Source organism: Nitrosospira sp. TNL300, from assembly GCF_055385915.1.
In genome coordinates this window covers 2,991,477-3,047,530 of the sequence record NZ_AP041005.1, presented here as the reverse complement: position 1 = coordinate 3,047,530, position 56,054 = coordinate 2,991,477, and the positions used below count along the sequence as shown (strand labels likewise).

The 56,054-nt window shown below is 54.4% G+C and carries 56 protein-coding genes, 1 tRNA gene and 2 riboswitches (1 of these 59 only partly in view); of the genes, 29 read left to right on the top strand and 28 right to left on the bottom strand.

Going from position 1 to position 56,054, the window contains the following annotated elements:
* Positions 1-109: 109 nt before the first annotated feature.
* The gene (locus ACZ5BW_RS13990; RefSeq protein ID WP_464574174.1) at positions 110-1,051 is read right to left on the bottom strand and encodes a LysR family transcriptional regulator; all 942 of its coding nucleotides are present in this window, start codon (positions 1,049-1,051) and stop codon (positions 110-112) included.
* A 140-nt stretch (positions 1,052-1,191) separates the two neighbouring features.
* On the opposite strand from ACZ5BW_RS13990, the gene metE reads away from it, so the two are divergent.
* On the top strand, positions 1,192-3,624 hold the full coding sequence (gene metE, locus ACZ5BW_RS13985) for a 5-methyltetrahydropteroyltriglutamate--homocysteine S-methyltransferase (protein WP_464541003.1): 2,433 nt from the start codon (positions 1,192-1,194) through the stop codon (positions 3,622-3,624).
* Here the strand turns inward: metE and ACZ5BW_RS13980 are convergent.
* The 3 genes from ACZ5BW_RS13980 to ACZ5BW_RS13970 form a co-directional block, all read right to left on the bottom strand.
* Positions 3,611-6,274: a [protein-PII] uridylyltransferase gene (locus ACZ5BW_RS13980; protein ID WP_464541001.1), complete on the bottom strand. Its 2,664-nt coding sequence runs from the start codon at positions 6,272-6,274 to the stop codon at positions 3,611-3,613. The two genes, metE and ACZ5BW_RS13980, sit on opposite strands and share 14 nt — an antisense overlap.
* A gap of 5 nt (positions 6,275-6,279) precedes the next feature.
* Positions 6,280-7,125 (bottom strand): type I methionyl aminopeptidase, encoded by an 846-nt coding sequence (gene map, locus ACZ5BW_RS13975; RefSeq protein ID WP_464543721.1) that lies wholly within the window; start codon positions 7,123-7,125, stop codon positions 6,280-6,282.
* Positions 7,126-7,296: 171 nt separating this feature from the next.
* Positions 7,297-7,941 (bottom strand): SPOR domain-containing protein, encoded by a 645-nt coding sequence (locus tag ACZ5BW_RS13970; RefSeq protein WP_464540999.1) that lies wholly within the window; start codon positions 7,939-7,941, stop codon positions 7,297-7,299.
* A 104-nt stretch (positions 7,942-8,045) separates the two neighbouring features.
* On the opposite strand from ACZ5BW_RS13970, the gene ACZ5BW_RS13965 reads away from it, so the two are divergent.
* Entirely contained in the window at positions 8,046-8,705 is a 660-nt protein-coding gene (locus ACZ5BW_RS13965; protein WP_464540997.1) for a c-type cytochrome, read from the top strand.
* A gap of 267 nt (positions 8,706-8,972) precedes the next feature.
* Here the strand turns inward: ACZ5BW_RS13965 and hemL are convergent, their stop codons facing one another.
* Genes hemL through thiD form a run of 3 tightly spaced genes read right to left on the bottom strand, consistent with a single transcriptional unit; the run spans position 8,973 to position 11,756 of the window.
* Positions 8,973-10,253 (bottom strand): glutamate-1-semialdehyde 2,1-aminomutase, encoded by a 1,281-nt coding sequence (gene hemL / locus ACZ5BW_RS13960; protein WP_464543720.1) that lies wholly within the window; start codon positions 10,251-10,253, stop codon positions 8,973-8,975.
* Positions 10,250-10,954 carry a thiamine phosphate synthase gene (thiE, locus tag ACZ5BW_RS13955; protein ID WP_464540995.1) on the bottom strand — a complete coding sequence of 235 codons (705 nt, stop codon included), beginning with the start codon at positions 10,952-10,954 and terminating at the stop codon, positions 10,250-10,252. The genes hemL and thiE overlap by 4 nt, the downstream gene beginning before the upstream one ends.
* A complete protein-coding gene (gene thiD, locus ACZ5BW_RS13950) occupies positions 10,917-11,756 on the bottom strand; it encodes a bifunctional hydroxymethylpyrimidine kinase/phosphomethylpyrimidine kinase (protein WP_464540993.1) in 840 nt (279 codons plus the stop codon). The genes thiE and thiD overlap by 38 nt, the downstream gene beginning before the upstream one ends.
* 48 nt (positions 11,757-11,804) lie before the next feature.
* On the opposite strand from thiD, the gene ACZ5BW_RS13945 reads away from it, so the two are divergent.
* The 3 genes from ACZ5BW_RS13945 to ACZ5BW_RS13935 all read left to right on the top strand — a co-directional run bounded on the left by ACZ5BW_RS13945 (position 11,805) and on the right by ACZ5BW_RS13935 (position 12,987).
* Positions 11,805-12,002, top strand: a complete 198-nt coding sequence (locus ACZ5BW_RS13945; RefSeq protein WP_464540991.1) for a rubredoxin — start codon at positions 11,805-11,807, stop codon at positions 12,000-12,002.
* A complete protein-coding gene (gene gloA, locus ACZ5BW_RS13940) occupies positions 12,003-12,392 on the top strand; it encodes a lactoylglutathione lyase (protein WP_464540989.1) in 390 nt (129 codons plus the stop codon). It abuts the gene before it with no gap.
* Positions 12,393-12,591: 199 nt separating this feature from the next.
* Complete coding sequence (locus tag ACZ5BW_RS13935) at positions 12,592-12,987, top strand: hypothetical protein (RefSeq protein ID WP_464540987.1); 396 nt, start codon at positions 12,592-12,594, stop codon at positions 12,985-12,987.
* Between the two features lie 53 nt (positions 12,988-13,040).
* Here ACZ5BW_RS13935 and ACZ5BW_RS13930 read toward each other — a convergent pair whose 3' ends face one another.
* The 7 genes from ACZ5BW_RS13930 to purM all read right to left on the bottom strand — a co-directional run bounded on the left by ACZ5BW_RS13930 (position 13,041) and on the right by purM (position 19,390).
* On the bottom strand, positions 13,041-13,331 hold the full coding sequence (locus ACZ5BW_RS13930) for a hypothetical protein (RefSeq protein ID WP_464540985.1): 291 nt from the start codon (positions 13,329-13,331) through the stop codon (positions 13,041-13,043).
* 141 nt (positions 13,332-13,472) lie between these two features.
* On the bottom strand, positions 13,473-14,711 hold the full coding sequence (locus ACZ5BW_RS13925) for a mechanosensitive ion channel family protein (protein WP_464540983.1): 1,239 nt from the start codon (positions 14,709-14,711) through the stop codon (positions 13,473-13,475).
* Positions 14,712-14,857: 146 nt separating this feature from the next.
* Positions 14,858-15,451: a phospholipase D family nuclease gene (locus tag ACZ5BW_RS13920; protein ID WP_464540981.1), complete on the bottom strand. Its 594-nt coding sequence runs from the start codon at positions 15,449-15,451 to the stop codon at positions 14,858-14,860.
* Complete coding sequence (locus ACZ5BW_RS13915) at positions 15,448-16,713, bottom strand: RsmB/NOP family class I SAM-dependent RNA methyltransferase (RefSeq protein WP_464543719.1); 1,266 nt, start codon at positions 16,711-16,713, stop codon at positions 15,448-15,450. Before ACZ5BW_RS13915 ends, ACZ5BW_RS13920 begins: the two co-directional genes overlap by 4 nt.
* Positions 16,714-16,882: 169 nt before the next feature.
* Complete coding sequence (locus ACZ5BW_RS13910; protein ID WP_464540979.1) at positions 16,883-17,647, bottom strand: DUF3108 domain-containing protein; 765 nt, start codon at positions 17,645-17,647, stop codon at positions 16,883-16,885.
* Complete coding sequence (purN, locus tag ACZ5BW_RS13905) at positions 17,644-18,282, bottom strand: phosphoribosylglycinamide formyltransferase (protein ID WP_464540977.1); 639 nt, start codon at positions 18,280-18,282, stop codon at positions 17,644-17,646. The genes ACZ5BW_RS13910 and purN overlap by 4 nt, the downstream gene beginning before the upstream one ends.
* Positions 18,283-18,331: 49 nt before the next feature.
* Positions 18,332-19,390: a phosphoribosylformylglycinamidine cyclo-ligase gene (gene purM / locus ACZ5BW_RS13900; RefSeq protein WP_464540975.1), complete on the bottom strand. Its 1,059-nt coding sequence runs from the start codon at positions 19,388-19,390 to the stop codon at positions 18,332-18,334.
* Positions 19,391-19,603: 213 nt separating this feature from the next.
* Here purM and hda point away from each other — a divergent pair, with 213 nt between their 5' ends.
* The 12 genes from hda (at position 19,604) to ACZ5BW_RS13840 (ending at position 31,624) form a co-directional block, all read left to right on the top strand.
* On the top strand, positions 19,604-20,278 hold the full coding sequence (gene hda / locus ACZ5BW_RS13895) for a DnaA regulatory inactivator Hda (protein ID WP_464540973.1): 675 nt from the start codon (positions 19,604-19,606) through the stop codon (positions 20,276-20,278).
* Positions 20,275-20,937: a histidinol-phosphatase gene (locus tag ACZ5BW_RS13890; protein ID WP_464540971.1), complete on the top strand. Its 663-nt coding sequence runs from the start codon at positions 20,275-20,277 to the stop codon at positions 20,935-20,937. The genes hda and ACZ5BW_RS13890 overlap by 4 nt, the downstream gene beginning before the upstream one ends.
* Positions 20,938-20,988: 51 nt before the next feature.
* On the top strand, positions 20,989-22,086 hold the full coding sequence (locus tag ACZ5BW_RS13885) for a FecCD family ABC transporter permease (protein ID WP_464540969.1): 1,098 nt from the start codon (positions 20,989-20,991) through the stop codon (positions 22,084-22,086).
* Between the two features lie 29 nt (positions 22,087-22,115).
* Positions 22,116-23,219: a tellurite resistance/C4-dicarboxylate transporter family protein gene (locus tag ACZ5BW_RS13880; RefSeq protein ID WP_464540967.1), complete on the top strand. Its 1,104-nt coding sequence runs from the start codon at positions 22,116-22,118 to the stop codon at positions 23,217-23,219.
* Between the two features lie 140 nt (positions 23,220-23,359).
* Positions 23,360-23,902 (top strand): chorismate--pyruvate lyase family protein, encoded by a 543-nt coding sequence (locus tag ACZ5BW_RS13875; protein WP_464540965.1) that lies wholly within the window; start codon positions 23,360-23,362, stop codon positions 23,900-23,902.
* Positions 23,899-24,771 carry a 4-hydroxybenzoate octaprenyltransferase gene (gene ubiA, locus ACZ5BW_RS13870; protein WP_464540963.1) on the top strand — a complete coding sequence of 291 codons (873 nt, stop codon included), beginning with the start codon at positions 23,899-23,901 and terminating at the stop codon, positions 24,769-24,771. The genes ACZ5BW_RS13875 and ubiA overlap by 4 nt, the downstream gene beginning before the upstream one ends.
* Before the next feature lie 36 nt (positions 24,772-24,807).
* On the top strand, positions 24,808-26,271 hold the full coding sequence (gene ubiD, locus ACZ5BW_RS13865) for a 4-hydroxy-3-polyprenylbenzoate decarboxylase (RefSeq protein ID WP_464540961.1): 1,464 nt from the start codon (positions 24,808-24,810) through the stop codon (positions 26,269-26,271).
* A 30-nt stretch (positions 26,272-26,301) separates the two neighbouring features.
* Positions 26,302-27,105 (top strand): BglII/BstYI family type II restriction endonuclease, encoded by an 804-nt coding sequence (locus ACZ5BW_RS13860; protein ID WP_464540959.1) that lies wholly within the window; start codon positions 26,302-26,304, stop codon positions 27,103-27,105.
* Positions 27,086-27,766, top strand: coding sequence for an MT-A70 family methyltransferase (locus ACZ5BW_RS13855; RefSeq protein WP_464540957.1), 681 nt, complete (start codon positions 27,086-27,088; stop codon positions 27,764-27,766). The genes ACZ5BW_RS13860 and ACZ5BW_RS13855 overlap by 20 nt, the downstream gene beginning before the upstream one ends.
* A 212-nt stretch (positions 27,767-27,978) precedes the next feature.
* On the top strand, positions 27,979-28,617 hold the full coding sequence (locus tag ACZ5BW_RS13850; protein ID WP_464540955.1) for a hypothetical protein: 639 nt from the start codon (positions 27,979-27,981) through the stop codon (positions 28,615-28,617).
* Positions 28,618-28,998: 381 nt separating this feature from the next.
* Positions 28,999-30,083, top strand: a protein-coding gene (locus ACZ5BW_RS13845; RefSeq protein WP_464540953.1) for an IS3 family transposase whose coding sequence is annotated in 2 segments (ribosomal slippage) — positions 28,999-29,251 and positions 29,251-30,083 — 1,086 coding nt in all. Because the reading frame shifts where the segments join, the coding sequence is not laid out codon by codon here.
* A 404-nt stretch (positions 30,084-30,487) separates the two neighbouring features.
* Positions 30,488-31,624 (top strand): PEP-CTERM sorting domain-containing protein, encoded by a 1,137-nt coding sequence (locus tag ACZ5BW_RS13840; protein ID WP_464540951.1) that lies wholly within the window; start codon positions 30,488-30,490, stop codon positions 31,622-31,624.
* Positions 31,625-31,645: 21 nt separating this feature from the next.
* Here ACZ5BW_RS13840 and ACZ5BW_RS13835 read toward each other — a convergent pair whose 3' ends face one another.
* Positions 31,646-32,836 carry a transposase gene (locus ACZ5BW_RS13835; protein ID WP_464540949.1) on the bottom strand — a complete coding sequence of 397 codons (1,191 nt, stop codon included), beginning with the start codon at positions 32,834-32,836 and terminating at the stop codon, positions 31,646-31,648.
* 168 nt (positions 32,837-33,004) lie between these two features.
* Between ACZ5BW_RS13835 and ACZ5BW_RS13830 the strand changes: the two genes are divergently transcribed.
* Positions 33,005-33,262, top strand: a complete 258-nt coding sequence (locus ACZ5BW_RS13830; RefSeq protein WP_464540947.1) for a hypothetical protein — start codon at positions 33,005-33,007, stop codon at positions 33,260-33,262.
* Positions 33,263-33,616: 354 nt separating this feature from the next.
* Here the strand turns inward: ACZ5BW_RS13830 and ACZ5BW_RS13825 are convergent, their stop codons facing one another.
* Positions 33,617-34,108, bottom strand: coding sequence for a hypothetical protein (locus tag ACZ5BW_RS13825; protein ID WP_464540945.1), 492 nt, complete (start codon positions 34,106-34,108; stop codon positions 33,617-33,619).
* Between the two features lie 6 nt (positions 34,109-34,114).
* Entirely contained in the window at positions 34,115-34,372 is a 258-nt protein-coding gene (locus ACZ5BW_RS13820) for a type II toxin-antitoxin system Phd/YefM family antitoxin (protein ID WP_464540943.1), read from the bottom strand.
* A gap of 360 nt (positions 34,373-34,732) precedes the next feature.
* Between ACZ5BW_RS13820 and ACZ5BW_RS13815 the strand changes: the two genes are divergently transcribed.
* Together ACZ5BW_RS13815 and ACZ5BW_RS13810 are read left to right on the top strand one after the other, a co-directional pair.
* On the top strand, positions 34,733-35,620 hold the full coding sequence (locus ACZ5BW_RS13815) for an ATP-binding protein (RefSeq protein ID WP_464540941.1): 888 nt from the start codon (positions 34,733-34,735) through the stop codon (positions 35,618-35,620).
* Positions 35,565-36,503 (top strand): hypothetical protein, encoded by a 939-nt coding sequence (locus tag ACZ5BW_RS13810; RefSeq protein ID WP_464540939.1) that lies wholly within the window; start codon positions 35,565-35,567, stop codon positions 36,501-36,503. The genes ACZ5BW_RS13815 and ACZ5BW_RS13810 overlap by 56 nt, the downstream gene beginning before the upstream one ends.
* A gap of 60 nt (positions 36,504-36,563) precedes the next feature.
* Here the strand turns inward: ACZ5BW_RS13810 and ACZ5BW_RS13805 are convergent, their stop codons facing one another.
* Positions 36,564-36,683 carry a 3'-5' exonuclease gene (locus ACZ5BW_RS13805; protein ID WP_464540937.1) on the bottom strand — a complete coding sequence of 40 codons (120 nt, stop codon included), beginning with the start codon at positions 36,681-36,683 and terminating at the stop codon, positions 36,564-36,566.
* A 137-nt stretch (positions 36,684-36,820) separates the two neighbouring features.
* On the opposite strand from ACZ5BW_RS13805, the gene ACZ5BW_RS13800 reads away from it, so the two are divergent.
* Positions 36,821-37,213 (top strand): helix-turn-helix domain-containing protein, encoded by a 393-nt coding sequence (locus ACZ5BW_RS13800; protein WP_464540935.1) that lies wholly within the window; start codon positions 36,821-36,823, stop codon positions 37,211-37,213.
* 182 nt (positions 37,214-37,395) lie between these two features.
* On the opposite strand, the gene ACZ5BW_RS13795 is transcribed toward ACZ5BW_RS13800, so the two are convergent.
* Positions 37,396-37,472, bottom strand: a tRNA-Arg gene (locus ACZ5BW_RS13795).
* Between the two features lie 138 nt (positions 37,473-37,610).
* Here ACZ5BW_RS13795 and ACZ5BW_RS13790 point away from each other — a divergent pair.
* On the top strand, positions 37,611-38,168 hold the full coding sequence (locus tag ACZ5BW_RS13790) for a c-type cytochrome (protein ID WP_464540933.1): 558 nt from the start codon (positions 37,611-37,613) through the stop codon (positions 38,166-38,168).
* Positions 38,169-38,310: 142 nt separating this feature from the next.
* Positions 38,311-39,138, top strand: a complete 828-nt coding sequence (locus tag ACZ5BW_RS13785; protein ID WP_464540931.1) for a symmetrical bis(5'-nucleosyl)-tetraphosphatase — start codon at positions 38,311-38,313, stop codon at positions 39,136-39,138.
* Here ACZ5BW_RS13785 and ACZ5BW_RS13780 read toward each other — a convergent pair.
* From ACZ5BW_RS13780 to gcvT, 8 genes are all read right to left on the bottom strand, one after another.
* On the bottom strand, positions 39,059-39,874 hold the full coding sequence (locus tag ACZ5BW_RS13780; protein ID WP_464540929.1) for a lysophospholipid acyltransferase family protein: 816 nt from the start codon (positions 39,872-39,874) through the stop codon (positions 39,059-39,061). The genes ACZ5BW_RS13785 and ACZ5BW_RS13780 overlap by 80 nt on opposite strands.
* 113 nt (positions 39,875-39,987) lie before the next feature.
* The gene (locus ACZ5BW_RS13775) at positions 39,988-40,446 is read right to left on the bottom strand and encodes an outer membrane lipoprotein (RefSeq protein WP_464540927.1); all 459 of its coding nucleotides are present in this window, start codon (positions 40,444-40,446) and stop codon (positions 39,988-39,990) included.
* 14 nt (positions 40,447-40,460) lie between these two features.
* Positions 40,461-41,396 carry a carbohydrate kinase family protein gene (locus ACZ5BW_RS13770; RefSeq protein ID WP_464540925.1) on the bottom strand — a complete coding sequence of 312 codons (936 nt, stop codon included), beginning with the start codon at positions 41,394-41,396 and terminating at the stop codon, positions 40,461-40,463.
* 24 nt (positions 41,397-41,420) lie between these two features.
* Positions 41,421-42,929, bottom strand: coding sequence for an aminomethyl-transferring glycine dehydrogenase subunit GcvPB (gene gcvPB / locus ACZ5BW_RS13765; RefSeq protein ID WP_464540923.1), 1,509 nt, complete (start codon positions 42,927-42,929; stop codon positions 41,421-41,423).
* Positions 42,930-43,094: 165 nt separating this feature from the next.
* Positions 43,095-43,592: a thiol peroxidase gene (gene tpx, locus ACZ5BW_RS13760; RefSeq protein ID WP_464540921.1), complete on the bottom strand. Its 498-nt coding sequence runs from the start codon at positions 43,590-43,592 to the stop codon at positions 43,095-43,097.
* Between the two features lie 56 nt (positions 43,593-43,648).
* On the bottom strand, positions 43,649-45,007 hold the full coding sequence (gene gcvPA, locus ACZ5BW_RS13755; protein WP_464540919.1) for an aminomethyl-transferring glycine dehydrogenase subunit GcvPA: 1,359 nt from the start codon (positions 45,005-45,007) through the stop codon (positions 43,649-43,651).
* 92 nt (positions 45,008-45,099) lie between these two features.
* Positions 45,100-45,489: a glycine cleavage system protein GcvH gene (gene gcvH, locus ACZ5BW_RS13750; protein ID WP_464540916.1), complete on the bottom strand. Its 390-nt coding sequence runs from the start codon at positions 45,487-45,489 to the stop codon at positions 45,100-45,102.
* 41 nt (positions 45,490-45,530) lie between these two features.
* On the bottom strand, positions 45,531-46,577 hold the full coding sequence (gene gcvT, locus ACZ5BW_RS13745; protein ID WP_464540912.1) for a glycine cleavage system aminomethyltransferase GcvT: 1,047 nt from the start codon (positions 46,575-46,577) through the stop codon (positions 45,531-45,533).
* Positions 46,578-46,654: 77 nt separating this feature from the next.
* Positions 46,655-46,762, bottom strand: a riboswitch (glycine riboswitch).
* 21 nt (positions 46,763-46,783) lie between these two features.
* Positions 46,784-46,867, bottom strand: a riboswitch (glycine riboswitch).
* Positions 46,868-47,263: 396 nt separating this feature from the next.
* Between gcvT and ACZ5BW_RS13740 the strand changes: the two genes are divergently transcribed.
* The 3 genes from ACZ5BW_RS13740 to gshB all read left to right on the top strand — a co-directional run bounded on the left by ACZ5BW_RS13740 (position 47,264) and on the right by gshB (position 51,612).
* The gene (locus tag ACZ5BW_RS13740) at positions 47,264-48,976 is read left to right on the top strand and encodes an AAA family ATPase (protein WP_464540909.1); all 1,713 of its coding nucleotides are present in this window, start codon (positions 47,264-47,266) and stop codon (positions 48,974-48,976) included.
* A 114-nt stretch (positions 48,977-49,090) separates the two neighbouring features.
* Entirely contained in the window at positions 49,091-50,386 is a 1,296-nt protein-coding gene (gshA, locus tag ACZ5BW_RS13735) for a glutamate--cysteine ligase (RefSeq protein ID WP_464540907.1), read from the top strand.
* Between the two features lie 275 nt (positions 50,387-50,661).
* A complete protein-coding gene (gene gshB / locus ACZ5BW_RS13730) occupies positions 50,662-51,612 on the top strand; it encodes a glutathione synthase (protein ID WP_464540905.1) in 951 nt (316 codons plus the stop codon).
* 100 nt (positions 51,613-51,712) lie between these two features.
* Here gshB and ACZ5BW_RS13725 read toward each other — a convergent pair whose 3' ends face one another.
* Positions 51,713-53,755 (bottom strand): fused MFS/spermidine synthase, encoded by a 2,043-nt coding sequence (locus ACZ5BW_RS13725; protein ID WP_464540903.1) that lies wholly within the window; start codon positions 53,753-53,755, stop codon positions 51,713-51,715.
* A 208-nt stretch (positions 53,756-53,963) separates the two neighbouring features.
* Between ACZ5BW_RS13725 and ACZ5BW_RS13720 the strand changes: the two genes are divergently transcribed.
* The 3 genes in view from ACZ5BW_RS13720 to ptsP are tightly spaced (at most 3 nt apart) and all read left to right on the top strand, a layout consistent with a single transcriptional unit that may run on beyond the window.
* Complete coding sequence (locus tag ACZ5BW_RS13720; RefSeq protein WP_464540901.1) at positions 53,964-54,356, top strand: PTS sugar transporter subunit IIA; 393 nt, start codon at positions 53,964-53,966, stop codon at positions 54,354-54,356.
* Positions 54,357-54,359: 3 nt separating this feature from the next.
* The gene (locus ACZ5BW_RS13715; protein WP_464540899.1) at positions 54,360-54,629 is read left to right on the top strand and encodes an HPr family phosphocarrier protein; all 270 of its coding nucleotides are present in this window, start codon (positions 54,360-54,362) and stop codon (positions 54,627-54,629) included.
* Positions 54,626-56,054 carry the 5' portion of a phosphoenolpyruvate--protein phosphotransferase gene (gene ptsP, locus ACZ5BW_RS13710; RefSeq protein ID WP_464540896.1) on the top strand. It continues 299 nt past the right edge of the window, so 1,429 of the gene's 1,728 nt are visible here — the first part of the coding sequence; the start codon lies at positions 54,626-54,628; its stop codon lies off the right edge, out of view. Before ACZ5BW_RS13715 ends, ptsP begins: the two co-directional genes overlap by 4 nt.

Below are 56,054 nucleotides of genomic sequence, written 5' to 3'. Positions count from 1 at the left end.
AGCCCAAGCACTTGCTTATACCCGCCTGTCTATCCCCTTTATCTTCTTTATACTTCTTCTCTGCTTCTTCTCCACAACTGTTTCTCCCGACTTGGTTCCCATCTGTTACCTATTGCTCCGCCGGCTCCAGGGGAATGATTCCATCCAGCGTTGCAAAGCACGTATTCCTTGCAGTAACTAGAAAATCGCGCAGATAGGGCCGTGTGGCCGTTTCCGCCAGCGTTGACGCGTATAAGTCGCTCCACAGTCCCTGTGAACCGATCCGTCGCGCGGTCACATAATCATGCTCTACATAGTTTTTAAGGCCCCAACTGGGCAGCGCCGCAACACCCCGCCGACTGGCGACAAGTTGCAGGATTGCCACCGTAAGCTCGGCTGTGCGCCGCTCGGGTTGAACGTCTGCCGGTCTTAGCACGTTGCGGATAAGATCGATACGTTCTTCCGGCACGGGATAGGTAATCAGCGTTTCGCCGGCAAAGTCGCGTGCATGCAGGATTTTCTTCGCGCGTAGCGGGTGTTCCGGCGCCAGCACTGCAAGAATTTCGAAGCGAAAGAGCGAGTGGTGAACGATGCCGCGCCGCTCGACCTGCTCCGATCCGATCACCACATCCGCGCCGCCTTCTTCCAGAAGCTGGATGGGATCGCTGTGAAACCCCGAAACCAGATCGAGTTCGACCTCCGGCCAGTTCTGGCGGAAGGCGTCCATCAGTGGCATCAGCCAGTCGAAGCAGGTATGGCACTCCAGCACGATGCGTAAGCTACCCGAGGCATGCTCCGACATTTTGGCAAGATTTCGTTCGGTAGCCTGTATTTCCTCAAGTACCTTGCGCGCCAATGCGACCAGATGCTTTCCCGCTTCGGTGAGTTCGATGCTTTGCCCCTGGCGGCGCATTATCGGTAAGCCGTAATGGTTCTGCAACACTTTGATCTGGTGCGACAAGGCCGATTGGGTCAGATGCACGCGTTTTGCCGCACGTGAGACGCTGCCTGTTTCATCCAGGGCTGCGAGGGTGCGTAGGTGTCGGAGTTCGAGCAGAGAGAGGGAAGTCATCGTCACGTATAGGTTATGAATTATATTCATTGATATTTTATAATATTTCATTTGATTCATAACTAAGTCTGCCACAAAATTGTCAGTAACTCCACAGAACTCCAATTGAAGTGGGACCGAACGATCGAGGAGAATGACCAATGGCACTGACACATAACCTGGGGTTTCCGCGCATTGGCGCGCAACGGGAACTGAAACGCGCACTTGAAGCATACTGGCGCGGCGATATCGATGATGAGCAACTCAAAACCACGGCAGCGGAATTGCGGAAGCAGCACTGGCTTTTACAGCGGGAACAGGGTATTGACCTCATTCCCGCGGGCGATTTCGCCCTTTATGACCAGATGCTGAACATGACTGCACTGCTGGGTGCAATACCTGAACGCTTCGGAGCAGGGAAGGGTGAAACGGAGCTTGACTTGTACTTCGCCATGGCGCGCGGCACTGCCGATCAGCCTGCGATGGAGATGACCAAGTGGTTCGACACCAACTATCATTACATCGTCCCGGAATTCGATCCGCACACCTGCTTTCGTATAGGTTCCGAGCAACTCTTCAGGGAAGTTGCCGAAGCGCAGGCGCTCGGCATCAAGCCTAAGGCCGTGTTGATCGGGCCGTTGACCTACCTGTATCTTGGAAAAGAGGTTGCCCGGCAGGATGCACAGGAATTCAGCCGCCTGGATTTGTTACCACAACTGCTACCGGTATATCGCGATATTCTCGCCCGGCTTGCATCGCTTGGCGTGGAGTGGGTACAGCTCGACGAGCCGGTGCTGGCCCTCGGCCTGGATGAAGACTGGCTGCGGGGTCTGGATCACGCCTATGCTGAATTGCGCGAACAGACAAACTCCCACTCAAAGGGACAGGGGGGACATGGGCCAGAAATTGCGACGGAACCTGATGACCCGCAGGAAGTTGCCCGGCTTCCTAAAATTCTTTTAGCAACTTATTTCGATGGTGTGAGCAATCATGCAATGAGATTGAAGAGGCTGCCCGTGGAGGGCCTGCATATCGATTTGTGCCGGGCGCCTGGTCAACTCGGTGTTTTTCTGGAGGATTACCCAGCCGGAAAAGTGCTGTCCCTGGGCATTATCGATGGGCGTAACATCTGGCGGGCAGATCTCGCCCACGCCTTCTCCGTTTTGTCGCACGCCCAATCCCTCCTCGGGGAGAGGCTCTGGATTGCCCCCAGTTGCTCCCTTCTGCATTGTCCGGTGGATCTGGAACTGGAGAACAATCTAGAGGCTGAAATAAGAAACTGGCTGGCATTCTCGGTACAGAAATTAAAAGAAATCTCTATCCTGGGGCGAGGGCTGAATCAGGGTGAGCAGTCGATACGCCAGCAGCTGGATGCCTCCGCCGCGGCGAGACGGGCTCGGCGGGAGTCATCGCGCATTCACAATCCGGTGGTGCAGGACCGTTTGAATCGACTGACTGAACAGGATGGCCGGCGCAAGAGCCCGTTCAAGATCAGGCAGAAACTGCAACGGCAGCGGCTGCAACTTCCGCTTTTGCCTACTACAACCATTGGGTCATTTCCTCAGACAGCGGAGATACGCAAAGCGCGTGCGGCTTTCAGGAAAGGAGAACTCGGCAATTTGCAATATCTTGAAGCGATGCGCGACGAGATACGGCTGGCGATCAGAAAGCAGGAAGAAATCGGGCTCGATGTGCTGGTGCATGGCGAGGCCGAGCGCAACGATATGGTCGAGTATTTTGGCGAGCAGTTGTGGGGTTATGTCTTCACGGAGAATGGATGGGTGCAAAGCTACGGCTCGCGCTGCGTGAAACCGCCCATTCTATATGGAGATATTTACCGTCCCGAGCCCATGACGCTCGACTGGATTCGGTATGCGCAAAGCCAGACCGGAAAGCCGGTCAAGGGAATGCTGACCGGTCCCGTCACCATGCTGATGTGGTCGTTCGTGCGTGATGACCAGCCGCGCTCTGCCACCGCGCTGCAGCTCGCCTTTGCCATTCGGGACGAGGTTGTGGATCTGGAGAAGGCGGGAATTGCGATTATCCAGATCGACGAGCCCGCTTTTCGGGAAGGCCTGCCATTAAAAAAATGTGATTGGAACGCATACCTGGAATGGGCGGTGCATGCCTTCCGTGTCGCCAGCTCGGGTGTAAGGGATGATAGCCAGATACACACCCATATGTGCTACTCGGAATTCAATGATATCCTTCCCGCCATTGCCGATATGGATGCAGATGTAATCACGATTGAGACGTCGCGTTCACGCATGGAGCTGCTGGACGGGTTCGGCCTATTCAAATATCCCAACGAGATCGGGCCGGGCGTCTATGACATACACTCCCCACGGATTCCTCGCGCGCGGGAGATGCTGGAGTTGCTGGAGAAAGCCTGCCAGGTGATCGATCCCGACCAGCTATGGGTCAATCCCGATTGCGGGCTGAAGACGCGGGGATGGGGGGAAGTCATGACCGCCTTGAAGCAAATGGTGGAAGCCGCACACCTGTTACGGGCACGTCTCGGATATTCCGAAGCCGAGTTGCAACCTGAGACATCCGAATCCGATAAGGAACCGGCGCGGATCAGCGCGGGGTAATCCGGTTTTCGGCAGAAGGCTTTTCGGGCGCTTTTTCGGATCCCTCCGGTTGCGGTGACGTGTGCAGCACCTTTATCAGGTTTGCTTCGAGCTGGATCACCGACCTGGAGTCGCTCAAAATGCCTCCTGTAATCAGGAAGATATCTTCGGCACGCTCGCCCAATGTGTTTATCCTGGCGCTATGGACGTTCAATCCAAACTGCACGAGCACTTGCGCAATGCGCGAGAGCAACCCAGGCTGATCGCCCGCCGTGATGGACAGCACATAATAGGCGCCGCTGTCGTCTGGCTCGATGCTGACTTGCGGCGTGATCGGAAAATGCCTGAGGTGGCGGCTTAGGCGCCCTTTCACGGGGGTCGCCAGTAAAGCCTGCTGCTCCAATTGTTGTGTCAGCTCCTGCTCAATGAACTGAAACTCCCGCGGATCATGGTTTGCCACATTGAAGGGGTCCAGTACCAGAAAGCTGTCGAGCGCGTACCCCTCGCGGGTCGTGTGGATTTTTGCCTGGACGATATTGTAGTCGATACGGTCGAAAAAACCGCAGATGCGGGCAAACAGGTCCTTCTGGTCGGCCGTATAAACCAGTACCTCTACCCCTGCCCCGGTTTCAGCAGTGCGTGTTTTGACTATCGGTGTCGGGGACTTCATCCTCTGGCTCAGGTGCTGGGTGTGCCAGGCAATTTCCCGGGGATCGTGCATCATCAGATAGCTGGAATCGAGCCCCGACCAGAACCGCTCGTAGGCGCGCATCGCTCCATCATCTGGATGTAGCAGTTGCAGCACCTTGTTTTTCCGGTTTTCCAGCGAAATGTCGGTGGGCGCCGTTTCGCCGCAAAGATACTGCCGGGTGCGGTGAAACAGATCCTCCAGCAGCTTGCTTTTCCATGCGTTCCATACCTTGGGGCTGGTGCCCCGGATATCCGCAACCGTGAGCAGGTAAAGCGCGATGAGATGGCGTTCATCCCGCATACTTGTGGCGAAGTCCGCAATGACGTCCGTATCCGCTATGTCTTTTTTTTGTGCCGTGGCGGACATGCGTAAATGATTTTCCACCAGCCAGACGACCAGTTCGGTATCTTCCGCAGGTATTCGGTGCCGTTCACAGAAGCGCCTTGCATCGGCCATGCCGAGCAAGGAATGGTCCCCTTGCCGACCTTTAGCAATGTCGTGGAACAATCCGGCAAGATAGAGTAATTCAGGCTGCTCGAATTCATTGATGAGTCTGCTGCAGAGCGGATATTCATAGGCGAATTCGGGCGCTATGAAGCGGCGCAGATTTCGCACGACCATCAGGATGTGCTCATCCACTGTATATACGTGGAAGAGATCATGTTGCATCTGGCCGACAATTCGGCCAAAAGCAGGAATGTAGCGCCCCAGAATGCCGTAGCGGTTCATCAACCGGAGTTCGCGTGTCAGTCCGCGAGGTTGACGCAGTATTTCCATGAACATGGCGCAATGATGCGGGTCGCGGCGAAATGAAGCCGTAATGAGCGGTGCCGAACGCCACATTGCCCTCAACGTTGCGGCGCTTCTGCCTTTGAGGTCAGGATACTGTTGCAGTAGCAGAACACTTTCCAGGATCGCGCCGGGATTTCGCTCAAAAATATCCTCGTCGCGTATCTCCAGCAGGTCGCCGCGCTTCTGAAACCGCTCATTGATGATCGTCGTCACTGCCTCCTCGTCCGGAAAAATTTCCGCATGCAGGGTAAGCAGCAAAATGGTATTGACCTGTGTCACCGATCTCGCGGCGCGGTAGTACCGTTGCATCAGCATCTCTCCGGGGCGGCGCGGCGGCTTCCCAGCGATGCCAAGTTCTTCGGCCAGGGAATTCTGGTAATCGAATAACAGGCGGTCTTCGCGTCTGCCACCGAGGTAGTGCAACCGGATGCGGAGGTCTTGCAGCACAGCCTGCTGACGCTGGATGAGTCTGGCCTCGCGGCGGGTGATGAAGCCTTTTTTCGCCAGCTCCGACCAGGTCTTTCCGAATCCGGCGGCACGGCTGATCCACAGTACGTTTTGCAGATCGCGCAGTCCGCCTGGGCCCTCTTTTATGTTCGGCTCGAGCTTGTAGGGCGCGTCCTGGTATCGCTTATGACGCTGCTGCTGTTCGAACTGCTTGTCGACGAAGAATTTCCGGGGTGCGATCATGGCTTCCATCACCTGCAGGAACCGATCGAACAGATGGGGGTTGCCGACAAGAGGGCGGGCTTCAAGCAGGCTGGTTTGCACGGTAATGTCGTTGGCTGCCTCTTCGGCACATTCCGTGACAGTGCGCACGCTGTGGCCGATATCCAGGCCGACATCCCACAGCAATCCTACCCAGCGCTCCAGTCGCGTTTCGAGTTCACTGTCCATTGCCTCGCCAGCGCTCCCCTTGTCCGGAAGCAATACCACCAGATCGATATCGGAATAGGGAAAAAGCTGTCTTCGGCCGTACCCGCCCACGGCCAGCAGGGCGATAGAGCCGGGCATGTTCATTTCATGCCATACCTGGCGGAGAATGCCGTCTACCAGGCGACTGTGATCCCGCAGCAGGGCTGCGCCGTTTCTGTTCTCGTGGTAGCGGCGCTGCAACGACTCGCGGCCGCTCAGCAGCTTCTGCCTGACCGCTTCGTGGCTGAAAGGTTTTGCATTCAGCCCCTTCATTGTCCTCAGGAAGGAAGGACGGGCTTTAGCGGCGTGCCGCCCGACTGTGTCAACACTTCGTATCCTGTTTCCGTGACGAGCACAGTATGTTCCCATTGCGCCGACAGACTGTGATCCTTTGTGACAACGGTCCAGCCATCGGCCAATTGGCGAATCTGGGGCTTGCCGGCGTTGATCATCGGCTCGACGGTGAAGATCATTCCAGCTTTGAGTTCGAGCCCTGTGCCGGCGCGGCCGTAGTGAAGCACCTGTGGTTCTTCATGGAATTTTGCCCCGATTCCATGACCACAGAATTCCCTCACCACGCTGTATCCATGTTCTTCCGCATACTGCTGAATGGCGTGGCCGATATCCCCCAAACGTTTTCCGGGTTTGATGATTTCAATGCCCTGCCACATTGCTTCATAGGTTACCTTGCACAGGCGCTTCGCCTGAATGCCGGGTTCGCCGACGAGATACATCCGGCTGGTATCACCGTGATACCCGTTTTTGATGACGGTTACATCGATGTTGACGATATCCCCTGATTTGAGTCTCTTATGCCCCGGTACACCATGACAAACCTGATGGTTGACCGAGGTGCAGATGGATTTCGGGTAAGGCGAATAGCCGGGAGGGGCATAATTGAGAGGCGCAGGAATGGTATCCTGCACATTCACCATGTAATCGTGGCACAGCTTGTCAAGCTCATCGGTCGTCACTCCAGGCTTAACAAACGGCGTGATGTAATCCAGCACTTCCGATGCAAGTCTGCCCGCTACCCGCATTTTCTCTATTTCATCAGGGGATTTGAGATGCAGCGTCATACAGATTCCAAAGCCATGAGCCGATAAATGTGAATGAAAAGTTATATGATGAGGATAGGAATATCTTATTGCAAGACTTGCTGATCCGCAGCAAGGTCAGAAAAACTGCAGCGGAAGAATACTTCCCTGAAAATCACACATCCATGAGCATGACAGGAGGGAGAAGCAGGCGGAGCGGGAAAAGAGCATTCTGGTTCAGGAGTTTTTCCAAGCTCTTTATTGCGCCGTCGTGTTCGCCTTGCCCTGCGTTCCTGCACTTGGCTCGCAAGTGGTCCTGGTGATACGGCTATTCGGAAATTCCGCCTTTAACTTTTCCAGTTGCCCTTCCAGATCCGGCGAGGAGTTCTCCGCGACGAATTTGACCTGCTCGACATTCCTTGCCCCGATAATAGCGGATACGACCCGTTTATTCCTCAGGGCTGCCAGAAAAGCGCGGGCGTCTTCGATTTTTTCAAAAAATCCCAGCGAAATCGCATTATTCCACTTGCTGTCACCTTCCACGATCTGGTAGGTGGTAATATCGCGCCGCTTGAGCTCTCCTATCTTTTGCTCCGCATGTTTTTTATTTGTGAGCGGGGGAATGTGCACCCAATAGTAGGGCACCAGGCCCATGGTCCGGGATTTCAATTTGCCATCGAGATTATGCCGGGAAATGGCTGCTTCGACATGGACCACATCCGGTTTGGCAAAGGCTTCCCATTCCAGGCAAATAGATGGGGGTGGCGGGGCGGCCTCTGATGAAGGTCCGGTTTTCGCTTGAAGCTCTGCCGGGAGGGGAGTCCTGCTTTCGTCCGGTTCAAGCTGGATATATAACGCGAAAGCGAGATTGATAAACAACAATAGAAAAAATAATGCTCTCATTACGGATAATGTCATTGTTATTGTTATTGTTGTTGTTATACGGCCTTTGCCTTAAAATGGGTAGTCAAATCAAAATACCAATTACTTTCTTCGGAGTCCCAGGAATGCAAGGCATCAAGCTAATTTCGATGATTATCGCATCGGCTGCATTGGCCCTGTCTAGCCACGTTTTTGCGGAAGCGCCTCAGCCTGTCAAAACGGCAGGAGATGCGGCTAAAGGTCAGGAAATCGCCACCCAGGTTTGCATCGCCTGCCATGGCGCGAGTGGCACCAGTATGATTCCTGAAAATCCGAATCTCGCTGGACAGCATGCCGAGTATATCATCAAGCAGCTCAATAATTTCAAGTCGCAGGACGGCAAGCCGGCAGAGCGCGAAAGCGCGGTGATGTCAGCCATGGTTGCGCCGCTTTCCGACGAGGATGTAAGGAATCTCGCAGCTTATTACGCCAAGCAGAAACCCCAGGCCGGGGTGGCTAACAACAAGGAACTCGCCGAGGAAGGGGAAAAAATATACCGGGGCGGAAATCTTGAAACCGGTGTTCCCGCTTGCTCCAGTTGCCATTCCCCCAATGGCGCCGGCATTCCTCCTGTTTATCCCCGGCTCGCCGGCCAGCATGCACAGTATTCTCTTGCCCAATTGCGCGCCTTCCGGACAGAACAGCGGGCAAACGATGCGAACAAGGTTATGCACGTGATCGCAACGCGGATGAGCGAAAAAGAAATGCAGGCGGTGTCCGAGTTTATTTCGGGTCTGCGCAAGTAATAAAAGTCAGGGGATTCCGAAGTTATCGCGAAGTTATCACAGAGGCGATGTTGATAAAGTCGGGATGACTGGGATGACTATAAGGCGCAGGATGCCGTCAGCAGGAGGCAGTCCGTCCGCGTGATCGGAGTTCGGCAAGACCGCCGCGGAGAGGGAGCGGGGCAGAATGCGGTCCAACCCCAGCAGTCAAGCCTAAGCCTGTGTTCGCAGGGCAGTATCTTCAGAGGAAGATACTGCCTCGCTATCAGCGGCAACTGCCCGCTGTTTTTATTTCCGCGCGAAGATTTGTTCAGCAGTGGCTAGCGTCTTGCTGATTTCAGCATCACCGTGTGCCGCGGAAACAAATCCGGCTTCAAATGCTGACGGGGCGAAATAAATACCTTTCTCGAGCATGGCGTGGAAGAATCCATTGAAAGCATCGCGGTTGCAGCTCATCACTTCAGCGTAACTTTCCGGTAGCGTTTCCCGGAAATAAAGCCCGAACATGCCCCCTACCGCCTGTGCACAGAAAACCACGCCATGTTTCCTGGCGGCTGTGGCCAGCCCTTCGGTGAGTGCGCGGGTACGGGCGGTCAGTCTGTCGTAGAATCCCGGTGCCTGCACCAGCTTCAATGTAGCGAGGCCGGCAGCGACCGCGACCGGGTTTCCCGAAAGCGTACCCGCCTGGTAGACAGCCCCCACTGGCGCGAGGCATTGCATGATTTCTCGCCGGCCTCCAAATGCAGCCATTGGCATACCGCCGCCGATCACTTTGCCCAGCGTGGTGAGATCGGGTTTTATTCCGTAAAGCCCTTGGGCACACTCAAGTCCGACGCGAAAGCCTGTCATCACCTCATCGAAGATCAGCACGCTGCCGTGGCGCGTGCACAATTCGCGCAAACCCGGCAGAAAGCCGGGGCGAGGTGCGATAAGATTCATATTGCCCGCCACGGGCTCGACGATGACGGCCGCGATTTCGGCGCCGAACTGACCGAAAGCCTGTTCAACACCGGCGAGATCGTTGTAATCGAGCACAACCGTGCTGGAAGCCGTTTCAGCGGGAACACCCGCGGAACTTGGATGACCGAAAGTAAGGGCGCCGGAGCCAGCCTTCACCAGCAGGGCGTCGTCATGGCCGTGATAGCAGCCTTCAAACTTGATGATGCGATTCCGACCGGTATAACCCCGCGCAAGCCGGATGGCGCTCATGGTGGCTTCGGTCCCGGAGCTTACCAGCCTCACTTGCTCAATAGAGGGCACCAGTCGACACAGCAGTTCCGCTATCTCCAGTTCCGCCTCGGTGGGCGCCCCAAAAGTCAGACCGTTTTTTGCTGCCGCATAGACCGCATCAATCACTTCCGGATGGGCATGCCCCAGAATCAGAGGTCCCCAGGAGCCAACGTAATCTATGTAGGACTTGTCATCCGCATCCCATACATAGGCCCCCTCACCCTTTCTGAAAAAAACCGGCGTACCGCCCACCGATTTGAAGGCGCGAACCGGCGAGTTGACGCCACCGGGAATGAATTTTTGCGACTGCTCGAACAATTGCTGGTTACGTGACATTATTGGCTGGTCCTTGACAAGGAGGGATGAAACGGCTGACGCTTGAATAACCCGGAAAACTTGCCGGCCTCGGACCGGATATCTCGTGCCCCAAACAGAGCGTTGCTGACCGCTACAGCATCCGCACCGGCGTTGATCAACTCCAGGGCATTATCGCTATTGATGCCGCCTATAGCGACAATGGGAATCCTGATTTCAAGATTTCCCTGCTGTAGCAGGTCAATGGAAGCAGGCACGGTATCGAGCTTTGTGACGGAAGTAAAAAAAGCTCCGAAAGCAACGTAATCCGCTCCATTGCACTCGGCTTCGATGGCAGACTCGAGTTCGTTGTAGCAGGAAATCCCGATGATCTTTTCGTGGCCCAGCTTAAGCCGGGCTTGAGAAATGGGTGCATCTTCCCGTCCCAGATGCACGCCATCCGCCCCAACCTCGAGCGCAAGATCGACATGATCGTTGATGAGGAGGGGAACCTCATACTCGCGGCAGAGATGGGAGAGCGCGCGCGCCTGTTCCCGGCGCAGCTCCTCATTCATCGTTTTGCTGCGGTATTGAACCAGTCGCGTACCTCCGGCAAGCGCGTTCCGTGTCATCGCAACCAGACTCGCTGTATCTCCTGTATCTGGCGTGATCGCATATAGACCGGTTATTTCTCGCCGCGGGGCAGCGCTACATCGCCTGATTTCGATCCTCGACACTGTTCTCATCACGCGCCCAGAATAGCCTGTCTGGCAGATGTTGTCCCATTCCAGGCCTGAACCCGGCTTTCAGTGACTGCCAGGTGTATTCCTGCGCTTCATATATGCCCTCTGCAATAGGCAATCCATTGGCAAGCGTGGCGGCGATAGCAGAGGCGAGTGTGCAGCCTGATCCATGATAGGAGCCAGCCAGGCGATTCCACGCATCCGTGCGCACGATGCCGGTAGTTCCGTACAGGGTGTTCACCACCTGCGAAGTGTTTTCATGGGTTCCGGTAACGAATACATATTCACATCCCAGACGCAATAGTCGGGCTGCGCACTGGTGCAAATCCGGCATATCGGACTCATCCTCATAATCCTGCGCCAGCCGCCGCGCTTCGAGGCTGTTGGGCGTGATGATGGTTGCCTGCGGCAGCAGCAATTCCCGCAAGGCAGCGACCATTTCCTCATTGGCGAGTTCATCGCCACGGCCCGACGCAAGCACAGGGTCCAGCACGACCGGAATGTTGGGATAATCCGAAACCACTTCGGCAATCGCTGCAATAATTTCCACACTGCCCAGCAAACCCATTTTAAACACATGCACGGGCATGTCCTCAAGAACTGCGCGTGCCTGATCCGTCACCCATTCTGCGTCCAGCGCCATTACATCATCTACCCCGGCCGTATCCTGCACCGTCACGGCAGTGACGACCGAAAGGGGATGACATCCCATGCTGGCCAGAGTGAGAATATCAGCCTGAATACCGGCGCCCCCGGTAGAGTCGCTGGCAGCAAAAGAAAGTACGATGGGGGGTGGCTGAGACATGAACTAATACCGTAAAATGATATTTTAACCCAAATACCTTTACTCATCATGACTACCACCGAAACGACCGAAGCGCGTGTCTACCGTTGCTATATGTGCCTGATTTGCGGCTATGTATATGACGAGGCCGAAGGGTCTCCGCAGGAAGGTATTCCGCCCGGAACAAGGTGGGAGGATGTTCCGATGAACTGGACCTGTCCCGAATGTTCAGCGCGTAAGGAAGATTTTGAGATGGTGGAAATCTGAATGCGCATACTTCATACCATGCTGCGCGTGGGCGATCTGGAAAAGTCGATTGCCTTTTATACCGAAGTGCTGGGAATGAAAGTGCTGCGCCGGAAAGATTATCCCGAGGGCAGGTTTACCCTCGCATTTGTCGGTTATCAGGATGAGGCTGAGGGAACGGTATTGGAGCTCACCCACAACTGGGATACCAGCAAATATGATCTGGGCACCGGTTACGGGCATATTGCGATCGAAGTCGATAACGCCTACCAGGCGTGTGAGGAAGTGAAGAAACGGGGCGGCAAGGTTACACGCGAGGCAGGCCCGATGAAGCACGGCGTCACCGTGATCGCTTTCGTGGAAGATCCTGACGGCTACAAGATCGAGTTCATCCAGAAAAAAACCGCGTAAAGCCACGCTCCATATGGATGAGCCAGATAACTCTGCCACGGAAGCCGTTAAGTCAAATAATATTCCTGCTCGACTGCTGATTTCCGTTACGCGGCGTCTTTTCATCGCACTGGTTATTCTTTATGGCATCTCATTGACCGCTGCTGCCCTATTGAGGGAGTCCATCTATATAGTGCCGCTGCTCGTATTCGCCAGTGGCGTGATTGGCGGATTTGTCGGTCTGCAACGCCGCCTGAAAGATTTGACTTTGTTCGATCTGGAGTTAATAGCGGAATCCTGGGTTTACACCGCTCTTTCTCCCCTGGTTGGGGGTGTATTGGCTTTTTTGCTTTTTATACTTTTTCTTTCCGGTTTGCTGTCTGGCGATCTATTTCCCGTTTTTCTGCCTGACAGCAATTCATCCTCCGAAAGCTTCCTGTCGATTTTCGAGCAACATGGAGAAGGACACAAAGAATATGCAAAACTGATATTCTGGTCTTTTATCGCAGGCTTTTCCGAGCATTTTGTTACAGACGTGATCAGCAGGTTTGAAGGAGCAGCGGTGAAAAGCTTGCCTTTAGCGGGCCAAGAAGAGTCAAAGCGAATTCAACGCTAAGACACCCCTGTAGATCACATCGTCTGCCAGCATCGTCATATGCTCCAATAAAATCAGCGTTCGTTATCCTGACGATCCTGCCAGTTGAGATAGAGGACAGCTATCGTAATGATGGCCAGAGGCAGGAGTACGTACAGGCCGAGCGCAAAGCCTGCTCCGTCTCCATGATGAGGAGGCGGACTGCTGATGATCTTGTAGCCATGCGCTGTTCCAACCAGGAGAGCGAGAACCAGACCCGCCATGCGGCGGTTTGCGATCAGCCTCCGGCCCGACAGTTCGTTCAACATGTGGGCCGCGTAATAGCCAAGGAAATAGATAACGATATAAAAAACCAAGGCGCCCATAACAGTTCGGATATCACTGATTTTCTTCCGGACAATATTACCATCCGCGCCAGGAATCCGGATAATTCCCCAACTTGACGGCAGGGTGGAGGCAGAAGCTATAAACGGAATGCTGTGGCTGAAGTGGCTGAAAGCCTTCAGTTAACGCTTGATTCCGTTTTCTCCGAATGTCTGCCAGATATCGAGGTTGATGTCGGACCGCAGCGCGGGCAGATTCTTCTCCGCTTCTTCCACCCACGCGACGAGTTCCAGAACGATCCCGCCATCGACGAATTCCTTGAGATACACTGCGGGCGCAGGATCGGCCAATATCTGCTGGCGCCTCTTTGCCGCTTCCGACATGATCTTCATCGCGGCTTCGATCGGGCTGTCGTAGCTGACCCGCATCGGAAAGACAAGGCGCAATCGGCGATCGGAGTAGGGATGGTTGATGACAGCCGAAGTAATGAAAACATCATTGGGAATGAGGATATTGGTGCCTTCTTCGCTCTTGAGTACCACATACCGCGTGGTGAGCGAAGTCACCTCGCCTTTGCGGTTATCCACGGTGACTATATCGCCGAGATGGAGGGAGTGGTCCAGCAGGATGATAAACCCGCTGATGTAGTTGCTCGCGATTTTTTGCAGCCCCAGTCCGAGCCCGACGCCGAGTGCGCCCCCAAACACGGACAGAAACGTAATGTCCACGCCGATCATGGGCAGCGCAACCAACACGCCGATGACGATCAGAATGGTGCGGCTGATCTTCGACAGAATGACACGCTGGTTGATGTTCAGCGCTCTCGCCATCATGATGCGCGTTTCAACCGAACTGGCAAGCGATGCGGCCACGAGCATGCTGACGGTGAACGCAATGAAACCCTGCGCGATCAGCAATATCGAAATGCGCTGCTTGCCGACATGCAGTGAAATGTCATCGAGAAGGGCCAGAATTTCGGGTAAAAGCCCTGTGATATAAAGCGCGAATCCTATCCACACCGCCCAGCCGATGAATCGTTCCCACGGGCGCAGCCACTCCTGGCGGCGAAACACCTTGCGCAGCATGTAGACCGCAGCCCGGATCAGGACGAGCGCGAACAGAATCGGGATAATGATATTGAGCAGGTGCGCCGGATACCAATACTCCAGTGCCCACTTGCCGACGACAGTAAAGATCAGCGCAAAAGATGGAAACAGGAGCCGGCTCAGGCTGCGTGCGCTGATGGTTAACTTCCCGCCGGCGGTGACACGCGCCGGAGCGCGCCGCATGAACTGTCTTTGCAACAACCACGCTATTCCCATGCTTGCAGTCAGCACAGCAAGCTGCCACAGGACGGGGATTTGCTGCGCATGGACAAGCAGTTTGTTCAGCAGGCTCTGGAATTCAATGTCGAAGTGCATCCGTTGAAACAGGAAGATGGACGGTGCCGAAAATGGATGGGCAAATGGATGGGTGGGTGCCGGATTCTAGCACGCGTAGATTACTTTCCCCTCATGCTGTGTTTCGGTTCAGCGAAGCACATGTTCGCATGCCTGAACCACTTGAATCAGCGGTAAGGCCGCGCATGTTTGAAATGCTCCAGCCAGTTTTCCAGGTAAAGGTCCACCAGGGCGGAATTTCCGCGCATCACGAGCACGTTTTCCGCATTCTTGTGCTGCGCCGCATGGGTGAAATTGAAGCTGCCGGTAATCAGTGTAGCCTGCGCGCTGCCTGCATCGATCAGCATCACCTTGTTGTGAGCACTGCTATGATTCGAGTCCATGAATACCGGCACACCTTGTGACGCCATTCTTGCAATCAGACTGGTTGGAATTTTTTCGGTCTGCTCCCTGTCCGCAATGACTTTCACGTCCACTCCGCGATGCCTGGCTTCGATTAAAGCATCGGCGATTCTGCGATGGGTAAAACTGAAAGCCTGGACCAGAACCTGGGTACGGGCGCCATCGATGGCATCCGCAATCAGTTTCCCCGCATCCTGCCCCGGCGTGAAAGCAACCTGCACGGTACCGGAAGCGGACAGGACTGGGGGCGGCTTGCGATAGGAAGGCGGCTCAAACGCTGCGGCAGAGGTTGCCAGAAGTATGGCAAGGCAGCCGGCCAGATATTGCTTCATGGAGGAGCTACGGTCCGATGACATCATGTTTGAGCCTTTCCTGATTCCAGCGCGGCGGCAAAAAAACCATCTGTACCATGCAGCCTGGGCTGGAGTTGCATAAACACACCGGTGTCGAGCGGAATTTTTTGCTGGTGCAACAACTCGGCGCAATTCAGCAGGCTGAAGCGAGGGTTATTCGCAATAAAATTCTCGACGATTTCCCGGTTTTCTTCCGGTAAGAAACTGCAAGTGGCATAAACCAGTCTGCCACCCGGTTTAAGCAGGTTGCTGGCAGATGAGAGAATAGCGGCTTGCTTGCGCTTGAGTTCTTCCAGGCTTTGCGGCGACTGGCGCCATTTCAGATCCGGGTTTCGCCGCAGGGTTCCGAGCCCGCTGCAAGGCGCATCCACCAGCGCCCGATCAATTTTTCCCGCCAGCCGTTTCACCTTTATGTCGTTTTCATTCGCGATAAGCTGAGGGTGGAGGTTTGATAAGCCGGAGCGCTTGAGGCGGGGTTTGAGATTGTTCAGCCGCTTTTCCGAATTATCGAAAGCATAGATGCGCCCTTGCGAACACATCAGCGCACCCAGCATCAGCGACTTTCCTCCCGCTCCCGCACAGAAATCCACTACCATGTCCCGGCGTTTGGGCGCAAGCAGATAACCCAGCAACTGGCTGCTTTCATCCTGGACTTCGATCTTGCCGCTCATGAACACTTCATGCCGGTTGATCGCGGGCTTCCCGGTGAGGCGGATGCCGATCGGGGAGTAGGGCGTCGGCGCTCCTTCGATTCCATCTTTTCCCAACAGCTCGATGACTTCCTCGCGCGTCGCAAGCTGCGTATTGACACGCAGGTCGAGGGGCGCGGGTGCTTGCAGCGAGCGGCCCAGGTCAAGGATAGCGCCATCGTCCATGAATTCCCGCAGTTTTTCCAACAACCACTCCGGAAATTCGGCCTGGACGTCAAGTGGCTGCGATTCCAGCGGCACGGCTTTCATTTCCGCAAGCCGTTTTGCTTCTGTTTCACTCACCAGGGGCGCCAGCTCGCGCAAGTTCATTCCCGAGAATTTCGCCAGATAAGCCAGCAGGAGCGAGCGGGGTGTGGCAATTTCCACGACGCGTTCCAGAAAAAAACGGTGGCGCAGAATACCGAACACGGTTTCAGCGATGAACGCGCGATCGTTCACGCCAAGTTTCCGATTGTCCTGGAAAAAATGCCGCAGTAACGAATCGGCCGGATGTTGCAGTGGAAGCACGGCGCGCAGTGCAGCGGTTGCCATGTCGAGATGGGCAGGGGTAAGACGCATTGTCATCAATTATCGATACTGCTCGGGGGAAGCCCAAAGCGGGCACAAAGCGGGCATAAAGTAGCCCCAGGACAGGCAGGCACAAAAGAGGTATCTGGGCAGGTGGCACGCGCTGCCCGGCACAATCGCTTCAGCGTCCGGTGATTTTACAGGTTTGCCGCAGCTGGGCCTATTGCAGGCGGCCCTGCTTTATGCCGTTCATCGACTCTCCGTAGCTTATTTTTGTCACCATCTGATCCGTCACGATGCCGATTTTCTCGGTAGCCACGACGCGGACCGGCAGCATATGGTGATCGACGGCAAGCCAGATTTTTTTATCCCGATCCCCTTCTTTTTCCAGCTGCTTCGTTAGCACGATCGTTTCGAGCTTGCCCATTGGAGTATCGAGTGTTTCCTTGCTGACCGCATAGCAAACCGGCTCCAGGTGCTTTCCGTCGGTTTCATGCAGGTTTACCATTTTACCGGGGGCGGAAGTAAACATGAAACTGTAGAGCAGGCTCAGCTTGTCCTGGGCATCGGCAGGCAGCGCTTTTTGCTCTTCCCCGCGCTTATGCTGAAGGGTGATCAGTTTCTTGCCCCAGTCGAAAATTGCCACTTTGGGGACCTTGTTTCCGTGCTGATCCGAAAACCGCTCCGGCCGCAGCGTTCCCTGCGTCGTGATGATGCCTTCACTGTCACGCACCAGGCTGTCCGGTTGTGTCAGTGCCAACAGGCCTTTGGCCTTGCCCTCGCTGTACAGACTGTAGCGGCGCTCGCCGTTTTCCTGAGTGATTTTCAGCGTGTCATTCATGTCCGCTTCGAGGCTTCCGGATGTAACCGAATAACTGATATCGACCCGCGAGGGCACTTCTGTGTCGCAGGCATTGCAAGCGGAAAAAGCGGGAAAAGCAAAAAAAACTGCTCCCGACAACAGGGCTAGAAATAAAAATCTCATTTGGATAATCCCGGTGAATATAAAACAGAATCGTCGAAATTGGCATCGCTCACCTCAACACTGTTATCAGAGAGCTTCAGCCGGTCTTTCATGAACCAGCGCACGGCTTCAGGATAAATACGATGCTCCTGTTGCAGTACGCGCGCGGCCAGCGTTTCCTCGGTATCACTAGGTATAACCTGAACAGCCGCCTGTATAATGATCGGACCCCGATCCGTTTCGGCGGTGACAAAATGCACTGTGCATCCATGCACCTTCACACCCTCCTTCAACGCCTGCCTGTGAGGGTGCAGACCGGGAAAAGCGGGCAGCAGCGAGGGATGAATATTTATCAGCCTGCCCTCATAGCGGCTGACAAAACTATCCCCCAACAGGCGCATGAAGCCGGCCAGGGCGACGAGGTCCGGTGCGTAGGCATCGATGACCTCCGCAAGTTTCTGGTCGAACACCTCGCGACCTGCGTATGACCTTTGGTCCAGCACAATGGTTTCATAGCCGCGGCGGCGCGCGATATCGAGTCCTGGTGCCTCCGGCTTGTTGCTGATGACCGCGGCTATCCGGGCAGGGAGATTTGCTTCCATAAGAGCCTGCATATTGCTGCCGCGGCCGGAGATAAGGATTACAAGAGACTTCATGGATCAGCAGGGGGATTCGTTCCGTGTGTGCCTCAGTGCTTCACGCTGCTCACTCGATGATCGTCTGGGCTTCGTCCGCGCGCCTCCCGCGAATGGTGCCGATGCGCCACGCGATTTCCCCCGTTGATTGCAGCAACTGCATGGTGGCATCCGTATACTCCGGCGCCACGATGACGGCCATGCCAATGCCACAATTGAAAACGCGGTGCATTTCACTATCGGCCACATTGCCTTCCCGCTGCAGCCAGGCAAAAAGCGGAGGCATCTCCCAGGCTTCTTTCTTTAGTACTGCCGTAAGGCCTTCAGGCAGGATGCGCGGAATATTTTCCAGCAGACCACCGCCGGTGATATGCGCCATGCCTTTAACCGGTACATGCTTGATGAGTTCGAGCAGAGGCTTCACATAAATCCGGGTAGGCGCCATGATTACATCTATTAACGCCTTGCCATGAAAATCGGCGGACAAATCCGCATTATTTTTTTCGATGATCTTGCGGATCAGGGAATAGCCATTTGAATGGGCGCCGCTGGAAGCAAGCCCCAGCACTGCGTCGCCCGCCTCGATGGCTGTGCCCGTGATGATTCGATCCTTCTCGACTGCGCCGACAGCGAAACCTGCAAGATCATATTCACCTTCCGGATACATGCCCGGCATTTCAGCGGTTTCTCCGCCGATCAAGGCACATCCGGCCTGCTCGCACCCGGCGGCAATACCTTTCACTACCCGGGTGGCGGTATCCACGTCCAGTTTTCCACACGCAAAATAGTCCAGGAAAAACAGCGGTTCTGCTCCCTGCACCAGAATATCGTTCACGCTCATCGCAACCAGGTCGACGCCGACCGTGTCGTGTTTGCCAGATTCGAACGCAAGCTTCAGCTTGGTGCCTACCCCGTCCGTACCCGCTACCAGTACCGGGTGGTTAAATTTTCGGGAAATTTCGAAAAGCGCGCCAAAGCCGCCGATACCGGCCAGCACTTCAGGGCGCAGGGTGCGTTTTGCGTAGGGCTTGATGTTTTCCACCAGGCGTTCGCCCGCGTCGATATCGACACCGGCAGCGTGGTAAGAGAGCGGAGCGAGGTTTTCTTCGGGGGGCTTGGATGTGGTCAAGTTGAATTCTCGTCCTATTACAGATAGAGTGGCGTTTGAAGCCGCAATTTTACCGCAAATGGCGTCCAAGGAACCTAACACGGAGCCTCAACCCCGTTCCCCTGACCGTTCGAATTTGATAGCAGTTTTTCGGACGATACCGATACCCCGATCTGCGTCTGCGTCCGTATCGCCTGTTTCTTATCCTGATATCCAGTAACAGCTCCCTCGTTGATGAAGCAATTGCCGCTGGACATAATCCCTCCGCCACCAGCCTTGTCCAATTTCGTGCCGGGCCGCAATGCCGAGTTGTTGCAAACCCTGGATAACATTCTAATGGCGCGGGAGCACGAGCGTTTTGTTTATTTATGGGGTGGAACGGGTTGCGGAAAAAGTCATCTGCTGCAGGGTGTGGCCAGTGCGTGCAAGCGCAATGACATGAACACGCTTTATTTCGCGTGTGGCGAGAGAACGTCTTTTGCGAATGGCAGCGAGGCAGATTGCGTGATGGTGGACGACGTGGATCGCCTTGGCGCCGATGCCCAGATCGGACTGTTTCATCTCTATAATCGCATCCGTGATGAAGGGCAAGCGTTCCTGCTGGTAAGCGGTTCTGTTGCTCCCGGGCAGTTGAAGCTGCGCGAAGACCTGCTTACGCGCCTTGCATGGGGCCTGGTGTATGAGGTTCACGAACTGACTGATGAGGAAAAAATGGAAGCCATGAAAAACCACGCCAGCAGCCGCGGCCTTGCTTTGCCTCAGGAGGTATGTGACTACCTGCTGCGGCATGAGCGGCGCGATTTGACTTCCCTGATGGCGAAGCTTGACGAACTGGATAAATATTCACTGGCGAGTCACCGGAAAATAACTGTTCCGCTGGTACGCGAGCTATTGCAGCCGGCCTCATGAACCTCGCTCTGTTTGACCTCGATAATACCCTGCTCGCAGGCGATAGCGACTTCCAGTGGGGACAGCACCTGATCGAGCAGGGGGTGTTCGACCGCGAAGTCCATGAGGCCCGCAATATCGAATTCTACGAGCAGTACAAGGCCGGCACTCTGGATATCCAGGAGTTCCTTGATTTTCAGTTGAAGCCCCTGTCGCGTCATCTGCGCAGCCAGCTGGATGCTTGGCACAGGGATTTCATGGAAAAAAGAATTCTGCCCCTGATCACGCCGCAGGCGCGCAAGCTCGTCAATCGGCACATGCTTGGGGGCGATTTGTGCGTCATCATTACGGCAACCAACAGTTTCGTAACGGGGCCGATTGCAAGGGCGTTCGGCATAAACCATCTCATCGCTACCGAACCGGAGCAGAGGGATGGCGAATTCACGGGCAGGGTTTCCGGCCCGCCCTGTTTTCGGGAGGGCAAGATCGTACGCCTGGAAAGCTGGCTGGACCACCATAACCTGACCTGGTTATCTTTCCTGGAAAGCTGGTTTTACAGCGACTCGTTGAATGATCTGCCACTCCTTAAAAAAGTGACCCGCCCGGTGGCGGTTGATCCTGACGCAACACTCAGGGCACATGCGGAAAAAAACGGGTGGCCCATCATCAGCCTGCGATAGTAGTCAGAGGTGGGGGTATAGGGAGGGCGAGAGGGTGGCAAAGAGCAGCCCATGCTGCCCATACTGAAACGACCCGACGGAAACCAGGAATTGTTGCATTGTTCGCCCTCGCTTCATTCCGGCGGGGACATGTCTGCGCATCGAAATGACCTCAGCATGACCTCAGGGCCGACCTTCGCCAAATATTCCTACCCCCTGCTGCTGATTCTTTTCGGTCTGCTGGCTATGGGCAGCCTTTTCACCGGCTTGCTGTTCGGCAGCGTGCATATTCCGGTTTCAAGCGTCGTTCAGGCGCTGCTGTCTTCAACCGAAAGCATCTCCCATCAGATTATCTGGCAACTCCGCTTGCCACGGGTGCTGGCTGCATTTGCCTGCGGCGGTCTTCTGGCACTGGCGGGCGCGCTGTTGCAGGTTTTATTGCGCAATCCCCTCGCCGATCCGTATATCCTGGGGGTTTCCGGAGGTGCAGCCGTAGGTGCACTCCTTGCAATGCTCCTTGAGTGGGGAACTTTGCTGACGAATCTGACATCTCTGGCGGGAGCGTTGGCGGCCGTTGCCATTGTATTCGGCCTGAGTTTTCGCGCAGGCAACTGGAATCTTTACCGGCTGCTTCTGACCGGTGTAGTGTTGTCCGCTGGCTGCGGAGCGCTCACAACGCTGATTCTTACCCTTGCGCCGGCGAGCGATGTCAAGGGCATGCTGTTCTGGTTGATGGGCGATGTTTCGCGTGCCGAAGAACCGTTGCCTGCCTGGATAACTCTCATTTTCGTATCCGCCGTGAGCCTGCTTTTTTCCGGCAGCCTGAACGTTCTCACATTGGGTCAAATGAAGGCAAGAACTTTGGGCGTGGCTGTGCTACCGTTGCAAATAGGGATTTATTTTTGCGCCTCCCTTGCCACCGTTGCAGCACTGATGCTCGCGGGAGTCATCGGTTTCGTCGGCCTGATTGTGCCGCATGCCGTTCGCCTGCTGGGGGTCAGCAATTTTCGCTGGTTGCTGCCCCTGGCAGTATTATTGGGCGGGAGTTTTCTCACGCTGGCGGATACGCTGGCGCGCACGCTATGGGCGCCCCAACAGTTGCCCGTAGGCGTATTGACCGCTTTGCTGGGCGTACCACTATTATTGCTGCTGCTTTCAAGAAAACCTTGATCATTTCCGCCTCATGAACGGGCGCTATCATGAGCCGATACGGCGCTATCATCACTAACGGCGTAAAGAATTTTCATCCCGCCTACTTTGCCATGGTGATGGCGACCGGTATCGTATCGCTTGCCTTTGAAGCAATGGGTTTTTCCATCATAGCAAAAGCGCTTTTCGTACTGAATCTGGTTATCTATCTGGCCTTGTGCACCGTCCTCATCGCGCGGATGGCATTTTTCCTGCCGGATCTGAAGGCGGATTTCCTGACGCTGCGGCGTGCCTGGCTGTTTCTGACATTCGTGGTGGGAACCAATACAATTGGCATGCAACTGTTTGTCTTCGAGCATGCCACCGTGCTGGCAGCGTCGCTTTGGCTGATGGCGCTGATTGGCTGGTTCATGTGCATTTATTCTATTGTCCTCAATCTCGTCTCCGCGCGCTCGAAACCCATCCACGAAATCGTGAGCGGTGCGACGCTGCTGGTTGCAGTGGGCACGGCCTCGGTCGCCCTGCTTGCGACTCATCTGGTCGAGGCAATAGCAACACCGCCTGGTTATGTTTACTTTGCAGTGGGTGCGTTCTGGGCTCTCGGATTCATCCTGTACCTGGTGATCGTGTCGCTGGTAACCTATTGCCTGTTTTTCAGACGGTTCGAACTTGCCGACTGGGACGCTCCTTACTGGATCTGCATGGGTGCCGCCGCAATCATTACGTTGGCAGGCGCGAACTTTGTCACGCATTTGCCCCTCCTCCCCGCATGGAACGGTATACGGGAGTGTGGATTATGGATGACTCTGTTTGCATGGGTCGTCGGCACATTGTGGATTCCCTACCAGATAATCATGGATATTCGTAAATTCATCCGCGTCGGGATCGCCGACCCCGTACCACTGTGCGTTAAAGTTTTTCCCTGGTCCAGGCTGGCGTTGGGCCGGCAATATCAGGTTTATGATCCTCCGGCATGGAGCAGAGTCTTTCCGATGGGAATGTACACAGCTTGCACGCTTGCCCTGGCGAAAGCGGCAGGGGATGAATCCCTGGCGGTTATTTCGCATTATTGGGGTTGGTTCGCATTGCTGATATGGGCGCTGACATTGATAGGCACGCTACGTTCCCTTATTGGCGCATTCTCGCCCGAGTGAAAGCGGATTGCGGCCACCAAAGCTTGGTACGATCCAGTATTGTTCCAGGGGAAAGTTAAGAGACAAAGGAGGCAAAGGTGGGTGGGGATTCAGCCGGGCTGGATTATGCGGCATAATTCACCCTTTTCAGCTCTTCCGGAATGAATGCTGCCCCGCTATCGGACTGGCATCCTGCACTCTCTTCCATATCGCCCCGCGCCCGTAGCTGGTTGCAGAATCGCGGCTCGCTTACCCAGCTTATTCAGCGCCGCTGCTGTGGGGAATTCAGCGTCAAGCCCGTATTCCAGTCGTTGGCGACGGTCTGCGGCGATGAGCTGGCTGTGATGAATTTACGGCGGGATGAACTGGCCTTGGTGCGGGAGGTATATTTATATTGCGGCGAGACGCCAGTGGTATTTGCCCATTCCGTGGTGGCCAGGCAAGATTTGCGCGGCGCATGGCGCAGCCTGATCGGACTTGGCAACAAGTCGCTGGGGACAGTATTGTTTACCAACCCTATCGTCAAGCGCACACCGCTTCGCTTCAAGAAACTGACTGCGGCTCATCCGCTTTTCAGCCGCGCCTGCCGCAAGTTGCAGGTAAAGCCAGCAAGCCTGTGGGCGCGGCGCTCCCTGTTCACACTGCATGGGCAGTCCATATTGGTTACCGAAGTATTCCTTCCTTCCATCCTGGAACTCGCGTGACACTCACTCAACGTTTCGTGCATTACGAAAAGCTGATGCGGCTGGACAAGCCCATCGGCATTCTGCTGCTGTTGTGGCCCACATTGTGGGGCTTGTGGCTGGCCGCGGAAGGGGTGCCACGACTGGATATCCTGCTGATCTTCGTGCTGGGTACAGTGCTGATGCGTTCCGCCGGTTGCGTCGTCAACGACTATGCCGATCGCAATCTCGATGGGCATGTCGAGCGCACTCGGAACCGCCCGCTGGCTGTCGGAGCGGTCAGCACCAGGGAAGCACTGCTGCTGGCCGCGGGTTTGAGCCTCGTAGCGTTCCTGCTGATCCAGCCGCTGAACCGGCTTACCATCGAACTCTCGTTTGTCGCCCTCTTCCTTGCCGCGAGCTACCCCTTCACCAAGCGGTTTTTCGCCATGCCGCAGGCTTACCTCGGCATCGCCTTCAGCTTTGGCATCCCGATGGCATTTGCCGCCCAGACCGGGGAAGTGCCGTTCCTTGCCTGGTTCCTGATGGGAGCAAACCTCTTGTGGGTGATCGCCTACGATACCGAATACGCCATGGTGGACAAGCTCGACGATCTCAAGATCGGCATCAAGACTTCCGCCATCACGTTCGGACGTTTCGACGTCGCTGGTGTGATGTTGTGCCATGCAGTTTTCCTCGGGAGCATGGTTGCCATCGGCCTGATGCAGAATCTCGGCGTCATTTATTACACCGGCCTTGCGACAGCGCTAGGGCTGATCCTGTATCAATACAGCCTGATTCACGACCGCGATCGCGCGCGTTGCTTCAAGGCTTTTCTCCACAACAACTGGGTGGGCGCAACGATATTTGCCGGTATCGCACTGGATTACCTGGCAAGGATGGCTTATTGAAGCACCGGGCCAGGGCCGGGAATGGAAGGGATATAAATGAAGTACAAGGACCTGCGCGATTTTCTGGCGCAACTGGAAAAGCAGGGCGAACTGAAACGGGTAGCGGTCGAAGTCGATCCCCATCTGGAAATGACGGAAATTTGCGACCGCCTGCTGAAAGCGGAGGGCCCCGCCGTGCTGTTCGAAAAGCCCAGGGGGCATGCCATTCCTGTGCTGGGAAACCTGTTCGGCACGCCGAAGCGCGTCGCGATGGGCATGGGCCAGGATTCGGTCGAGGCGCTGCGCGAAGTGGGCAAGCTGCTCGCTTATCTGAAAGAACCCGACCCCCCCAAGGGCTTGAAAGACGCATGGGAGAAATTGCCCGTGCTGAAACAGGTGCTCAATATGGCGCCAAAGGAACTCTCAAAGGCACCCTGTCAGGAAATCGTCTGGGAAGGAAATGAGGTCGACCTCGCCAAACTGCCGATCCAGACCTGTTGGCCGGGCGATGCGGGCCCATTGATCACCTGGGGGCTGACCGTCACCAAGGGGCCGCATAAAACCCGGCAGAATCTCGGCATTTATCGCCAGCAGGTGATCGCCCCTAACAAAGTCATCATGCGCTGGCTCGCGCATCGCGGCGGCGCACTCGATTTCCGCGACTTCACTCTCGCCAATCCCGACCAGCCTTATCCCATTGCGGTGGCACTGGGGGCGGATCCGGCTACGATATTGGGAGCGGTGACGCCAGTGCCTGATACTTTAAGCGAATACCAGTTTGCCGGACTGCTGCGGGGCGCCAAAACGGAAATCGTCAAATGCCTGACGCACGATTTGCAGGTTCCCGCCAGTGCCGAAATCGTGCTGGAAGGATACATCCATTCAAATGAGACAGCGGTGGAAGGCCCCTTTGGCGACCACACCGGCTACTACAACGAGCAGGAAACCTTCCCCGTGTTTACTATCGAGCGCATCACCATGCGTCGCGATCCCATCTACCACTCCACCTACACCGGCAAACCGCCAGATGAGCCGGCCATACTTGGTGTGGCGCTCAATGAAGTATTCGTGCCCTTGCTCCAGAAGCAGTTCACCGAAATCGTCGATTTCTACCTGCCTCCAGAAGGCTGCTCCTACCGCATGGCCGTGGTAAGCATGAAGAAACAATACGCCGGCCACGCCAAGCGCGTCATGTTCGGCGTATGGAGCTTCCTGCGGCAATTCATGTACACCAAATTCATTATTGTCACAGATGATGACGTCAATATCCGTGACTGGAAGGAAGTCATCTGGGCCATCACCACGCGGGTTGACCCTGCAAGAGATACTTTGATTGTTGAAAACACGCCGATCGATTACCTCGACTTTGCCAGCCCGGTGTCTGGTTTGGGTGGGAAGATGGGCCTGGATGCTACGAATAAATGGCCGGGAGAAACCAGCCGGGAATGGGGCAAGCCGATCGTGATGGATGAGGGCGTGAAGGCAAGGGTGGATGAGATGTGGAAGGGTTTGGACTTGTGAAGCTCCCCTGCAAAGCAATAGCGCTTCCTTATGAGTGAGAATCCGATCGATGCTTTCATCCCCGAGGACATCCGGGATCTTTACGAAATTCATAACTACCGTAACGCGGCGCAGGTCTTAGCAACCGGTTGTCCCAACGAATTTCAGGAGATCATCGAGGGGTTACGCGCGTTTCGGCTGACGCTCGCGGACATCCGCAAACCAGGAGGCAATGAATCAGATATTCCAAAACGGATTTCTGGACTTCTGAGAGCAAGGGGCTGGATGGAAACACGGATCAAAGGAGACTTGCTGATTACTAAAGTATCAGGAACAATTGATAAAAAAGCGGACGACAAAGAACCAGAAGAAAGAGAAGAAAACGAGTCGGATACGCTCGAAAAGATTGAGGAACTCAAGAACAAGGGCCAGGTTGAGCGCATTGTCCGCGAAAATTTTCTTGACGGGCATAAGGTGGATTACGTTAAAAAGCGTGTCGCGTTTGATTTGGAGTGGAACAGCAAGGATCAGACCTTTGACCGGGATCTATACGCCTTCCGCGCCTTTCACGAATGCGACCTGATCGACGCCGCTATCCTCCTCACGAGAAGCGCTTCACTCAATGCCGTTTTCGAAAAGCTAGGCCCTGAGCTAAACAGCGATGGTACGCCCAAGACCAGCAAGAACGGAAAGCCGAAGCTTATTAAAACAAAATATGGAGCGAGCACAACTTGGATGGGCAAGCTGCTGTACCGCCTGAATGCTGGAAGACATGGAGGCTGTCCAGTATTGGCGCTAGGTATTACACCAAATCTCATTACGGATTGGGCAGAATATGAATCAAAAAACCCCTAACCCCGCTGCTGAGTTGCTTGAACACCTGGGTGACAAGCGTTTCAGAACAATCCTTGCTGATCCACCCTGGCAATTCCAGAACCGTACTGGAAAGATGGCACCGGAGCACAAACGGCTGAACCGCTACGGCACGATGGAACTTGATGAAATTCTGAGCCTGCCCATTCGCGTGCTCGCCGAAGACACGGCGCATCTCTATCTCTGGGTGCCAAATGCCTTGTTGCCAGAAGGGCTAAAGGTCATGGAAGCCTGGGGTTTCAAATACAAGAGCAATCTAGTCTGGCACAAGATCCGCAAGGATGGGGGACCAGACGGCCGCGGCGTCGGTTTCTACTTTCGCAATGTTACCGAACTCGTGCTATTCGGAGTGCGGGGTAAGAATGCTCGTACTTTGGCGCCCGGACGGCGCCAGGTTAATTTTCTGGCTACTCAAAAACGTGAGCATTCGCGTAAACCGGACGAGATGTATCAGATTATCGAGTCCTGTAGTCCTGGCCCTTACCTCGAATTATTCGCGCGTGGCACCCGGCCTAATTGGTTGGCGTGGGGTAACGAGGCGGACAACGCCTATTACCCAAAATGGCGAACATACGTGAACCATTCACAAGCCGAATTGATTTTCTTTGAGCAAGCCAGGCAGCGGTACTTAAACCGGAAATAACGTTCCGCTATTACCAGTAGATCAATCGAGTCTGGCCCTATCGATCTGCGCTATTTGATAATGAGCTCGATCTTGATGAGGGCTGTCTTCGACATTTTCAATATTATGGTAATGAAGCTGACTCATTTCGCTCATTCAAAGCCGGAGTTGCGTAAGCTACTGGGCACCAAAAAAAGCTGATTTTCCTAAACAAATCAATTACTGAGCTCGTAATGAAATTGTACCGAAAACAGCTTTTCTGTTTAGTAATAGCCTCCGCGCTATTCGGTCATTCAGCTTTCGCAAAAGAAACTTCATTTCGTCGGATTGATCTGGCTTATGGGATCTCGCTCGAAATCCCGTCTCACTGGACAACCTTTTCACAGGAAACTCGCAAAAATATTAGTACTGCGGGCGAAGCGATGACGAACAATGCCGGTATTGAAGGACCGAGCGGTCGAAAAGAGAACCTCCTTGCCGTGAACGCTGTGCCCAATCCCACCGGAGCAATGATCCGTGTAAGTGTTACCTCTCCGCCCGACTACACACAAGCTGATCTTGCAGCGGCAACGTTACGCGAACTCGAAGAGCTCCGTACTGAAATGAAAGACCTATTTGAGAAGCTTGAGGCATCTGGGGGCCCAAAGGTCATTGAAATGCAACCTGTTCGTATCGAGAGATTCAGCAATTATTATGGATTAGTTATGCCATACATTCGTGCGGGCATAGATGGACGTTCCACTTGGCAAGTGACGCAATACAAGATTCCCGTTTCCAACCGCCTTATTGAAATAACTCTCTCGCACAGACAGTCTGAAGCGGTTATGTGGCGGCCAATACTGGAACGAGTAAAACGTTCCGTACAATTCTAAGTAAAAATGGAAACCTATTTTCTCAGGAAATTTCAGAAAACAGATAGCGAGTAGCTGTGTATAGATGGCCGAGCCACTTTCCTAGCCAATGTCCACCTAACCATGCTGAAGAGTTAGTTGGAATTGTCTTTCGATTTATAAACAAAAGTTACATCACCCCTTGGGATTTTAAGTCGCGTTACGAACGAAACCCGGGAAGGGGTTCTATGGACGAGTGCAATGCTCGTGGCCTTTCCGTCCTGAGAACTTATGAGGATTGTCAAGCTATTCGGGCAGCTGTCCCAGCTTTTCGTAAGAAGCGACTTGTTGTAGGTGATATGGTAATCCCCCCGGAAAATAGCTGTGATCGGAAGTAGAATTTTCTACTGAAGGAGAGCAGCTATGAAGAAAGCGCGTTACACGGAAAGCCAGATATTCAAGATTCTTAAGGAAGCGGAAAGTGGAATTCCGGTACCCGAGTTGTGCCGCAAGCACGGGATGAGCGATGCCAGTTTTTATAAATGGCGCGCCAAATATGGCGGGATGGACTTATCGAACATGACCCGGTTGCGCGAGCTGGAAGAGGAGAACCGGCGGCTGAAAGCAATGTATGCTGAATCCAGGATGGATTGCGAAATCCTGCGTGAGGCGCTGGCAAAAAAGTGATGAGGCCATCTCTGCGCAAAGAGATGGCCGGGCAGGTGTTAAGGAAGGGGATTGCCATCAAGCGCACATGCTGGTTATTTTCGATCTCCGAGACCTGTTATCGCTATCGCGCCAAGCTCTCGGATGAGAATGGCAGGATTGCGGAGTGGTTGTTGCGCTTGGCCTATACGCATCGCACTTGGGGATTTGGGCTGTGTTTTCTCTGGTTGCGCAATGTCAAGGGGATGCCCTATAACCACAAACGGGTGTATCGCATCTATCGGCAATTGGAATTGAATTTGCGCATCAAGCCCAAGCGGAGGATGAAGCGAGACAAACCAGAAGCCTTGGCAGTGCCACAGCGGATCAATGAGGTTTGGTCGATGGATTTCATGCACGATGCCTTATCGGATGGTCGCAGCTTTCGCACCTTTAATGTGATCGATGACTTCAACCGCGAGGGGCTAGGCATCGAAGTGGATCTGTCGCTGCCTTCCGCGCGTATCATCCGGGCACTGGAACACATTATCGAATGGCGCGGAAAACCAAAAGCGCTTCGGCTGGATAACGGCCCCGAGCACATCAGTCACGAATTCCGCCAGTGGGCAGAAAGCCAGAGAATCGAGTTGCGGTTTATCCAGCCTGGCAAGCCTGCACAAAACGCCTATGTGGAACGGTTCAATCGCACAGTGCGGCACGAATGGCTGGACCAGACAATCTTCCAGTCAATAGCACATGCACAGCAAACCGCAACACAGTGGCTGTGGCGCTACAACGCTGAAAGACCCAATACCGCCATCGGCGGGGTAACACCTTATCAGAAGTTGGCAATGGTCGCCTGAACACTACTCCTGGGCACAGCTAAAAATGGGGGGAGTACCATCCAGGATTGTCTCGGCAGTCAGCATTTCTTCTTCTACGCTTCACAAGGCTTACTTCCAACCCGAGCCGCAAATAAGCAATTGAACTTCGTTTTTCGTAAAAAAAAGTGGAACGTATGTTTAAAGCGAGCAGACAGTTCCGCTGATCTGCTAAAAATAATATAGGTACCCGTTGTTCTTGATTTCACTTTGATGATCTCATAGCTTAACGTGTGGCGGAGTCGCGAGGAAACGGAAATGCGGTGGAAATGTACCGGGTAGTACGACGACGCGTTAAAGCCCTTCGCTATTCCTGAATGATACGCAGCCAGGCGAAGCGACGACGAGAAGGGAATGGGCGCAAATTAGGATAAGGAGATACTCCCATGGAACGTCAAACGATATTTAGTTGGAGGCATTATCTGTGGTTATTTGTTTTGACAGGTGGGGTCATGCTCGGGTGGAGTTATCCTATTGTGGCTCAAGCGGATGGGACGAGCATCGCAACAAATAACCAAAGCGAATGGCTGTCCACCAGCTCGGGATGGACTACAGACCGTCAAAACAAGGGTGTCAGAGTTCCTACTGGAGATTATGTTTTTCGTGACAAGCACTGGTTCGAACCGCCGGCAGCAGGAGAGCCTCAGCTTTACGATGTTTACAAGACATATAGGAAGCCGCCCGCAAATAGGTGGGATACAACATTTGGAACAGACGAGCGTACGACGGCCTTGCTCGTCAATGGAAGGGAAGCGACCTACGCTACAAGCAGGTGGTTTGTGAGGGACTATACGTCCGTTGCTCGGTTTGGTCCGCAAAACCCTGAGTATTATTCCCTATATCAGACAAAGTCCATTGCAAACGCCAGTTCCCAAACTGAGACGAATATCGCCGGCAGTAGAACTGACATCCGCGATCCGGTTACGATGGTTAACCCCGGAACGGGCAATTGGTCGATCAGAAACGATTTTGCGATGTTTGGCGATCTCACTGCTACGACCAATGAGAGTTATCTCCAGTACGATTTTGGCCTTTCGCTGACGCCAAACGGATCCCCTACCGATGTTCTGTCTATAAGGGTCGGTGCGAAAAGTGCTGAGATTACTGTGAACGATTCTTTCCTCAGCTCGTTCGGTGGTCACTTGGTATTTGCCGATGAAAATGGCGATATCGAGAGCCGGCTGAGCTTGCAGAGCAAACTCAACAGTTTCTATACAGCCGATGGGTGGCAACTCAATCCAAGTTCATTCGATATTAATACGTTCCTGCCAGATAACTCTACGCATGTTTCCGAGGTATTCGCTACGCAAATATTTCTACAGATTCCAGCGCAGTATTCGACTGCCACGGTGTATACCGATAGACTCGCTGTAGCACTTGCCCCCGTCCCAGAACCTTCCAATGCACTGTTAATGTTGGTAGGGCTTGGGTACCTGGCTTTCCTGAAAAGGTGTTCAAATCGGGTGACTCCTCGCTTCGTTCGAAAACCCAAAGCCTGCCTGATTTTCAGCTGTTTTGTATAGAACCAACTGAGATTTTTAGGGTTATAGACCAGTGCCCATCCGCGCCATGAGACGGTAGCGCGCCAAATCCTGGGTGGTGAAGCCGTCCCAGCCCCACTGATTCTTGAGTTCATCGAAGTTGTTCTCGGCGTCGGCCCGGTCACGATAGAGCTGTGCCAGCGTGAGGATCTCGTACTGCGTCGAGGTGACCAGGACGGCATACTCATAGCGTAGCGTCGGCACCTCGCCCACAATGAAGGCGAGTTCGCCCTGATCCTTATCCTTGCCAGTCATCAGCATCTCGCCCGTAAGCTTCCTGCGCAGCACCACCACGCGCCGCGCGCGATTCCAGCCTGCCAGCTTCAGAGTGTCCTCCAAACCTTCCCATCCTTGTCCCGCCCCCTCCCAGCTGTTGGAGCGGAAGAGCTTCCTGATAAGGCCCTTTACGTTCTTCGTCAGTCGCAGCTTGGTAAGGTAAGGCTGGCCGCGAGCTTCGGCTTCGCACAGAATCGACTCGCTGCCATAGGCCACATCACCACGCAGCAAGGCGGGGCGCTCCCCCTTCGGCAACGCATCCAGAAAGGCCCAGATCCCAGGCATGCTGTGCATGGGCGCCGTCTTGTTGCCCGCCATCACTTCCACCGCCAATGCCAGCCGCGTGTTTGCCATCAGCGCACTGTGATAACTGTGCGAAGGCCGTCCTGGTTTCTTCGGGTTGTAGCCCAGCAGCGCACCTTCCTGCTTGCCGTACAGGCACTTCACCGTCGTATCCAGATCAAGGATCCACGGCGTGGAGAGCAACGGCTGCGTCGTCTTCGCCAAGTGCCGGTCGAGCCAGGCAACACCCGAGGGCTCCTCAATCCGCCCCAGTGCGCGTCGCGCTGCATCCTCCGAAACCAGTTGCGCCACCCCCAGCAGCTCAGGGTGTATGCCGTCATTACGAATCGCCGTGATATGCGCGTAGCGGTGATGCCCCGCCAGGATCGACAGTAGAAAGGTCGCCAGTACCGCTCGCTTATCTGACGCATTGTTGCTCTGGTAGGCGAGCGGACAGTCTGCCACCCAGGCTTCGAACAACCCGCTCACCTTGAGAAACTCAATGAAGAACGGCAACTGCCCGAGCGGCGTCACGGCCGCAGCCGGATTCCACTCGACGTGGATGCGGCCACCAAAAGTGTCGAGCGCAATCGTCTCTCTCTGATGAGCCAATGCCTTGCGTTTCGCTTCACCCATACGGTGAGTCCCTCCGTGCCAGAAAATACCCCGTCAACCCGCACCCAGCAAAACTATAGCTTAACAGCACCACGGTTCAACTGCCGTTTATAGGATAACTGGTGGACGCTGTTCGTACGGCTGGCCCAGCCGCACAAGCACTTCGAAGCCATTTCCAGCCGACCGCTCTTGCTGCATGGGGTCGCCACGCAAACGCGGCACGCTGGACAGAGGCGCCTGACCATCACCAGCACTCATGCCAGGCAAGCGGTCGTGCAAGCCGTTCTGACAAGATTGGCAGACTTCCTGAGTTCACTGAAGGCCGCTGCGGAGCAGTTGACCGACGCCCAGCGGTTGCGCGAGATTCTTGCCCGCGCGTTTGCCAAATTCATGCTCGCAACCGCCGATCCGCTCGGCCTGTTGACCGTCCAATCGGACCGAATCTGAAAGCTCGACTGCTTTATTTAGGATCAACAGGCTTTCGGGGCACATGGGACCTGGACAGACATGGAGAAATCCGGCGGCAGAACGAATTCGAAACCCTGAAGGCCATGCAGCGCGACCGGGTAGAAAAGGACGCACTGATTTTTCGGCATCTGGAAGAAAGGCAGACTCTGCATCGGCAGCGGGCTCTGGCCAGACAGGACCATGCGAAACAGGTGGAAACTCTCACCAGGACATCGCCGCGTACATGAAGATAGCAGGAAAAGAGCTGCCGGACCTACGATCCCATTTCCAGACAACCCGTTTGGAGTGCAGCCGTCCGGCAGGAACACGCGAACGTAGTTTGGAGCACGAAATCTAACACTCCCGGTCTTTCTCTTTATCTGGCTTTCGCTGCTGGCGGCCTCTTTCGATCAACGCCGGATCATCACGTCCTGTAACAAGCAACAAGCGGTCACGGACATTATCTTTGATCTGCTGCACCAAGTCCCGCGTCACCGCGGCGGGCAGTAGTCCGTAAGCCGGACCACCACCCGGTACAGGACGGATGTCCGAGCCGGGCCAGATGAAGCGGTTGATTTCGGTTGTGATGATCCACGAGGGTTCGGCATCAAGGCCGAGACGCGCCTTGGTGGCGGCAGGAATCTGCATCGCACGTTCGGGATTCTTTGGGGGCGTATGAGTGATGGGAGAAATATAGACTTCCGTTTCTTTGTATTCGTTCTGCCGGGCATGAACGATCACGCAGGGACGATCCTTGAATCCGTCCTCACGGCCTGAGCGTGCCTCGTTCCACCATAAATAAGCGTGGCGGATAACCAGCCCGAGCTCGGGTTTGAGCACTGCCATGAGACGCTAGGGCTCATACTCGTGGTCGAACTCCGATGCAGCGGCAGGAAGAGGAACCGTACCGAACTCATCCACCACGTCCTGCGGGAGCTGCGAGACATGGAAGGGCTTCTGCTCGTAGCGGCGCAGGCGGGCATAGTCCTCCGCCGCGAGCAGCACCACGTCGTCGCGCCCATGATTTGTGATGATAACCGGCTCACGGTGGGCTATGGCGCGGTAACGCCCGAATTCCCGGGTAAACTCGCCTGAACTGACTTTAGTCATGGAATCCTCCTATAAACCCAAGATATTACATATTATACATTAAATACATGAATTAAAATTCGCCATGAATTTCAATAGGAAGCTCTTCCACTAGAGTATATTCGAGCTGTTTCAATGGTATAACTCGTGAGGTGGATTCAGTATGACAACTATGGAATGAAACTCGCCCGCTTTTTGAAGTGAATCCTGGAAGTTGATCACAGCCATAAAGGAAGTTTCTACGCATGATAATATTTTGTGACAGTCTGAGGATTCTGTTAATACGAAAGTAATAAGCAAATGAAAGAAGCTAAATAGTCTAGCTTACTGTTTCAACCAGATTATTATTGAAATAAGCGCTATTAACCGTACCCATAAACCATGCCTATGAACCACTCCGACCTCCGTTTTCAAGTAGACTCCCGCTTGGCTACGCTACTCAGTCAAGAGTATTCATCATCCGAAAGAGCTTTGAAAGAATTAGTCGATAACTCTTGGGATGCGGACGCAGAGCAAATTTCGGTAATATTACCGAAGCCATTGAGCAATGCCCCCATAATCATCTCTGACGATGGCTGTGGCATGACAGAAGAAGAATTGCGTCGCCACTACCTCTTCATTGCAACGGACCGTCGTGCACGTAATGGCGACCGCACTACTGGCAAGAACCATTTAATTAAGGGGCGCAAGGGTATCGGAAAGTTCGCAGGTTTAATGGCGGCATCGGTGATGATGCTGGAAACACGAGCACGAGGTCGGCTTTGTGGATTTACTTTACGCCTAGAGGACCTCGCCAAGGTCGATGCCATCGAACATTTGAACATCGCCTTTCACAGCGAACCATGTAATGCCCAATTACATGGCACCACCATCACGCTGACCCATCTGCATCAGGGAATGGCATTTCCCGATGCTAATAAACTGCGACAGGTATTACTCCAGGACTACGGCCGCCAAGACGACTTTCGCATCGTAGTAGATGGCAAGCGCCTCGATGTGGACGACGTATCGGGCAGCTTCTCGGAGGTCGAGCAGGAGCTACCCAAGGTAGGAAAAGTTAAGTTGCGATTTGCTATCAGTGACGGGAAGCTAGCTTGCGGCAGCCAGGAATCACCCTACGAGTGGATGGCAAGTCTGTTGGAAAGCCTAGCTTCTTTGGTCTTGATAAGCGAGATGACTTCCCGGCAAGCTGCTGCGCAAACTCTACGGGGAAGTGAATGCCGACGGCCTGCGCGACCATATTACGGCAGGATGGGATGCGCCCGTTGAGAACAGCGAACTTTTGAAGGAAGTAGAGGCATACGTACAACCTCTTCTTAAGCGAGCTTTCGAACAACAGTACCAGCGGGAGATGCAGCTGGCTCAGGCAAGATTAAAAAAGGCGATTCAGAATCGATTGGCTGAGTTGCCGGAACACAAAAGACAATTTGCCGACCACGCGATCAAAAAGGTGCTTGACAAATATTACGGAGAGCCAGATAGCAAGGTTGAGCCTATCGTCTTTGTATTGCTGGAAGCATTGGAGCGTTCCGACTACCGCCTATTGCTGGAGCACATTGCTGATTCGAGGCGACGTGATATCGCAGCGATCGCGGAAGGACTGAATGATTTTGGTCTCGCCGAAATGGCATATATAGTTGAACAAGCTAATGCGCGCTCGACATTTTTGGATCAGCTTGAGCGCCTAGCTTTGAATGCCAGTACTTCCGAAGCAAATATGCATAAATCATTGGAACTCAACTTATGGGTATTCGGTCCGGAATTTTCGCTTTTTAGCACCAATACAACCTTGAAGCGACAAATAGAGGAATACCTTAAAAAGAGATATGTGGGGAAAAAAGCCGATCAGCGACCAGATTTGCTACTTAATCAAAACCTAAATGGCGAATATTTACTGATCGAGTTCAAACGACCAAGCCATTCATTGGATCACGATGATTATACCCAAGCCATTGAATATAGGCATGAGCTTGGAAAACATATCAACTCAACGATCCGAGTACTCTTGATTGGGGGACGACGTTCGCCAGATTTCCCCCAAGATAACCGCGAGCCTGAAGTCAATGCTGTGGTGTTTGACCAGTTAATTGCAACTGCCCGTAAGCAGTTGCAATGGTTACTGCGTGACAAGGCGGGATTTGGCCCTACATAATGCTGAGCCCTTTCCATCCCAAAAATGGACTCGGCGAGTTGTTCCAGTTGTCTTTCTCCGCTACATGAGAAAACGGCGAGCTCTTGTTACTCCGACATAGAAGAGCCGCTTCTCAGCTTCAATATCAACGGCTCTAAAGTGTGGGAATAATCCTTTGCGCAAACCAATTAGGGCAACCACGTCGTATTCACGTCCCTTTACGGTCCCTTTACGAAGTGAATGGTTGATAGGCGTAATGCTTTTATTGGATTAAGCATTTTTGATTTAAGTAGTTACATGTATTAAACTCTCTCAGGTCAATCATGAGAGAGGTGGGTATGCGTGCGTATTCGCAGGATTTGAGGGATCGGGTGCTGCGCGCCCTGGAGCGAGCAGAGCGTCCGAGCGATATCTCCCGGCGTTTCGAAGTGAGTCGGATGTGGGTGTATGAGGTGCGACGGCGATGGGAAGAGCAGGGCTGTCGAAGCAGCCTGCCGATGGGTGGTCACCGCCGGTCGCGCATCGCCCATCTGGAAGGCACGATCCGTGGCTGGATCGAGAATGAGCCGGATTTGACGCTGGCCGAACTGTGTGAACGCCTGCAAGGCGAAGGGATCATGATCAAGTCGCCGGCGCTGTGGCACCAGTTGGACAAGTGGGGACTGAGCTTTAAAAAAAACTCTGCACGCCAGCGAGCAGCATCGCGAGGACGTGCAGCAGGCACGCCGTGACTGGCAGAACCAGCAGCCAAAGTGGGATATGGGAAGGCTGGTGTTTCTGGATGAGACGTGGATCACGACCAGTATGACCCGGTTGTGGGTCGTGCTGCAGCCGAACATTGGTATTTCTCTGCTCATCTGCTTGGCGGCCCTTCAAGGTCCTAACGGATTTTTCTATGGGTGAAACAGGAGAATGGCGCGCCCAACACGATTCGAACGTGTGACCCCCGCCTTCGGAGGGCGGTACTCTATCCAGCTGAGCTATGGGCGCGGATGGAAGGCATTTTTGAATTGGGCGCATAGGATAACGCTTTTTAACTCCTCCGTCCAACCTGAATAAAACCGCTTTTGCTTGAATACATGAACCTATACAATAAACGTTTTTAACGTTTATTACTGGGGAGTTATTGTGAGCGACGTTGAAGACGAAGGACATTCCACGCCTATCCAGACACCAGGCCAGTTGATTGTTGTCGTTCTGGCCGCTTTCATAGTTCCGGTCGTTGTTTTGTCACTGATCGGGCGGTTTGCTATCGGAGAAAGCTCCGTGGATCCAAACAGTCCTGCTTTTTCGGAAGAAGCCGTAGCGAAGCGTCTTCATCCGGTGGGCAAGCTGGTGATTGCAGGCGATTCCACCCAGCCCGAGGCGCAAACAGGGGAAGGCGCAGTCGTGGCCGCGGCCGCTCCGGCAACCGCCAGCGCCGCTCCTGTGGCGGAAGACCCGGCGGAAAAAGCCAAGAGAATTTACACCGCCAGTTGCGCTGCCTGTCACGCCACCGGCGCCGCCGGGGCTCCCAAGCTGGGAGACAACGCAGCATGGGCGCCCCGCATCAAGACAGGCACGGAGGCGCTTTATACCAGCGCATTGAAAGGCAAGAATGCCATGCCGCCCAAAGGCGGAAACGCAGGGTTGCCTGATGACGACGTCAAAGCCGTTGTTGATTATATGGTCAGCCAGTCCAAATGACCTGCTGAGAAGTTGAAGGCGGAGCAGAGTGCGGCGGGCGATAGGGAGAAGGGGGAATTCCATATCGCCCTTGTTTTTTCTTCAAGGATAACTCAGCTTCTCTCCCTACTCTTAAGCCTGTTGGCAATCGTCTTTCCATCCCATGGCCATTTACGCAGTCGGTGACTTGCAAGGTTGCTATCGCGAATTCCGGGAGCTCCTCGACCTGGTCCGTTTCGACGAGACGAAAGACAAGTTGTGGCTGGTGGGAGACCTGGTCAACCGGGGGCCAGACTCGCTCTCGGTATTGCGCTTCGTAAGAGAGTTGAACGACTCCGCAGTAATGGTGCTGGGCAATCATGATCTGCATCTGCTCATGGTTGCGGAAGGGTGCGCGGGGCTAAACCGAAGCGATACCTTGCAAGGCATCCTCGATGCGCCCGATCGGGATGAGTTGCTTGATTGGCTGCGGCAACAGAAGCTGTTGCATGTGGACGGAAACTGCGTCATGGTGCACGCTGGCCTGTTGCCCTCTTGGAGTGTCGAACAGGCGCAAGCGCTTGCTACGCTGGTAGAGAGCGCCTTACGGGGAAGCGAATTCCATGAATTTTGCCGTCAGATGTACGGGAATCAGCCGGATCATTGGAGTGAAGCCCTCAACGGATATGAACGGCTGCGTGTAATAGTCAATGCCATGACACGCATGCGGGTCTGTACTCCTCATGGAAGAATGGATTTTTCCCACAAAGGTTCGGTCAAGGACATTCCGTCCGGCTATTTGCCTTGGTTCGATGCGCCGGAGCGAGCCAGCCGGAAGGCAACCGTCATCTGTGGTCACTGGTCAGCATTGGGTCTTGAGATCAGGAGCAATCTGATGACGCTCGATACCGGGTGCTTATGGGGGGGCAGCCTTACGGCTGTTCGTCTGGAGGATCGGAAGGTTTTCCAGATGGCTTGTGGGGCAGGGGGAGCGACAAGGCGTTGGCAATAGCGTGCTCCGCGCTCCGCGCAAGTTCCCGCCGGTTTTTTCCGTGACTATCGATCGCCTCTGTAAAGATGAGTTCGGCATCGATACGTGGCTGCCTCAATATTTGCTGCACTGACTCAAGCAAGGAAATACGAAAGTATGTCGCAGCCTTGCTGATGTTGCCCGCCGTGTCGGTATAGCGGATTGCCACCGGATGCAGCATGGCTGAGACGCTCACCGCAGGTTGCAGCAACGAGGCATGGAAATGGTGGAGTATGGTGCCATCGCTGGTGCCGCCCTCAGGAAATACCGCTACCCGATCGCCGTTGTTGAGTGCCTCTGCAATGTGGTCGTTTATTCTGGCTGTGTCACTGCGCTTCGCGCGCTCGATGAACAAGGTGCCCACATTATTGCTCAGCAAACCAAACAGGGGCCAGCCGCGGATTTCAGATTTTGCGACAAACCGGGCCGGGCACACGCTCATAATCGAATACACGTCCAGCCAGGATACATGATTGGCCGCCAGCATTACACGCTGTGTTCCGGCGGCAGGCAATATTCCTTGATAGCACAACCTGACTCCCAGAAGTGAGAGAAGCCGAGCTGACCACTTTTGCGCCATGCGTCTCTGGGTCCTTTGATTGACATGCGGATAGATCACGGATTGAATCAATCCGGAAGCGATGTGAAGCAGCAGGCGAACAGAACGGATAGCTCGCGTCAGACGACTGGTTGTGGCACTGTTTGTAACGTTGGACATCCCATAATATTAGCGCATTCCGGATGCGGCAATCCAAGCAACCGGAAGCTGGGGTTCACATCTTACCTGGTGCCCGAGGTCATCTAATGGGGCGTTTAATAGTAACGGGGTGTCTAATGGGTAACGCGGGAGGCTCCGCCACCCGATAAAATCCTTACCCGTTCGCCGGGCCTGAATTCCTCGTCAGCCGCCTGCGTGATGGCAACAAGGGAACCGTTGTCGAGCCTCACTGTAATCTCAAGTCCCTTCCGGCCGGTTACACCTTCCTCCGCCGCCTGCCCAAGCAGACCTCCGCCTACTGCTCCGGCAAGAGCTCCCAAGGCGCCGAGCCAACCATGTGCAATCTGAGCACCACCGATTCCGCCGGCGACACCCCCTGCTACTGTCCCGATACCGCTGCGCGTGCCTTCCAGTCTTACTTCACGCACGCTTTCGACCACACCCGTTCGCACGCTCTGCTCCTGCCGCGCCTCGCCGCGAGCATAGTCGCCTCCCCCCTGTCCTGCAACGCAGCCGTTCAAAAGCACAGCACCTGAGCAGAGGAAGGTTATGGCTAAAATATGCTGTTTCATTGCGCCCTCTCATTCTATAGAATGCGGCTTCCGAAAACCTCAAAGTAGCGCTGGTCGATCTCACCTCGGGTGAAGCGGTGGTTCTGTCCACCACGCTGGCCAATTTTCAGTGCCCCTATGAGCGAACCGAGGCGTCCAGCGCTTTGCCAATCCATTCCCTTGGCGATTCCATACAGCAAGCCTGCCCGATATGCGTCGCCACAACCGGTGGGATCGACCACTTTATCCGGCTTAACGCACGGAATCTCGATCTGTTGACCATCCGCATAAATCGTCGATCCTTGTGCGCCCTTTGTAACAATCAATCCCTTTACAAGTTTCGCCAGCGCCTCCAGCGTGAGACCGGTTCGTTCCTGCAGCAACTGCCCCTCATAATCGTTGGCGGCGACATAGTCCGCCTTGTGGATGAAATCGACCAACTCCTCGCCATTGAACATGGGTAGTCCCTGGCCCGGGTCGAACATGAAGGGAATACCTGCTTCATGAAACTCCCGCGCATGCTGCAACATGCCGTCACGCCCGTCAGGCGCCACAATGCCGAGGCTTACGTTTTCCGCAGCAGCGATGTGATTTTCATGCGAACTGTTCATTGCTCCCGGATGAAAAGCGGTTATCTGGTTGTCGGCCAGATCCGTGGTGATGAATGCCTGGGCAGTGAAGGAGCCTTGTATGTGCCGTATATGTGTTTGTGCCAGATTCAGGCTTGAAAGGCGTTTCGCATAAGGCTGATAGTCATCCCCCACCGTTGCCATAATGAGGGGAGAACCTCCCATCATCTGTAAATTGTAGGCGATATTGCCGGCGCAGCCGCCAAATTCCCTGCGCATATCCGGCACCAGGAAAGCAACGTTCAATATATGAATTTTCTCCGGCAGGATATGGTTCCTGAAATGATCGCCGAACACCATAATGGTGTCATAGGCGATGGAGCCGCAAATGAGTGTATGCATGGGGGGCCTGAGAAGCCTGAGCCGTTAAGCTACGCTTACGCTTGGGATCGCGGTGAGGGTTTCAGTCCTGGTTACGCTTATGTTGCGCGTGGGTGCTTTCCAGGCCAGATCCGGCTCGCGCGCGGCCTTGACGTCATCCAGTCGGCGGACGGGCGTGGCATGAGGCGCGCTCTTCACCAGGTCTGGCTGCGTATGGGCTTCCTCCAGGATTTCCTTCATTGCTGTTACGAAGGCGTCCAGCGTCTCCTTCGATTCGGTTTCAGCCGGTTCAATCAGCAGGCATTCCGGCACGAGGAGCGGAAAGTAGGTCGTCGGCGCATGGTAACCCTTATCCAGCAGACGCTTGGCGAGGTTCATCGCGGTGACGCCGGTTTTTTCCTTCAGGTCTTTCAGGGTAACGATAAATTCATGGCTGGCCCTGCGGCTGGGATAGGCGATCTCGAAACCCGCTTTTCGCAGTTCGGCCATCAGGTAGTTGGCGTTAAGAGCTGCAAACTCCGCCACCCGGTGCATGCCTTCCGCCCCAAGCAGACGTACGTACACGTAGGCGCGCAACAGAACGCCTGCGTTCCCCATGTGCGCCGAAAGTCTTCCGATCGATTGCGGTATATCCTTCTCCGTTTGCCAGCGATAGGTCCCGTTTTCAAATGCCACGATAGGCACAGGCATAAACGGCAGCAGCCGCGGTGCGACACCCACCGGGGCCGAGCCCGGGCCTCCGCCACCGTGCGGGGTGGAAAACGTCTTGTGAAGATTGATGTGAATGACGTCAAAGCCCATGTCGCCTGGCTTGACCTTGCCAAGTATCGCGTTCAGGTTTGCGCCATCGTAATAGAGCAATCCACCTGCCTGATGGACAATCCTGCTCATCTCGGCGACATTCTCTTCAAATACACCGAGCGTGGAAGGATTGGTCAGCATCAGTCCAGCCGTCTTCGGGCCGACCGCTGCTTTCAGGGCAGCCATGTCCACATTGCCTTCCTTGTCGGTGGCGATCTCAACGACCTTGTAGCCGCACATGACCGCTGTGGCAGGATTAGTACCATGAGCCGCGTCCGGAACGATGATTTCGGTTCGGGTAGTGTCTCCCCGCGATTCATGATAAGCGCGTATCATCGCGATCCCGATCAGCTCGCCCTGTGCGCCCGCCATGGGTGTAAGGCTTACCCCGGCCATGCCGGTTACATCTTTCAGGATTTCCTGCAGCTCGTACATGCACGCAAGAAATCCCTGGCCGGTGCTTTCCGGCGATCTGGGATGGCGGGCCAGAAACTGGGGCAGCATCGCAAGTGAATTGCACGCCCTCGGGTTGTACTTCATCGTGCAGGAACCCAACGGATAAAAATGCGTGTCTATCGAAAAATTCTTTTGCGACAGCCGTGTGTAGTGGCGCACCGCATCCATCTCGGACACTTCCGGCAGCAGCGGCAGGGTCTTGCGCAACAGCTTCTCCGGAATATCCGTTGCTTCCGCAGCTTTCGGAGATTGGGAATAATTGCGCCGACCAGGGCGGGAATGTTCAAATATCAGCATGGGTTCAATCCGGTGTTTGCTAAGTGAATGTGTTGAAAGATATTGACAGGCAGGCATCGCCTGCCTGTACCTCAGAGCCTCGGAGAAGGAAGGCGCCGCGCATTCCGCAGGCGTCGGATACCGATGTCATCGACTGTCGCGACGCATTCCATGTGCCTGTCCTGCTCAGGATTCCAGTGCCTTCAGCGCCGCGTCATAATCCGGCTCGTCCTTGATTTCCGGCACGAGCTGCGCATGGATGACCTTGTCGTTTTCATCCAGGACCACGACAGCCCGGGCCGTGATACCCGCAAGAGGACTGTCCGTAATCGCCACCCCGTAGTTTTCCATGAATTCCGAGCCGCGCATCGTGGAAAGCGGTACCACCTTGTCGAGTCCTTCCATGTCGCAGAAGCGGCTCATCGCGAAGGGCAGATCGGCAGCAATGATCAACACCACCGTGTTTTCCATGTTGCTGGCCTGCTCGTTGAACTTGCGCGTGGACATGGCGCAGACCGGGGTATCAAGGCTGGGAACAATGTTGAGCACTTTTTTCTTGCCCGCAAAATCGGCCAGGGTGACATCTTTCAAATCCCTGTTTACCAGAGAAAAATCGGGTGCCTTGTCGCCTACCTTGGGGAAGGTTCCTTCAACTTTGATGGGGTTGCCGGCTAGGGTGACCATACTGTTTCTCCTTTATGATATGGGATGATTGTTAAACGTCCGATGGAAAATCGGTGCTATGAATTTCTGATGACGTCGCCCAGTTGCGTGACGTAATTCTCCATGTCCGCAGACGTCTTCGTTTCGGTTGCGCATACCAGCAGGGCATCTCCCAGTTCCGGATAGTGCTCCTTGAGATTGAGCCCACCCAATATCCGCCGGGCCTCGAGCGCCTGCAATACGCTGGCAGCGGGGCGGGGCAGGGAGATAACCGCTTCATGGAACAGAGGGCCGTTGAACATTCTTTTCACCCCCTTCAGCCTTTCGAGTTTTTCCAGTAACGCTGCCGTGTTTGCATGCGATTGGGCAGCAGTCCGGCGCAAGCCTTCGGGACCCAGCAAGGCCAGGTAGATGGTTGCCGCCGTGACCATGAGTCCCTGATTGGTGCAAATATTGGAGGTAGCCTTGGATCGCCGGATGTGCTGTTCCCGCGCCTGAAGCGTAAGCACGAAACCATCGCTGCCCTCCAGATCCGTCGTGCGACCGATAATGCGGCCCGGCATCTGGCGCACCAGGGGCTGCTTGCAGGCCATAAAACCGAAATACGGTCCCCCGCTGGACAAGGGAATGCCCAATGGCTGTCCTTCGCCGACGGCAATGTCTGCCCCTTTCTCCCCCCATTCGCCGGGCGGAGTCAGCATTGCCAGGGCCATGGGGTTCACAACGGCAATGGCAAAAGCATCCCTGCTTTGAGCCCAGTGGGTGAGCGCGTCGACATCTTCGAGCACGCCGAAAAAGTTCGGCTGGGGAATCACGAGGGCTGCAAATTCTTCGCTGCCGAAGTTTTTCAGCCCGTCCAGGGAAGTCTGTCCGGACAGCTTGTCGTAGGGAATCTCCACCACCTCGATTCCCTGGTTTTTGACAATGGCGCGAACCACGCTGCGATAGACCGGATGAACGGTCTGCGGGATCAAAATCCGCCGCGAGGTCCGGTGCGAACGCACGGCCATCAGGGCGGCTTCCGCCAGGGCCGAAGCGCCGTCGTACATGCTGGCGTTGGAAACATCCATCCCCGTCAGCGACGCCATCATGGTCTGGTACTCATAGAGCAATTGCAGGGTGCCCTGGCTGGCCTCCGCCTGATAGGGCGTATAAGAGGAGTAGAACTCTCCACGCGTGGCAATCTGCCAGACAGCCGCAGGAATATGGTGCTCATAAGCGCCCGCGCCGATGAAGTTCAGGTAGCGTCCATCCTGCTCGGCGCGCTCCAGCATCAAACGCGATATTTCCATTTCGCTCAAACCGGGCGGCACCCGCTTCAAGCTGCCGGTTTTCAGCGCGGGTGGAATCTCATCGAACAGCTCATCGATGCTGTTTGCGCCGATGCTCGCGAGCATGGCTTGTATATCTTCTTCAGTATGTGGAATGAACGGCATGATTTGTTCCGTGAATCATCGGTGAGGCGTAAAAGGCAGGCGAAATGACGGCGGGAGAAGCAGTCCCGTTCCATTTTCCTCAAGTGATTTGATTAATGATCTTCGCTTTCGAGCAGTTTCTGGTATCCGGCGGAATCGAGCAATTTTTCCAGGTCAGCGGTGTTTGCCGGTTTCAGTCTGAAAAGCCAGGCCGCATAAGCATCCTGGTTGATTTTTTCCGGAGCGGAGGCGAGCTCCTGATTGGCGGCAGTGACTTCCCCCGTAATCGGCGCGTAAACATCGGCCGCCGCCTTTACCGATTCAACTACGGCACATTCATCGCCTTGCTTGAGTTGGCGACCGACTGCGGGAGTTTCAACGAATACCATGTCCCCAAGCAACTCCTGAGCATGCTGGGTAATACCGATAGTTGCCGTGCCGTCATCTTCGAGACGCACCCATTCGTGGGATTTCGTGTATTTCAAATCATTCGGAATACTCATGTTTTTGCTCCAGAATTAAATGATATTGCTTTGCCGTTTCATCAAACGAGAATCTTGCCATTGCGGACGAAAGGATATTTCACGACCTTCGCTTTCAACTGTTTATCCCGAACGACGACCTGAACTTCGTCTCCGGGAGATATGGCCAGGGGGAGGCGCGCCAGAGCGATCGACTGATTGAGCGTGGGCGAAAAGCCTCCGCTGGTAATTTCGCCCTCGCCTCCGCCATTTTGTGCAACCACCTTCTGATGGCTGCGCAATATCCCACGATCCAGCAACACCAAGCCGGTCAGCTGCTGGGTGACCGGCTTGTCCAGAAGCGCCTGCTTGCCGATGAAGTCCCGATCGCTCTTCAAATCCACCGTCCAGCCCAGCCCCGCTTCCAGGGGATTGGTGGTTTCGTCCATATCCTGCCCGTAAAGGTTCATGCCTGCTTCGAGCCGCAAGGTATCTCTTGCACCCAGGCCCGCGGGGGTCACTCCCGCTGCGTGGAGTTTATTCCAGAAACTCGCGGCGTCGGCTGCCGGAAGCGTAATCTCAAAACCGTCTTCGCCGGTGTAACCTGTGCGGGCAATAAAATACTTGTCAAAAAAGACCGCCTGGAACAGCTTCAGATTCTCCGTGTCCGTCTGCGAGCCCGGAAGTACCTGCCACACCTTGGCGCGGGCATTGGGGCCTTGCACTGCGATCATCGCCAGATCCCTGCGCGGCGTGATTTCGAGACCGGGGGCTATCCGGTCGCGTTGCAAAAGCATCCATGCCATATCCTTATCGGCGGTTCCTGCATTGACCACTATCCGGAAATGCGATTCCGTCAGAAAATAGATGATAAGATCATCTATTACTCCGCCATCGGGGTTGAGCATGCAGGAGTAAAGCGCCTTGCCTGGCTGCGTCAGTTTGTCTATATTGTTGGCGACCAGTTGCCGCAGGAACGCGCGCGCGCCCTCCCCCTCGATGTCGACGGCGAGCATATGGGACACATCGAACATTCCCGCATCGCTGCGCACCTTGTGGTGCTCATCAAGTTGCGAACCGTAATGCAGGGGCATGTCCCAGCCGCCAAAATCCACCATCTTGGCGTTCATATCGCGGTGGGTTTGATTTAGAGGAGTCGTTTTCACAGATCGATGTCCCAAAAAAAAGGTGAGGTCACGCCTGATGACCTCACCCCTCTGTCCTTTTTACCTGAGAGATTTCGGACAGGGTTTCCCCCGCTCCGTCTGCCCCTTCGGTGGCCAGCCCAATGCCGGCACTCTCCAGATTGCCTTTTCGCAAGCGGTTATCAGGGATCAAGATCGACATGATCTGCGCCTGAGCGATTCCGGGGGGTTGCGCCTTCGGCGGCGATTAGTTCGCGCTCTTCCGCTTGGATATAAATGGCGAAATTCGAACTATACCCTAGCACGCGGGATCAATACAAGGTTTAAAGCTCCTTTAGAACTCCTTTGGAAGCTAAGCTCCCGGATGGTTTCGTTCCGGTTTGTATAGATGGGATATCCGGTTCATCAAGGAATTTTATGTTCCATAGTGTATCTTATTCAGAATCCTTGATTGGAGTCGTTCCTCACAGCAGCAAGCGACCCTATTGAGTCAGCGGGGCAAACAGTACAAATCATACCGGCGGAAGCTTGTATCCAGTGAGGTTCAAAGCACGCCATTATTGGCTTGGGCTGGATTCCGGGCTAGGCCCGGATGACGGAGATTCATAGTATTTTCTAACCGAATCAATTACAAAACACATTCCCCAGGCGGATCGGACAACGAGGCACCAATGTATCTTGATCATTTCGGTTTATCCAGGCAGCCATTTTCTCAATCGTCAACCACTGATGGTGACTGTTTCTATGAAGGAGGAGGGCGAGGCGCAACTCTGGATGCCCTTATCTATGTATTGACGCACGGCGAAGGCGAAGAGGGCATGATTGCTCTCACCGGCGAATCGGGGAGCGGCAAGACCGTGCTATGCCAGGCATTGATGAAATGGCTGCCTGATAACATGCGGGTTATTTATTCTGCAAAGAAAGATTCGTCGAAGAAAGCTTTGCTGAATTCCATAATGGACGAATTGAAGTTTCAATCGGAGAAAGAAGGTCTGGTCCTTCCACCCGCGCCGGCTGATGTCGATGAACTGCAGGAAATTCTTGCCGCCGTGCAGGCGGGCGACAGGCAAGTCGTGCTGCTGATAGATGAAGCGCATACTCTGCCAGCAGAAACGCTGGAAGCGCTGTGGCTGTTATACAAATGGGCATCGTCCCACCATAAATTGCTGCAGATCGTTCTGGTGGGTGAGCCGGGACTGGAACGCACACTGGCTTCACAGCAGTTTATCCAGATCAGAACAGCGGTTCGTCATCGTTATGTCTTGCAGCTGCTGGATCGCAAAGCCGCGAGCGAATATCTGCTCTATCGGATGAGGACCATCGCGGGCTATGAAGGGCCGGACATTTTTTCACCTGCTGCGCTGCGATTGATCGACGTTGCCGCCGGTGGACTGTTGCGCCAGCTGAATATGATCGCCGACAAGTCGCTGATAGCAGCGTTTCTTGCGCAGGCTTCGAGCGTGGAGGCGGTTCATGTCAAAAAAGTGATAATGGATCTCGGGCTCAAGCCGCATCTCGATTGGAGGGACAAGCGCAATCGTCCCGATTTCGTGGGACATCTCATAGCCGGGGCGGGCGCCGCATCCTGTGCGGCAGTCGTAATAGTGCTGGGCGTCGCGGGTTGGCAGGTCTCGCACCCTCAACCGGCAGGCATCGGCAACGCCTCTGCTTCCTTGCCGCTTGAGGCGGCGGCGCCGGCGACATTGTCTGCTCCCGCTGCCACGATTTATCCCACAACGATCGCGACCACTCCTCCAAGCGTTCTCGCGAATGTTCCATCTTCCTCTTCCGTTTCCGCCGTCACTCCGCTTCCCCCCGGCGGGAGCAACAAGGAGGCCGGGGGGAAGATACCACCTGCCAGCAACACCACCGCCAAGACCGCTACAGATAAGACTGCTGCGGACAAGGCAAATAAGGAAACTGCCGCAATGACCGGAACTGATAAAACACCTTCCGGAAGCGGAAAGGCAGCGGCGACAGGCACGACTGCACGAAGCGGGCTTTCTGCCGAAGCCCAGCCAGCCGGAGGCGCAACAAACACTATTGCAGGAGTCGACCTGGCGGAGTACAAGTTGTTGAAACAACGGGTCGAGGCGACCCGTGGAGCTTTCTCCAAGGCGGATCGGAATCTGTACACCATCCTGCTATATATCACCAGTAATGCTCAGCCCGATCGCATGGAACGGTTTCTGGTGCGAGCCCGCGGGCTCGTCGATTTGTCGAATATTTATGTTTATCCCTTTTCCAGGGACAAGACCGGGTTTATCGTCACCTACGGCCTTTATCCGGACGAATACGAAGCGAGCATGGCGGTGGCTGGACTTCCCGAGAAATACCAGACCGCCTTCGATCCGGAATTGCGTACCCTGGGTGAACTGAAATAATCTGCGCCAAACATTGCCCCATTGTCCAGACGCCCCAGCTTTGTGGGAGGAGCGGCTTATTCCCTGCTTTCCTGATGTTACAATCACCGTTTCCTGTTGATGCCCGCTTCCTTCATGCCTACGCCCCATCTTGATACTGCCCTGAGCGGTCCCATTCTTGATCTTGAAAAATGCATCCTCAATGCCATGCCTTCGATCGAGCAATGGTTGCGCAATGAATGGCAGACGCATGCGGCGCCTTTTTACTGCTCCGTGGATTTGCGCAATAGCGGGTTCAAGCTGGCGCCCGTCGATACCAATCTGTTCCCCGGAGGCTTCAATAATCTCAACCGCGAATTCATGCCCTTATGCGTCCAGGCGATGATGGCGGCAATCGATAAAATCTGTACCGGCGCGCGCAGCGTGCTGCTGATTCCGGAAAGCCACACGCGCAATATTTTTTATTTGCAAAATCTGGCGACCTTGCACGCAATCATGCGGCACGCCGGCATTCACGTTCGTATCGGTACGCTGCTCCCTGAGATCGCTGCACCCACTGCGCTCGACCTGCCAGATGGAAACAAGCTCACGCTCGAACCGATCCAGCGGAAGGGCAATCGGGTCGTTCTGGAAGATTTCGATCCCTGCGTCGTGCTTCTCAACAACGACCTTTCCACCGGCACACCGGCTATCCTGCGGAATCTTGAGCAGACGGTCATTCCTCCCCTGCATGCGGGATGGACCAGCCGGCGGAAATCACATCACTTCACCGCCTACGATAATGTCTCGCAGCAGTTTGCGAGCCTGATCGGTATTGACCCGTGGCTTATCAATCCTTATTTCGCTTCCTGCGGAAAAATCAACTTTCGCGAAAAAAAGGGTGAAGACTGCGTGGCCAACACAGTGGATGAGATCCTGGGCCAGATCCGGGAGAAATATGCCGAGTATGGAGTCAGAAAAGATCCCTTCGTGATTGTGAAGGCCAATGCTGGTACATACGGAATGGGGATAATGAGCGTAAAAGATGGCGCAGAAGTGCGCACGCTCAGCCGGAAACAGCGCAACAAGATGGCGGTCGTAAAAGAAGGATTGCAGGTGACCGACATCATGGTGCAGGAAGGGGTTTATACGTTTGAGAGTGTCAACGACGCCGTAGCGGAGCCCGTCATCTATATGATCGACCGCTATGTCGTTGGTGGTTTCTATCGGGTGCATACCGAGCGGGGCGTCGACGAGAACCTCAATGCTCCCGGTATGCATTTTGTACCGCTGGCATTCGAAGATACCTGCCTTCTGCCGGACCGGGAAGCGCAGCCGGGTTGCAGTGCCAACCGGTTTTATGCTTATGGCGTCATAGCCCGGCTGGCTTTGCTGGCTGCTGCACAAGAACTGGAAAAAAGTGAGGTGAGAACCGAAGCCATCGTGGCTTAGTGCAGCTTCATCCCTCCATTCTCTCCGGATTTTCCTTGGAAAGTTTCCCTGAAAACGAATCCCGAAAATGGACAGCGGCTCATCTGCAGGGATGAGTCCGTTAAAAACCGCACGGCTTGATGAAAGGGGCAAGCAATCTGCCCCAGATGCTATGCTGATAACAGCCTCCCGCACATTTTGGTTTGATAACGCGCGTTTTGTTCATTCTCCCACCTCCGATGCCTCATCTTCATCCTCCTCCATATGATTCGGCCGCATAATCGGCCTGATAACTCATGAGACTTGCCTTTGTTCTTGATCACCTCGATTCAATCAAAACGCGCAAGGATTCAAGCGTCGCCATCATGCGCGAGGCGGCAGCAAGGGGTCACACGTTATTCTCGATGCAACAGGGAGACCTGGCCTGGCAGCGAGGGGACACGGTCGGTTTTGCGCGCACACTTGAATTGACCGGCGAGGACCATCAGGGACGGTTGTGGTATCGGGTGGACGAGCCGGAAGAAATACCACTGCAGGAATTCGATGCCGTATTGATGCGCAAAGATCCACCGTTTGATATGGAGTATATCTACAGCACTTACTTGCTGGAACTGGCTGAAACGCGTGGTGCCCGTATCATCAATAGCGCGCGCGCAATCCGGGACCATAACGAGAAGCTCGCGGTGGCGAAGTTTCCCGAATACGCCGTGGAAACGCTGGTGACGCGAAGCGAAAGCCTGCTTCGCCATTTTCTCGCAGAGCACGACGACATCATTCTCAAGCCGCTTGACGGCATGGGCGGAGCAAGCGTGTTTCGCGTTCACCGGGAGGACCATAATATCGGGGTGATAATAGAAACTTTGACGCACTACGGCACAAAGACCATCATGGCTCAGCGGTATATTCACGAAATCACCCAGGGGGACAAGCGCATCCTGTTGATCGCGGGCGAGCCAGTCCCTTATACACTTGCCCGCATCCCAAAGCCCGGAGAATTCCGGGGTAATCTGAATGTGGGCGCTACCGGCATTGCTCAGCCACTCAGCCCGCGGGATCGTGAAATTGCCGAAGCACTCGGCCCCGCACTGTTCGATGAAGGTCTGATGTTGGTGGGACTGGATGTCATCGGTGATTATCTTACCGAGATCAACGTCACCAGTCCTACGGGTATGAGGGAAATTTCGGACCAGACCGGCTTCAATGTGGCCGGAATGATGGTGGATGGCCTTGAAAAAAAACCATTTTAAGATTGAAAAGCCGCGGTATTGTGATCATGCAAGACAATACCACTGTGGCAGGTGCTCCTCCATAGGGGTGGCGCAAAGGTATCTGGAGCTGTATCTGAAGCTATTTGAGTACATCGAAGAGGTTATTAAAGTCATCAGTCCATGTGGAAAGACCGAAAATTGGTTTAATCGGACTTGTAGCGGTTCGCATCGGCTCCGCCTGCAAGGCCTGTTTATCCTTCGCAAGTAATACCCAATCGGTTTTTCGTAACGATGAGTTTGTTGCGTCGTCATGGATCAGTACAGAGTACAACCCGTGATCTGCGGCGATTTTTTGCACGACAGGGGCGAGTGATAGGAAGGTGTTAGTAACGTGAAAGGCAATGATACCTTTTGAATTCATGTGGCGTAGGTAGACTGCTACTGCCTCCCGCGTAATGAGATGAATAGGAACAGAATCGCCGGAAAAGGCATCTATGGCAAGTACATCGAAATTTTGCGACTCCTCTTTTTCCAATGAAAGGCGAGCGTCGCCCTGCACAATTTCGATGCGGGCTTTACTGTCACTCACGAAAGTGAATTCGCTACGGGCTAATTCGATCACTTGAGGATTGATTTCGTAAAAACGGTAAACATCCCCTGCCTGACCATAAACGGCGAGTGTGCCTGCGCCTAGACCGATCACACCAACTTTTTTCCCTTCCGATCTGGTATGTGCGATGGCGAGACCGATTCCCGCTGTTGGGCCATAATAGGTTGTTGGCTCTAACCGTCGATCTCGAGCGAGATATTGTCCTCCATGTTTCACGGAGCCGTGGAGAAGTTCACGAATGTTGTTCGCCGGATTTTCATCGATTTGGTCGACAGTAAGCAGTGTTCCATAAAAGCTGCGTTCCATCTTGCGGGCACCCTTGAAATCATCGGATATCTGAGCAAGGAGAAAGTATCCGCAGAGCAATGCAAGGAGGGAAGTTGCGGAAGTTAACAGCTTTCTTTCCTGAAAGAGAAAAAGCGCCAGTAAGGCAATAATGATGAACCCAATGCCTAGCTCATAATATGACGGAAGGACGCGCGGAGCGACAAGGCCGACCATAATTCCCCCCGTTGCGCCCCCGACGGAAATCAGGAGGTAAAACCGTGTCAAGTAACGTGTCGCGGGGCGCATCCGAGCTAATTCGCCATGAGCGAACATGCAAAAGAAGAACAGACCGATTGTGTACAAGGGGATGGCGGTCTTTACGTTGTAGCCGATGCCGCCTTGTAAACCATAAGCGCATATTGCAAGAAGCGCTGCTATGGGGATCAAAAAGCGGGAACGAACATACCATCGGTCGCTTTCGAAACATAGAACAAAGGTGAGTAAGTAGATGACAAGTGGCAGGAGCCACAGAAAGGGGATTGCAGCAACGTTCTGGGTGATGTGGTTGGTAATGGCAAGCAAAAGCCATGAGCCTATCCCGGAGAGGCTGAGCCATAACAGATAGGTCCGCAGGCCGGGGCTCTGTGCATCTTCAGGCTTTTGATCCTGAACATAGGCTTTCGTTTGCGGGAGTTCCACGCGGCGAAAGAAATAGAAGGCGCAAGCAGCGCAAAGAGAGGCAAATAATGCGTAAACACCGGACCATGTAAAAGCTTGGAAATAGAGGGATATTTGTGGCTCAATGAGGAATGGATAACTGATAAGGGCTAGCAATGAGGCAAGATTCGATAATGCAAAGAATCGGTAGACGTTAGTACCTATATGTGTATGGCTCGCCCACGCTTGAAGAAGCGGGCCGGTAGTCGAGACCAGAAAGTAGGGCAGACCGATGGTACTGGTCAGGAGTACCAGTATCCACAGCGAGGGATCCTCAGTACCGATAGGCTTCCAGGATGGATCGGGTATTATGGGTAAAAAGATCAGACTTACGGAAAGCAACGTCACGTGCAGTGTTATCTGATGTGGAGGTTTGAGATACCGGGTAACCCAATCCGAGTACGCATACCCAGCCATTAGTACGACCTGAAAAAATACCATGCAGGTCGCCCAGACTGCCGCGGAACCCCCAAACCACGGCAGAATATGCTTGGAAATGAGTGGTTGAACCAGGAATAAAAGGAACGCGCTCGAAAAGATTGTGGCGGCAAACACCGCCATACTCATCGATTTGCTTGCTTCATACATACTTCATCCTTCACGGCTACCGGAAACTAGGAACTTTCTCAATAATTCCTTGAAGTGCGGTGCTATCAAAATCGGAAGAATCTCTACCGTGAGGGTGGACATTGCCTACTGGCGATGGCAACGAGGCATAGGTAATGAGGCCCGGAGGATCTGGGGACAATGCTAAAATGTTTTTCACCCTCTGATATTCAATATAGCAGGGCAGAACATGATCGGGATTTTGATTATTTCTCACGGCAATCTTGGCGAGAGTTTTGTCGAGAGCGCCAACCACATGATGGGAAAGAAATTGCCGGATCTGGCGCACATTGCCATTCATCCTCAGGATGATCCTGACGTTATCCTTTCAAAAGCAGTGGAATCGGTAAGAGATCTGGATAGCGGCGAGGGCGTGCTGGTATTGAGCGACATCTGCGGCGCAACCCCGTGCAATATAGCCACCCGGCTCGCTGCTTCCACAGAACGGGTGATATGTCTGGCGGGAGTGAATCTGCCCATGCTGGTGCGGGCGCTTACTTATCGCGCCGAGCCGTTGGAATCGGTGGCGGAGAAGGCGCTGACAGGCGGACGGGACGGCGTTTTTCGTATAAGCCCAGGTTGATAAATGCAACATAAAGAGATCAAGATCCTGAACAAACTGGGGATGCACGCCCGTGCCTCCGCCAAATTCACCCAGTTGGCCAGTCGATACCGCAGCGATGTATGGTTGACCCGAAACGATCGCAAAGTCAACGCAAAAAGTATCATGGGCGTCATGATGCTGGCAGCGAACCAGGGTGCGACTCTGGTCATCGAAACCGCGGGTGAGGACGAGATTGAGGCAATGCAGGCCTTGATACAACTGATCGAGGATCGCTTCGGAGAAAGCGAATGAGCTTTGTGCTGCATGGCGTGGGCGTTTCGGAAGGTATCGCCATAGGCCATGCTCATCTTGCGTCTCATGCCGCGCTCGAGGTCGCCCATCACGTCGTGCCCGAGGATCAGGTCACCCATGAAATCTCCCGGCTGGACACCGCTTTCACAACCGTTCGCGAAGAGCTTCAGGCATTGCACGACACGATCGTCAGCGGACCCGCGTCCGCCGAATACGAAGCGTTCCTCGATCTGCACCGGATGATTCTGGATGATCCCACGCTCTCGACTGCGGCAAAAGCGTACATTGCCCAGAATCAGTGCAATGCCGAATGGGCCATTACCCAGCAGATGGGGGTATTGATGGCGCAGTTCGAGGAAATAGAAGACCCCTATCTACGCGAACGTAAAACGGACGTCATCCAGGTGGTGGAGCGCGTTCTCAAGGTATTGCTGGGGCATCCCGGATATATCCCCCCTTCGCAAAAGCTGGATGGCAACAGCGTCCTGGTAGCGCACGACTTGAGTCCGGCCGATGTGCTTCAATACAAGCAGCATTCGTTTACTGCATTCCTGACGGATCTTGGCGGCCTGACTTCGCATACCGCCATTGTCGCCCGCAGCCTGAACATCCCCTCTGTCGTCGCGCTTCACCATGCCCGCCGCATTATCCGGGAAAATGATGTTCTGATCGTGGATGGCAACCAGGGTGTGGTCATCGTGGATCCGGACGAGCATGTGCTTGTGGAATATCGACTGCGCCAGAGCGAACTGGAACTGGAAAAACAGAAACTCAAGCGCTTGAGGACGACGATAGCGGCGACGCTGGATGGTACGGTAGTGGAGTTGTATGCAAATATCGAGTTGCCGCAGGACGTCGATCAGGTAAAAGAAAATGGAGCGACCGGCGTCGGCCTGTTTCGGAGCGAATTCCTGTTCCTCAATCGGGATAGCTTGCCCGACGAGGAAGAGCAATTCGAAGCTTATCGAACCGTGGCGCGAAAAATGCGGGGAATGCCGGTAACGGTGCGCACGTTCGATCTTGGCGCGGACAAGAACCTGGACCATGCCAAGCGGGTAGCCGCGAATCCCGCCCTGGGGCTGCGCGCCATCCGGCTGAGCCTGACCGAACCCCAGATGTTCAATATCCAGCTGCGCGCTATTCTACGCGCCTCGCGCTATGGGCAGGTCCGGATTCTGGTGCCGATGCTTTCCAACGTTGCTGAAATAACGCAGACGCTGCATTTGATCGAGAGTGCCAAACAAAGCCTGCGCAATGAAAAAATTCCTTTTGACGAAAAAGTGCAGGTGGGAGGAATGATAGAAATTCCAGCCGCTGCGCTGAGTCTTGACATTTTCATGCGCAAGCTCGATTTCCTGTCAATCGGCACCAATGATCTCATTCAGTATACGCTGGCGATAGATCGCGCCGATGACAGTGTCGCGC

Excerpts from the sequence above, each read along its gene's own strand:
- ACZ5BW_RS13990 (WP_464574174.1), bottom strand. The coding sequence starts at position 1,051 with ATGACTTCCCTCTCTCTGCTCGAACTCCGACACCTACGCACCCTCGCA.
- metE (WP_464541003.1), top strand. The coding sequence starts at position 1,192 with ATGGCACTGACACATAACCTGGGGTTTCCGCGCATTGGCGCGCAACGG.
- ACZ5BW_RS13980 (WP_464541001.1), bottom strand. The coding sequence starts at position 6,274 with ATGAAGGGGCTGAATGCAAAACCTTTCAGCCACGAAGCGGTCAGGCAG.
- ACZ5BW_RS13970 (WP_464540999.1), bottom strand. The coding sequence starts at position 7,941 with ATGAGAGCATTATTTTTTCTATTGTTGTTTATCAATCTCGCTTTCGCG.
- ACZ5BW_RS13965 (WP_464540997.1), top strand. The coding sequence starts at position 8,046 with ATGCAAGGCATCAAGCTAATTTCGATGATTATCGCATCGGCTGCATTG.
- thiE (WP_464540995.1), bottom strand. The coding sequence starts at position 10,954 with ATGAGAACAGTGTCGAGGATCGAAATCAGGCGATGTAGCGCTGCCCCG.
- thiD (WP_464540993.1), bottom strand. The coding sequence starts at position 11,756 with ATGTCTCAGCCACCCCCCATCGTACTTTCTTTTGCTGCCAGCGACTCT.
- ACZ5BW_RS13945 (WP_464540991.1), top strand. The coding sequence starts at position 11,805 with ATGACTACCACCGAAACGACCGAAGCGCGTGTCTACCGTTGCTATATG.
- gloA (WP_464540989.1), top strand. The coding sequence starts at position 12,003 with ATGCGCATACTTCATACCATGCTGCGCGTGGGCGATCTGGAAAAGTCG.
- ACZ5BW_RS13930 (WP_464540985.1), bottom strand. The coding sequence starts at position 13,331 with ATGGGCGCCTTGGTTTTTTATATCGTTATCTATTTCCTTGGCTATTAC.
- ACZ5BW_RS13925 (WP_464540983.1), bottom strand. The coding sequence starts at position 14,711 with ATGCACTTCGACATTGAATTCCAGAGCCTGCTGAACAAACTGCTTGTC.
- ACZ5BW_RS13920 (WP_464540981.1), bottom strand. The coding sequence starts at position 15,451 with ATGATGTCATCGGACCGTAGCTCCTCCATGAAGCAATATCTGGCCGGC.
- ACZ5BW_RS13915 (WP_464543719.1), bottom strand. The coding sequence starts at position 16,713 with ATGCGTCTTACCCCTGCCCATCTCGACATGGCAACCGCTGCACTGCGC.
- ACZ5BW_RS13910 (WP_464540979.1), bottom strand. The coding sequence starts at position 17,647 with ATGAGATTTTTATTTCTAGCCCTGTTGTCGGGAGCAGTTTTTTTTGCT.
- purN (WP_464540977.1), bottom strand. The coding sequence starts at position 18,282 with ATGAAGTCTCTTGTAATCCTTATCTCCGGCCGCGGCAGCAATATGCAG.
- hda (WP_464540973.1), top strand. The coding sequence starts at position 19,604 with ATGAAGCAATTGCCGCTGGACATAATCCCTCCGCCACCAGCCTTGTCC.
- ACZ5BW_RS13890 (WP_464540971.1), top strand. The coding sequence starts at position 20,275 with ATGAACCTCGCTCTGTTTGACCTCGATAATACCCTGCTCGCAGGCGAT.
- ACZ5BW_RS13885 (WP_464540969.1), top strand. The coding sequence starts at position 20,989 with ATGCTGCCCATACTGAAACGACCCGACGGAAACCAGGAATTGTTGCAT.
- ACZ5BW_RS13880 (WP_464540967.1), top strand. The coding sequence starts at position 22,116 with ATGAGCCGATACGGCGCTATCATCACTAACGGCGTAAAGAATTTTCAT.
- ACZ5BW_RS13875 (WP_464540965.1), top strand. The coding sequence starts at position 23,360 with ATGAATGCTGCCCCGCTATCGGACTGGCATCCTGCACTCTCTTCCATA.
- ubiD (WP_464540961.1), top strand. The coding sequence starts at position 24,808 with ATGAAGTACAAGGACCTGCGCGATTTTCTGGCGCAACTGGAAAAGCAG.
- ACZ5BW_RS13860 (WP_464540959.1), top strand. The coding sequence starts at position 26,302 with ATGAGTGAGAATCCGATCGATGCTTTCATCCCCGAGGACATCCGGGAT.
- ACZ5BW_RS13855 (WP_464540957.1), top strand. The coding sequence starts at position 27,086 with ATGAATCAAAAAACCCCTAACCCCGCTGCTGAGTTGCTTGAACACCTG.
- ACZ5BW_RS13850 (WP_464540955.1), top strand. The coding sequence starts at position 27,979 with ATGAAATTGTACCGAAAACAGCTTTTCTGTTTAGTAATAGCCTCCGCG.
- ACZ5BW_RS13840 (WP_464540951.1), top strand. The coding sequence starts at position 30,488 with ATGGAACGTCAAACGATATTTAGTTGGAGGCATTATCTGTGGTTATTT.
- ACZ5BW_RS13835 (WP_464540949.1), bottom strand. The coding sequence starts at position 32,836 with ATGGGTGAAGCGAAACGCAAGGCATTGGCTCATCAGAGAGAGACGATT.
- ACZ5BW_RS13825 (WP_464540945.1), bottom strand. The coding sequence starts at position 34,108 with ATGGCAGTGCTCAAACCCGAGCTCGGGCTGGTTATCCGCCACGCTTAT.
- ACZ5BW_RS13820 (WP_464540943.1), bottom strand. The coding sequence starts at position 34,372 with ATGACTAAAGTCAGTTCAGGCGAGTTTACCCGGGAATTCGGGCGTTAC.
- ACZ5BW_RS13815 (WP_464540941.1), top strand. The coding sequence starts at position 34,733 with ATGCCTATGAACCACTCCGACCTCCGTTTTCAAGTAGACTCCCGCTTG.
- ACZ5BW_RS13800 (WP_464540935.1), top strand. The coding sequence starts at position 36,821 with ATGCGTGCGTATTCGCAGGATTTGAGGGATCGGGTGCTGCGCGCCCTG.
- ACZ5BW_RS13785 (WP_464540931.1), top strand. The coding sequence starts at position 38,311 with ATGGCCATTTACGCAGTCGGTGACTTGCAAGGTTGCTATCGCGAATTC.
- ACZ5BW_RS13780 (WP_464540929.1), bottom strand. The coding sequence starts at position 39,874 with ATGTCCAACGTTACAAACAGTGCCACAACCAGTCGTCTGACGCGAGCT.
- ACZ5BW_RS13775 (WP_464540927.1), bottom strand. The coding sequence starts at position 40,446 with ATGAAACAGCATATTTTAGCCATAACCTTCCTCTGCTCAGGTGCTGTG.
- ACZ5BW_RS13770 (WP_464540925.1), bottom strand. The coding sequence starts at position 41,396 with ATGCATACACTCATTTGCGGCTCCATCGCCTATGACACCATTATGGTG.
- gcvPB (WP_464540923.1), bottom strand. The coding sequence starts at position 42,929 with ATGCTGATATTTGAACATTCCCGCCCTGGTCGGCGCAATTATTCCCAA.
- tpx (WP_464540921.1), bottom strand. The coding sequence starts at position 43,592 with ATGGTCACCCTAGCCGGCAACCCCATCAAAGTTGAAGGAACCTTCCCC.
- gcvPA (WP_464540919.1), bottom strand. The coding sequence starts at position 45,007 with ATGCCGTTCATTCCACATACTGAAGAAGATATACAAGCCATGCTCGCG.
- gcvH (WP_464540916.1), bottom strand. The coding sequence starts at position 45,489 with ATGAGTATTCCGAATGATTTGAAATACACGAAATCCCACGAATGGGTG.
- gcvT (WP_464540912.1), bottom strand. The coding sequence starts at position 46,577 with ATGAACGCCAAGATGGTGGATTTTGGCGGCTGGGACATGCCCCTGCAT.
- ACZ5BW_RS13740 (WP_464540909.1), top strand. The coding sequence starts at position 47,264 with ATGTATCTTGATCATTTCGGTTTATCCAGGCAGCCATTTTCTCAATCG.
- gshA (WP_464540907.1), top strand. The coding sequence starts at position 49,091 with ATGCCTACGCCCCATCTTGATACTGCCCTGAGCGGTCCCATTCTTGAT.
- gshB (WP_464540905.1), top strand. The coding sequence starts at position 50,662 with ATGAGACTTGCCTTTGTTCTTGATCACCTCGATTCAATCAAAACGCGC.
- ACZ5BW_RS13725 (WP_464540903.1), bottom strand. The coding sequence starts at position 53,755 with ATGTATGAAGCAAGCAAATCGATGAGTATGGCGGTGTTTGCCGCCACA.
- ACZ5BW_RS13720 (WP_464540901.1), top strand. The coding sequence starts at position 53,964 with ATGATCGGGATTTTGATTATTTCTCACGGCAATCTTGGCGAGAGTTTT.
- ACZ5BW_RS13715 (WP_464540899.1), top strand. The coding sequence starts at position 54,360 with ATGCAACATAAAGAGATCAAGATCCTGAACAAACTGGGGATGCACGCC.